Source organism: Streptomyces sp. ISL-99, from assembly GCF_018614005.1.
Taxonomy (GTDB): Bacteria; Actinomycetota; Actinomycetes; order Streptomycetales; family Streptomycetaceae; genus Streptomyces; species Streptomyces flavidovirens.
Genome location: NZ_JAGGPC010000033.1, coordinates 57672 through 115342 on the forward strand (window position 1 = coordinate 57672; position 57671 = coordinate 115342).

Consider the following 57671-nt stretch of genomic DNA (forward strand, 5'->3'; position numbering starts at 1 on the left):
CCTCGGCCAGGGTCGGGGCGCGGGCGGCCAGGACCTCGATGGCCTCACGCCGGACCGCGCCCGCGACCTGACCGGTTGCTTCGGGATGCCCAACTGCCCAGTCGTATCGCAGTGGTGGCGCGCCGACAGAAGCAGGATATAACCTCCTCTCCAATCCAGAGAATAGGAGTCGCAGTGGCGACGCGGGTTGACTTTAATTTCGGTGACGACGGAAGCCAGGAGAGCGTCGTGATCTCCTCCGACCAGCTCGCCCGAGTGGTGCGCGCCGCACTGCAAGACAAGGTGCTGCTGTCGGAGCAGGCCGCGCCTCATGACCTGTGGCGGGACATCGAAGCCGTGACCAGACTGCTGGAGGGCCTGGAGGATTGGCGGGAGAGGGCCATCGTGGCGGTCGACGAAAGCGGCACCGTGGACCGGAACGCCCTCGGCATCGCCGCGAGCATGGGCGCGGCAAAGCTGTACGACCTGCTGGAACGGCACGGCCGACCACGCAATCAGACACGGCTGACCCAGGTGGATGTGCTAGAGAGCCGGGTGACCAGCGAGGACGGAGAGTGGGACCCGGCCCGCGTCGTCGCCACCATGAACAGCTACGGCTGGGAGACCGACGACAAGCGCGCCCGCGCACTGCTGCGGGCGCTGACCAAGCAGGAGGTGCTGGAAAAGATTCCGAACCGAGGCGGACGCGCCGTCTACCAGGTCGTCAGCCCTCGCGACTGGCTGTACTGCCTGGACCCGGAGCGCGACACGATCGAGAACGGCCCCTCCACCCCAGCGCGGGTCGCGAGGCTGGCGCGCGAAGACTCCGGTCCGACCGAGTGGTGGCTCGGGAAGCCGCTGAAGCGGATGAGGGACGGCGACCGGCTGTGGATCTACTTCGGCGGGGTCGAAGGAAAGATCGCGGCGATGGCGCATGTGAAGTCGTCGCCGCGACCGGCGCCGATCGGTTCGCAAAAGCCGTACGAGTTCGACGCCGAACTGGACCTGAAGGCGACCACGGCTCTGTCCAAGTCGCCGGTACGGCTTGAGGAGATGGATCAGAGGCACCCGCAGGCATGCGGGGAGATGCGAGCGGCGGACGTGAAGCTGGCCGAAGCGCGTGCAAACCTCTGACCGCCCTTCCCGCTGGGCGCGCACCGCATCGCCGTGCGTGCTCAGCTCTTGAGGGCTCGCTCGATCCGCTCGAAGTTCTCAGGGCTGAAGTTGCCCCGGCTGATCTGCACGCTCCGGTTTTGTTTCGGCGTCACCACATTCGGATACGACGCCAGCTCCGGCACGGCGATTTTCCAGGTGGCCGCGATGCGCCCGAGGACGATCACCGCGTCACGGGACATGGCGCGGCGCACCAGGTAGAAGGCGAAGGACTGGGAGGGCAGTGTGTACGGGATCGGCCGCCACGATTGCGAATGGTAGCCGTGGAACTGCACGGCAAGGATCTGCCGGGCGAGTTCGTCGTGACTGTGCCCCTGCTTCGTCAGGCCGTTCAGGGTCCGGGACCACCACCGGAGTCCTGGATGGTCCTTGTCGGGGAGCGTCAGGAAGTGGTTGGGGGTCCCGCCGGCGTTCGCGATATGTTGCAGCGTTCGCTCGGTCACGCCGGGCCAGGCGTAGGCGGCCGGGTCTGCGTCGCTCACACCTGGGTTGGCCAGCAGCATGACCAGGGGTGCGTCGTGGAGGCCGATGAACGGTTCCGGCGGGAGTGTCAGGTTGAGCCGGTACGGCGCGTGCGTGGGGTGGACTTGGGTGTCGGCGAGGGCTTGCAAGTGCGGCAGGTCTTCGGGGACCGCGTACGGTGCGTTCCTGGTCGTGCGGGTCCACGGATTGAGCACCTGATCCCCCGCTATACGCGTCGTCATGGCATGCAAGCCTACGAGCATCCTGCGAGCGGACCGTCACCGTGCCGACCAGCCATCGGCGCAGGGAGCCCTTCCCATCTTGATCAGGTGGCGAGTTCGAGGGCGACGACGGCACGGACAGCGCTGTGATCCGGGGCAGCAGAGTTTCTTCAGGAGCCGCCGAGACTTGAGGATGCCACGGCGCGTTCGCCGAGGCTGCGGATCCTGGCTTGATCGCGATTGTGGCAGGCATGTGAGGCCGTCGAACGTCTTGTCGTGCTAGGCGAGTGGCGGCTGGGCGATGCGCAAGCCGGTCCCGGTGCCGTGAGTCGCCCGTCGGCGTGGGCGGGCTGTCCGTTGCAGTTGGGGCAACTCCTCAGAAGAGTGTCGAAGATCGGGCTAACATGCGGCGGTGATTCGACAGGGAGCGGGGAGCCAGAGCGGTCAGGTTCGAGGGAAGAAACAGGAGCTGTGGCAGCACTTCGAGCAAGAAGTCGCCGAACTCGTCGAGAGCCTCGATTCAGGCGCCACTGTTGAACCAGACGCCCACTTGACCGGCTTGGTCAGCGGGGCCACGCGACAACTCGACGCCTTGGTGCGCGGGCAGGTTGTCGGCCAGGACATCACGATTGCTATCGAAGCCAAGCGATACAAGCGGCCGGTAAGCATCGGGACCATTGACGAGTTCGTTGGCAAACTGCTCGACGTCGGCTGTGACCGCGGAGTGCTCTACGCCGCGGGTGGTTTCTCCGAAGCTGCTCTGTCCCGGGCAAGCAATGCGCGGAATCCCGGGATCGGGTGCGTGCACCTTGCTCCGCGCGCAGACGGAGCCCTGATGCTTTCCTGTACGGGGCTGGGCCCGGTCGAGCTGGCGTTCGAGGAGCATCTGGATCGGATCGTCGGAGTCCACCGGACTCAGGAATACGATGTATGGCTGCGCAGCGGAGTAGCCAATCTGTACCGCCACTAGGCTGCGCCGCGCTTCATCGGCCCTGATCCAACCCGCCTGCTTGACGCTCGCCCACTACGTATCCGCGAACCCTTGCGGATCGCAGCTGCGTATCGCCCCCCCATACAGCAGTTGGTTGGCGGGTGCACCGCGGACTCGCGGATTTCCTAGCGCCCCCGTATTGGTTGACCCGGCGGCAGGAGGTGCCCGCTGTCGCCAGGGCAAGACCTACCGGTCCCCGACCGCGCCGGTTTTGCGGGACCCCTGGATGCGGTGAGCCGTGTCCATCTTCGCGAGCGGGCGGCCGTCGCTCTCCGCGTTCCGCAAGGCTTCCAACGTCGCCTTCGCTTGGATCCCGTAGGGGGTCATGATGCCGGTGTCCTTGCCCTCGCGAGGTGGTAGTCCACCAATGCCCTGGCGATCAATATTCCGAGGGCTCGTGCAGGGGGGGCCTAACCGTGGCAACCTGTTCCGTCCCGAGGAGGAGGAATGGACTGTTGGTCATGACGCTCGTTTGACGCTCTGGGCGCCAGCTCGCGGTACCGCGAGCCATAAAAGGGGCTCTGAACTGGGCTTTTCCGAGACTCTCCCAGGCCGACATCTTTCCGATGACCTCGCACGTGGAGTGTGTGGCGATTCTGGAGCCTGCGGCAAAGAGTGTCTGACCTGGGTTTTCGTCTGATGGTGAAGTGTCTTCACCTGATTCCAGGTAGCCGTCGAGTGGAAGTGCGTGCTGAGGGGGTGTTTCTCCGCGCCGGGGCCGGTGACCTGCTGATCTATCGATCGGGTGCGGTGGGACAGGGCAGGATGGCGCATATGTCGGCTGGTATCGGTCGCGTCGTCTCGACGCTCATTTGACGCTGAACCTGATGGTCGGTCAGGCAGCTGTTGTGCCGGGCCCCGCCGCAGCGGACGCGACCGGCGGCGCCGTCGCGGCGGGGCCCGTATCGGTATCCAGCGCGCTGCCCAGTTCGCGAGAAGCCTCCGCCTGGGTCAGCAGTTCCTGGGCCTTGGCCCGCACTCCCTCAATGGCGTTGGCGCCGGCGACGAAGCGCAGCAGCGGCTCGTCCTGGTCAGTGATGGTGAGCAGGGCGCGGGCGAGCTTGGCGGGGTCGCCGGGCTGCTGGCCGTTCATGCTCTTCCAGGCTTCGATGGTCGCGATGGTGCGCTCGCGTAGTCGTCGATGGTCGGCTCGGGCCAGGTGGTAGAGGCGTCCACGAGCAGCTCGGTGCGGAAGAAGCCAGGTTCCAGGACCGTGGTGTGGATGCCATAGGGCTCCACTTCGTAGCGCGGCGATTCCATCCAGCCCTCCAGGCCGAACTTGGAGGCGGCGTAGGCGACGCAGAACTCCTGCCTGAGGGTTCGCAACTTCGTCGGTCTTGGGCTGTGCACCGTGCTACCCGACCTCAGGGGCGGTGCTTAGTCCGTCCGCACCGGCCCAGGCGCGGGTAGTCCACTCATGGCGCGGGAGCTTGAGCAGTTGAGGGGCACGGTGAGCGCCATCGACCGCCCGCCAGTGTCGTGGAAGCGGCCGACTGGGGTCAGGTGAGTGGTGGCGAGGCGGGCAGGTGCTGGTCGGCGGCCTGCCCTACCAGGCGTGGTTCCAGCGGCAGCGGTCGACTGCTCTCCGACCACCTTCCCGTTGGACGACCGACGGGCCCGGACTGTCTACGGGGTGTGCGCGGTCGCTACGGTCGTACTCTCGGTTACCGCGGCGTGACCAGTGACCGGCGCGTTAAGCGGCTGCTCCTGACGGTAGGCCGATCGTCTACATGCGCGCCCGCGCCCCGCGCGACTGACGTCACGCAGAGCCGGCGCCGGAGGAACCCGCCCCGCGCGGAGGCGACTTCGTGGAAGCGACTTCACACGGGGCGGGCTTAGCCCACCGTGGTCATGCGCCGCAGACCGGCGTACTCCAGCGCCGCGTAGACGGTCACGATCAGCGCGCCGATCAGCATGAAGACGGTGCCGAAGCCGGTGAGCGGCACCATGCCGCCGAAGGCCAGCACGATACTGGCGACGGCGGACAGCGCGTTCACCGCGATCACCGCCCACACGAGCCCGGGCGGGATCACCGGATACCCCGAGACGAGGGCGAGTGCCGCCGCCCCGCCGAGCTGATAGATCCCGAACCCGACGGAGAACGGCACCGGCATCCCGGTGGCGGAACCGAGCGGCCCGGCGGCCGCGATCAGCACGACCCCCATCACGGCGGTACTGACACTGTCGACGCGCAGCACCAGGCGCAGCAGTCGGGCCGTGTCGCGCGAGGGTGCCGCCGTGTCGGTCGTGGCCAGGGTATGCGTCATCTCAGGACTCCTTCTCGCCGTCGGGGGGTGATCCCACCGTGACACGCACCAGGTCGCGGACTCCATGACCTCTGAGGTCATGGCACTGCTCACGACGGCGGATACGGTGGAAGCATGGAGACGGAAGACCTGCCCCGCGTCGGGGTGTTACTGCGGGACTGGCGGCAGCGCAAGAAGCTCAGCCAGCTGGATCTCGCCCTGAAGGCGGAGACCTCGACCCGGCATCTGTCCTGTGTGGAGACCGGCCGCGCCCGGCCCAGCCGGGAGATGGTGCTCCGGCTCGCCGAACACCTCGACGTGCCCCTGCGCGACCGCAACGGCCTGCTGCTGGCCGCCGGCTACGCCCCCGCCTACCGGGAGAGCCCCCTGGGCAGCGACCGGATGGCCATGGTGCGTACGGCGCTGAAGACCATGCTGGCAGGCCACGACCCCTACCCGGCCGCCGCGATCGACCGGATCTGGGACGTCGTCGACTGCAATCGGGCCATGTCCGTGCTGCTCAACATGGTTCCGCCGCACCTGACGGACTCGGGCGCGAACGTCATGCGGCTGATCCTGCACCCCGACGGCCTGGCGTCCCGGTGCCTGAACTTCGCCGAGGTCCGCGCCCACGCCCTCGGCCGCCTCCTGCACCAGGTCAACGCCACCGGCCACCGCGATCTGCGCGAGCTGTACGACGAGGTCTCCGCCTATCCGGCTCCGCCGGGCCTCGACCTCGCGCCCGGCCCGGTGGACCCGATGGGCTTCGTGGTCCCGCTGAGGGTCCGCACGCCGTACGGGGACATGTCCCTCTTCAGCGTGATCGCGACCTTCGGCGCCCCCGCGGACGTGACACTCTCCGAGCTCGCGGTGGAGACGTTCTTCCCGATGGACGAGGCGACGGATGCGCTTCTGCGCGACCTGGCCACGGCGGGCGGCACGAATCCGGACGCCTAGGATCTCCTGCCGACCCCGCCGCTCAACGAGGTTGGCACAGTGCCCTCCCTACTACCGGAAATACTGCGCCGTGGGATTGGGGACGCCTCACGGTACGCCGTGGACGCACTGGGGCTTGGAACCTGTGGCAGGGACACCGAGTTGAATCAAGACGGTCATGCGACGCGGCGTGATGATAACCAAGGCGGTGGGGCTGTGTTCAGGCTCGGGTCCCAATCGCCATGCTCGTACGGGAACAGCTCGGCCAGCAGGTCCACTACCCCGCAGAGTTCACCGAGGGACATGGCGCCGCTGGGTCGATGGACGCTGTTCCCTGGCCCGCGCCGCGCGGGTGGTGAAAGACCGCAAGCCGTATTCAACGGCCTTGCATCTTGCCTCGTCCTGGCCGTGAGCGCCAAGGCGGGACTCGATGCATGACTGACGTGAGCATCACCGCAGCCCAAGCGACGGGCACCGACTTCGGGGCGTGGCCCGGGAGCCCGCGGCCTCCGGCGCGCCCGGCGGTTTGGTGCTGTGGCTCGTGGATGCGCGGAGCCGGCGGGAGGGCGCTGCTGCCCTGGCCCTCATGTCCCGGACCGGAGGAGTGTCGGCGTCCCGCGGCCTTCCGCCATACCAGGGACGAGCGCTGCTACGTCACGGCGCACGTGGCGCTGCGGTGCTGGTCGGCAAGCACCTGAAAAGTCCCTGCCGAAGTGGTCCGGTGAGTCCGGCAGCCCAGTCCCACCTGCGGGACCGCAGCGTCGAGGGCGTTTCCAGGGAGTACGGGAACGCGGTTCCAGCTCCGGACGGTGACCGCCGCGCGGTCCCCGTACGCAGGTTTGTGACGTGGGCTGACGCTTGTGACGCTCGTTTGACGCACAGGCGCTCGCAGCGCTCCCTCGAGCTGCCCGAATACTTTCGCTGACCTGGTGATTCGTTCCCCGCCCGTCATTGACACATCTTTCCGATGACGTCGCACGTGGAGTGCGTCGCGATTCTCGAGCCGATCGCAAAGGGCGTCTGACCGGTCATTTTGCGGCCAGCGCGACCGGCGCGAACTGGCAGCAGTTGGGCGGTGCCGGACGCTTGCCCCGCCCCCGCCGGGGTCTCGCGCACGTCCGGCAGCGCCGCTGCGGCCGTCGTTCCTCCAACCCGTGTGACCGGCGGGCTGCTCGGCGGAGGTCATGGCCGTCTCGCTGGCCGGACGCCGTTCGTGGAGCCGTTGGGCGCGGGGGTTACGGTGAGGGCTCTTCGGAGGGATGCCCTGACACGCAAGTCCGCGCCCGCGCCGGTGGTGTTCGGCGGGGGCGCTGCTGCAGGCGCGCGCCGTGGGACCCTGCGCCTGCCCCCGTCAACCGTTGGAGGGCAACCCGTCAGGGGTTCGCTGGGGTGTCCAGCCGCGTTGGCTGTAAGAGAGGATGCCGGTGAGGGAGATCCTCAGCAGGGCCCGCAGTTCGACGTGCAGCGGCGCCCTTTCGTCGGTGGCCTGGGTCCATCGGTAGAGAAGACCCAGATAGGCGTCCCGCAGCATGTTGCCCGCCATCACCGGGTCGATGTCGAGGGCGATGTCGCCGCGCGTCTGGCCCATTGAGATGACCTTGGTGAAGACGTGGCCCGCGTAATCCGGCTCCTCGAGCAGTGGCTGGCCGGACTTGACCCAGGCGGTGAGCATGACGCGTGTGAGGTCGTGCTCCGCCTCGTTGAAATCGGCCAGGGCGGCCATGCACCGTTCCAGCTGGAGGGTGGCATCGTCGCCCTCGCGCGTGAGCGAGTCCTCCATGAACACCTGCAGCTTGTCCCGGCGCTGCTCAGCCCACGTGATGACGAGGTCTTCCTTGCGATGGAAATGGTTGAAGAACGTCCCACGGGCGACATCGGCCCGCTCCGTGATCTGGTCGATCGTGGTGCGCTCGTATCCTTGCTCCGCGAAGAGCTCCAGAGCCGACGAGTACAGGCGGTCGTGGACGCGCTGCCTGCTTCGTTCACGCCTGGTGGGCGGACGCACTTCCTGAGAATCCTCAACCGTCATCGGCTCTCTCTTTCTCTCGGCCCCGTCGAGACGTCCCGCGAACTGTCCGGAACAGGCGAGCGTGCTCAGCCGTCGCGCCGGTTCCAGCCCACGGCGACACATTCCTGTACCATAGTTCATTAATGGATTGCGGTGCCAGATTGCGTGGCGCAGGCATGCAGATGCATGGACGCGCAGGCGAAGCGGCCGCAACGCGCTATGGGCGGTGCGGCCGCTTCGAGACCGGGGATCAGCAGATGTCGGCGGCGATGCTGCCCGCGCTCTCGTCGCCGAGCAGACGACTGGCTGGGATCTCCACGCCAAGGTCCTGGCGCAGTGTGTGTCGCAGCTGGATCGCCATGAGCGAGTCGAGGCCCAGGTCCCGCAGCGGACGCCGCGGGTCCACCCGGTCAACGGTCGTTCCGAGCACCCTCGCGGTGTGGATGAAGAGTCTGCTCGCGGGCGACTGGGCGACATCGGACTCGACGCCCGCCGGCTCTTGCTCGCGCCCCGGCGACCGAAGCAGCTTCATGCCCCGGAAGTCTGCGAGGACGCGCCCGTCCGGCGAGGTGAGGACGATGTCGCAGCGTGCGCGGTCCCGGCCGGGACCCGGGGTGAAGCGGGCCATGCTCCAGTACTCCTCGCCGGGCGCATCGGCCAGGAGGACGCTCTCGAAGGAGACGGGCACATACGCGCACGTGGCGTCGTCCGCGGCGGTGGAGTGCGGCCATGCCCCGATCATCGCAAAGAGACCGGCCTCCAGAGCGCCGCTCGCGGAGGACGAGGGCGCCCGCACGCGTGCCACCGCCTCGCCGTCCCGCCGCCACAACTGCTGGATCACACGCAGTGCGGGCGCGACGGTGTACCCCCGGGCCTCGGCCCCGCGGTAGAACTTACCGACCGGCACATACTCGCCGCACCGGACCAGCGCGTCGTCCAGCCGGGCGCCGTCGGCCGGCCGGACGTCACCGTCCCACCGGGCGATCGACGAGCTCTCCACCGGTACCGCCCCGGCCAGCGCCGTGCCCGCCACGCATGGGACGGCTCCGCCCGACCGGCTGGAGACCGCCTCGACGGTGAAGGTGAACTCCGCCTCCACGTCCGCCGGGTCCACGCGGATCCTCACGCTCGTTTCCCGCGCGTCGGCCAACAACGGCAGCGCGTCGCCCATGCGGACATCCCGCAGCGTGATCGCCCCTCCGCCCACGAGGTCCCGCACCGCCTCGGCGACCGCCTGGAGGTACACCGCCGGAGGCACGGGGGACAGGCCGCGCACCGACACGCCCGTGTCCAGTCCCTCGATATCCAGACGGGACAGGCGGACGCGGCGTTCATAGAGCCGTGGCCGAGCCATCACCGGCTCGGGGGCGGCGCCGTGGCTGTGGTCGGGTTCGGCGCGGAACTCCTCCGTGGCCCACGGATACAGCGGCAGGGGTACCCGGGAGACGTCGCCGACGCCGTACCAGCGCTTCCAGTCGACCCCGGCTCCCAGCGAGAACACCCGGCCGACACTGCGCGCGGTCGCCACCCGCTCGCCGTGGTGCCGTGTCAGCGTGGTCGCCGCCTTCGGGGACACACCCGCCGCGGCCTGGACGTCCGACACCGCCTGGGCGAGCAGCGGATGCGGACTGACCTCCACGAAGACCACGTCCCGCGCCTCGGTGATCCGCCGCACGGACTCGGCGAAGCGCACCGGCTGACGGAGGTTGTCGACCCAGTAGTCCGCGTCGAGGTCCGCGCCCCGCACGGGAGCGCACCGGACGGTGGAGAACATTTCCTTGTGCGGCACAGCCGGGCGCACGTCCGCCAGCCGCGCCAGCAGGTCCTGGCGTATCCCGTCCATCACGGGGGAGTGGGAGGCGACGTTGACCTTGACCGTGCGGCAGAGGACACCACGCCGCTCCAGTTCGCCGGCGATCTCGTCGAGCACCGTGACCTCACCGGCCAGCACGGTGGCGCACGGGGAGTTCTCCACCGCTACGCAGACGTCTTCGCCGTACGCCGAGAGGAGCTCGCGGGCCTCGGCGGCGGAGAGCTCCGTGGCCAGCATGGCCCCCCGTCCCGCCAGCCGCTGCATCAACCCACTGCGGCGGCAGATCACCCGGGCCGCGTCGCGCACGGACAGAGCGCCGGCCACGCACGCGGCCGCGACCTCCCCCATGCTGTGGCCGACGCACAGGTCCGGTTCCACCCCCATGCCGCGCCAGTGCGCGGCGAGCGCGACCTCCATGGCCCAGAGCACCGGCTGCACCACGTCCACGGCGTCGGGCATCTCCCCGCGGTCCTCCAGCAGCAGGTCCACGACCGACCAGCCGAGCTCCTCGCGCACCGCCGCATCGCACTCCAGCATCGCCGTGCGGAAGGCGTCGGACGTCGCCAGGAGCTCCCGGCCCATGCCGCGCCACTGCGAGCCCTGACCGGGGAAGACGAAGGCCACTTCCCGCGGGCCGTCGAAGCCCGCCTCGTGCATCCCGCCGTCGGGCGTCGTCCCACCGGCCGTCAGGACGCGCAGCACACCTGCCAGATCGTCGTGGGAGCCGCCGACGGCCCACAGACGGAACGGATGCGCGTCCCGGCCCGTCGCCGCAGAGCGGCAGATGTCGCGCAGGCTGTGGTCCCGGCCGCCGCCCCCCGGTTCCAGGTGAGCGGTGTACCGGGAGGCCAGGCGGCGCAGAGCCGCGGGGGAGCGGGCGCTGAGCACGAGCAGGTGCGCGCCGCGGCTGTCGGCCGGCTCCGGTGCCGGGTCCGCCACCGGCGCCGGTGCGAGCGCTGCCGCCGACTTCGGCGACTGTTCCGGTTCGGGTACCCGTGCCGGTGCTGGTGTGGAGGGTCCCGGGCGTGAGGTCGGCCCGGGGACGTACTCGCCTATCACCACATGGGCGTTCGTGCCCGATAGGCCGAAGGAGCTCACTCCCAGCACGGCGCGCTCGCCCCGTGGGCGCAGCGGCGTGTTGCGGTCCACCACGGTGACGGGGAAACCCGGCTCCGAGAGCTGACGCCGGGGTGACGTCAGGTGGAGCGAGGCGGGCACGGTGCGGTGCTTGGCCACGAGCACCGTCTTGATGAAGCCGGCGATGCCGGCGGCGGCCTCGGCGTGGCCGATGTTGGTCTTCACCGACCCCACCATCAGCGGCACCCCGGTCCCTCCCTCCGACCGCAATGCCTCGGCCAGCGCACGCAGTTCCACACCGTCACCCACGGTCGTACCCGTGCCGTGCGCCTCCACATAGTCCACCTGTGACGGCTTCACCCCCGCGCTGCGCCAGGCGGCGCGCAGCATCGCGGCCTGCCCCGACACCGCGGGCTGCAGCAGCAGCCCGCTGCCGTCACCGTCATTGGTGACCGCGCTACCCAGGAGGAGGGCGTGCACCGGGTCGCCGTCGGCGAGGGCGTCGGGCAGCCGCTTCAGGAGCACCGCCCCCACGCCCTCGCTGCGTACGAAGCCGTCGGCGGAGCTGTCGCCGAACTTGCAACGGCCGTCCGGCGAGAGCATCCGTCCTTGGGAGTAGGCGATCGCGTCCGTGGGGGAGAGGACCACGTTGACCCCGGCGGCGATCGCCAGATCGCACTCCCCGGTCAGCAGGCTCTGGCGTGCGGTGTGCACGGCGACCAGGGAGGACGAGCAGGCGGTGTCCAGCACGAGGCTGGGGCCCCGCAGGTCGAAGGCGTGAGAGACGCGCCCGGCGGTGACGGCGCGCAGTCTGCTGCCCGCCATGGCGCGGACGTCCGCCGTGGCCAACCGCCCCGTCGTGTCTCCGTAGTCGGCGGTCGCCTGTCCTACGAACACTCCGGCGCCGCTGCCCCGGAGGGAGGAGGGAGGGATGCCGGCGTCCTCGAACGCCTCCCACACGACCTGGAGGAGGAGGCGCTGTTGCGGGTCCATGGCGCGCGCCTCGCGCGGTGATATCCCGAAGAAGGCAGTGTCGAAGGCGTACAGGCCGTCCAGGAAGCCGCCGTGATGGGAGATCAGCTTGCCCGGAGTGCCGGGCTCCGCGTTGTAGTGGCCGGCGACGTCGAACCTGTCCCGCGGCACCTCCACGACGGCATCGGTGTTGCCTTCGAGCAGTTTCCAGTACTCACCCACCCCTGCTGCCTCGGGGAACCTGCACCCCATGCCGATGATCGCGATCGGGCCAACAGTGTTCACTCAAGCGCCTTCCTTCCGGTCCAGTGGTCCAAAAGTACACTCAAGGACAATCTTGTTCTGGAGTCCTTTAGGTGAAGATGCCGTTAAAGACGTGTCACGTCACGTGACGCGCCCTCAATCAGCGCCACTTGGACAGGACTTGGGCGTTCCTTGACCTTTTGTGCATCGCATTCCACCCACGCTTGCGTGTACGCCCGGCGTAGCCTTCAGTCAAGTGTTGAACTAGAGTCTATCTTTGTGCTTGAGTTACGAACCGAGGGGCGGTTCTCGCAGATCTCTTCGCGGCCGTGCCCGCAGGGCGCCGGCGCACGAATCAAGCCGAAGCGGCGGGCCGAGTGCGGCGCTGTCCCGCCACCTCTCACTTCCCGCGCGATCTGTCCTCGCGCCCTCACCCGTCACCGCGATGCACGATGCAAGGAGCAGGCATGCTGAAACTCAGGAAGCTGGGCCGCCAGGGGCTGGAGGTCTCCGAACTCGGTCTCGGTTGCATGGGCATGAGCCAGTGGTACGGCGCCACGGACGACCGTGAGTCGGTGGCCACCATCCACCGGGCTCTGGACCTGGGCTACACCCTCTTCGACACCGCCGAGGCGTACGGCCCGTACGACAACGAGCTACTTCTCGGACGCGCCCTCGCGGGCCGCCGTGAACAGGCCCTCATCGCCACGAAGTTCGGCTTCCCCATGAAGCTGAAGGACGGCACGACGGCCGAGGCCGACAGCCGCCCCGAGCACATCGTCGAAGTCGTCGAGGCATCCCTCAAGCGCCTCGGGACGGACTACATCGACGTGCTCTACCAGCACCGGGTCGACCCGAAGGTGCCGATCGAGGACGTCGTGGGCACCATGTCCGACCTCGTCCGGCAGGGCAAGGTTCGCTACCTGGGCCTGTGCGAAGCTGGCGAGAAGACGATCCGGCGCGCCCACGCCGTCCATCCGCTCTCCCTGGTGCAGAGCGAGTTCTCCGTCTGGGAACGCAACCTGGAGGACGGGGTCCTGCCGCTGTTGCGCGAACTCGGCATCGGTCTCGTCGGTTTCTGCCCACTCGGCCGTGGCTTCCTGACCGGTGGCGTGCGACGCGCCGAGGACTACCTGGAGGACGACTTCCGCCACCACGACCCGCGCCTGCAGGGCGCGAACTACGACCAGAACATGGCGATCGCCGCCAAGGTCAGGGAGGTCGCGGAGCGCCACGGCCTGACCCCGGCCCAGCTCGCCATCGCCTGGGTGCTGCACCAGGGCGACGACATCGTCCCGATCCCCGGCACCAAGCGGCGTACGTACCTGGAGGAGAACACGCGCTCCGCCACCGTCGTACTCGACGCGGACACGCTCGCTGAGATCGACGAGGCCGTCCGCGCGGACATGGTCGCCGGGCCCCGTTACAACGAGCGAATGATGGCGTACATCGACCGCTGACCTTGGCGCCGATGCCGCGTCCCCGACGTCACGTTCCCGAGCCGCGTCGCCGGGTCACGCCCCCGCCAAGCCGTACCGATGACGTTCCCCTCCGTTTGCCGAAGCAGAACCAGACCTGGATCCACACCTTTTCAGGAGGAGCAGTGGACACATCCCCCATACCGCACTGGCAGAAACACTGGCACGACCGCCGTGCTCCCTTCGCGGACGAGTGCCGGCAGGCCCGGGACGCCCTGCTGGCCGATTTGAAGCAACCCGGCCTCGCACAGCAGCGCGTGCTCGCCGACGTCATCGACATGAGCGCCGGTTCGGTCCACTGGAGGGAGCGCGGCTACGACGCCGTGGCCGCCGACCACAGCCGTTTCCGGTCGCTCCTGCCCGTGATGCGGTACGAGGACTTCGTCCCCGACATCGAGCGGGAGACCCGCACCAAGGGCGGGGTGCTGACGTGCAGTCCGGTCCTGCGCTGGCTGAAGACCAGCGGCACCACGGGGGTGCCCAAGCGGGTGCCTTACACCCTCCACTGGCTCCTCACCTACCGCATCCCCGCCATGAAGGCGATGTGGGGCACGTACCTGGAGCACCACCCGGAGCTGCTGGCACACCCGTACGCGACTCTCGACACTCAGACCGTCCGTGAGGACGTCTTCGACTTCGTGCACGGGATCGGGCACCAGGCCGTCAGTAACCGGCACCCGCAGATCAACAGCCTCGACTGGAACCCGCCGTGGTACGAGTCGCCGTGGTTCGGGCCGGAGGTGCCGAACACCCATGAGGGCCGCATGTACCACCGCATGCGGCACCTCGTCGACAGGATCTGTACTACATCTCGTCGATCAACCCCAGCACACTGATTTCGCTGCGGGACCTGCTGGCCGTGCACGGCGAGGAGCTCGTGCGCGACCTGCGGGAGGGGACGATCGAGGGGCGGCCGTACACCGTTCCCGACGAGAAGGCCGCCCAGCACCTCGAAGACGTCCTGCGCGAGCCGGATTTCAGCCTCAAGGACGTGTGGCCCTCCCTCACGCTCTACACCTGCTGGCTCTCCGCCTCCGCCGAGCTGTATGCGGCCAAGCTGGACGCCGTCTTCCCGGGCGTCGACAAGATCCCGTTCATGAGCTGCGGCACGGAGGGGGTCACCACCATCCCGGTGGACGACTCACCGCACAGCCAGCCGCTGGCCGTGGGGCAGGCGTACTTCGAATTCGTCCCGGCCGACGTGCCCCTGGGTGAACTCGTCGGGAACGGCGAGCCGGTGGAGACGCTGCTTTTCGACGAGGTCGAGCCCGGGCGTGACTACCACCTGATCATGACGCAGGGCAACGGTCTCTACCGTCTGTGGACGGGCGACATCTACCACGTCGACCGGGTCGTGGACGGCACCCCGTGGGTCCACTTCGTGCACCGCGACGGCATCTTCCACTCCTTCACGGGCGAGAAGATCACCGAATCGCAAGTCACTCAGGCCATCAAGCGGGGCCTCGCCGCCAACGGCCTCGGCACCGGGCTCTACATGTGCGGCCCGCGCTGGGGCGAGCCGCCGAACTACGTGGTCGTCACCGAGGCCCCCGAGCCGTCACCGCAGCTGGACCGGTCCCTGTCGACCGCGGTCGACACCGCCCTGCATGAGATCAACATCGAGTACGCGTCCAAGCGGGACAGCGGCCGGCTCGGCCCGCTGGAGGTCGTCACCGTGCCGCACGACGCCATCACCGCCTACATCGAGAGCCGCCGTCAGGTCGGCAATGCCACTCAGTACAAGTACAAGCCGTTCCAGCAAGACAGCGACTTCGTCGCTGCGATCGCCGACCGCTGAAGGGGGAGCGCAGAGGTGATCGAAACCAAGAGGCCACCGCAGAACATCCGCCGCGAGATCGTGGGACTGTCCGTAGACGGCGCTGAGCTGGCGCTGCACCTGTGGCGGCCGCGGGGACGCGTGAAGGGCGCGGTCTTCTATTTCCACGGGCTGCAGTCGCACGCCGGCTGGCTCTGGGAGGCGGGCCCTCAGTTCGCCGACAACGACATCGCCTTCTTCGTGCTCGACCGGCGCGGCAGCGGCATCAGCGGGGGAGCCCATCATGAGCTGCCCGACGTGGACACGGTACTCGGCGACTACGCGACCGCCCTGGAGCACGTGCGGGAGGCGGTCGGCGACGACGTGCCGCTGTCGCTCTTCGGGCACTGCCTGGGCGGCTCCTTCATGGCGGCGCTCATGCACCACCCGGACTTCACCACCCGCTACGACGCGGCGGTCTTCTGCTCGGCCTGGCTGGGCAAGCTGCACGCCACGCTCGACGACGAGCAGCAGCGGGCGCTGGCGGCCGAGACGAGCCAGGAGCTGTGGGACGCCGGGCTCAGGCCGGAGGACTTCACGGACGAGGCGAGGCACCGCCACTTCATCGATCACGACGACCTGGCGGTGCGCGAGCTGACCCGCCGCTCCCGGGCCACTCTGCTGGGCCTGGAGAAGCTGTACATGCGCCCCGAGCGGGCGCTCCCCCCGGTCCCGGCCGCGTTCGTGTCCGGCATCAGCGACCCGATCGTCGACCTCGACGACGCGCGCGGCACGTTCCTCCGGATGACCGGGAGCCATGGCGCTCTGATCCAGTTCGCCACGGACAAGCACTACCTCTTCTACACCGACGTGCGGGCCCGTCTCGTCGACTGGGCGTCCACGTTCACCCTCCTTCAGGGGCTGGACCGCAATGCCTGAAACGGCGATGCCTGAAACGGCAGTGCCCGAAGCCGCCGAGGCCACGCTGTACCGGGTCGAGCTGCCCATGGCGGTCGGCTTCTTCCACCCCGCCAAACGCCGCTCGTGCTCCGACAGCCTGGTGCTGCGGCTGGACGTCGACGGGGCGAGCGGCATCGGGGAGTGCGCTCCCAGGGCGTACGTCACCGGAGAGACCACCGACTCCGTGACCCGTGCCCTGCGGAGAGTGCCGATGGACGCGGTCTTCCGGCGGATTCGGTCCACCGACCCCGCCGCCCTCCTCGCCGAGCTGCGCGACGACGGCTTTGCCGGGACCTTCGGCGTAGGGGGCGGCAACAATCTGCTCTGCCTCCTGGAGACCGCCCTCCTCGACCTGCTCGGCAGGCGACTGGGCCTGGGCGGAGAGCGGCTGGTGCCCCGCGACGGGGCGCCCGCCGTGAGCCCCCCGGCGCTGCCCGTCTCCCAGGTGCTCGACCTCAGCCTCGACGTCGAGGAGTTCCTCGACACTCGCGGCCCCTTCCACTTCGTCAAGGTCAAGGCGGCGCACGACATCGGCCGCGACGTCCGCACGGTCACCGCGATCCGCGAACGGCTCGGCGACGAGGTTCCCGTCATGGTCGACGCCAACATGAGCTGGACACCCGAGGAGGCCCCCGGTCACCTCTCGTCCCTGTGCGACAGCGGCGCCGACTTCGTCGAGGAGCCTCTGACCAAGGGGTCCTGGGCGGAACTCGCCCGGCTGCGCGCCCGTACCGGCATCGGCATCATGCTGGACGAGTCCGTATGCACCCCCGACGACGCCCGCACGGCGATCGAGTCCGGGGCCTGCGACGCCTTCAACATCCGCGTCGCCAAAAACGGTGGGCCGGTCACCGCCGCGAAGATGATCGGCCTCGCCCGGCGCGGCGGTCTCGCCTTCCAGATCGGCGTGCAGGTCGCCGAGGTCGGACCGCTGATCAACACGGGGCGCGCCCTGGCCTTCGCGCACTGCGACGCGCTCACCGTGGAGGCCGGTCAGTCCGACCGCTTCTTCGCCGACATGGTCGTCTCGCCGCGCCCGGGCGTGAACCGGTCCACCAACACCATCAGCCCCGCCCCCGGCCACGGATTCGGCCTCGACCTCAATGACCACACCGCCCCCTGGACCGTGCTGCGCCGCACCGAAGGCGACACGATCTGGCGGAGAGTGCCCTTCCCGGCGCCCCGTACGAAGGAACACGCATGACGAAGTCCTACTTTTCCGACCTGGTGGTGGAGTTCCTGCACCAGCAGGGCATCGACAAGGTCGCCTTCAACCCCGGCGCGTCCTTCCGCGGTGTGCACGACTCGCTCGTCCACTCGGACAACGCCGACATCGCGCCCGACATCGTGATGACCTGCCACGAGGAGATCGCCGTGGCCGTGGCACACGGCTACCACAAGGCGAGCGGGCGCCACATGGGCGTGTTCGTGCATGCCAACGTAGGGTTGCTGCACGCGTCGATGGCGGTGTTCAACGCCTGGTGCGACCGTGTGCCGCTGTTCGTCCTCGGTGGCAACGGCCCCGTCGATGCCGGCAAGCGCCGCCCCTGGATCGACTGGATCCACACCTCCCAGAACATCGAGTCCGTCGTCAAGGACTACGTAAAGTGGTGTGACCAGCCCATCGGCCAGCGGGCCACCGTCGAATCCCTCTACCGCGCCTTCAAGCTGATGAACACGCCGATGCACGCGCCGGTGTTCGTGGCGCTCGACTTCGACGTCCAGGAACAGCCGCTGGAGGACGGCGTACGGCTGCTTCACGCGAGCGCCACCGAGCCCGCGCGGCTGCCCGCGCTGAGCCATGAGGACCTCCACGACCTGACCCAGCGGCTGCTCGCCGCCCGGTTGCCGGTCCTCGTGGTGGACTTCTCCGGCCGTGACCCCGGGACGGTGGCGCCGCTGGTCGCGCTCGCCGAGGCGCTCGGCCTGGCCGTGGTCGACCGCGGCAACCGGCTGAACTTCCCCAATACCCACCAGCTCAACGTCAGCCACACGGGTGGTGCGCTGCTGGCCGACGCCGACCTGGTCGTTGCCGTCGAGGTCCAGGACCTCGTGGGAGCCCTCGGGTCGTTCCTCACGCTCACCGACCAGGGCACGCCCGCGAACGGCGCCGACATCGTCACTATCGGCTTCAATGAGCTTCTCACCAGCAAGTGGGCTGCCGACTACCAGCAGTTCGTGCCCGTCACCCGGGCCGTCGCCGCCGAAACCGCGGGCTCGGTGGCCGCGCTGCGCGCCGTTGCCGAGGACCAGGCCGGACCGTTCGCGACGCCAGCGTTCGCGGAGCGCCGGGAGCAGCGCACCAAGGCACTCTCCGCCCTGCACACCGAGGCGCGCGCCGAGTGGGCGCGCCAGGCCGACGAGGCGAAGGCGCGCGAACGCATCCATGTGTCCGGAGCCGTCGACGAGATCCACCGGGCGGTACGGGACGAGGAGTGGATCCTCACCAACACCGGCAGTCTCACGATCGACGGCTGGGTGAAGAAGCTCTGGCCGATGGAGCGGCCCGGCAGCTACCTGGGCCTCAACGGCGGCGGGGGCCTCGGGTACGGCCTCGGCGCGTCGGTCGGCGCGGCGCTTGCCCACAAGGACGACACGGCGCTGTGCATCGACCTCCAGGCGGACGGCGACTTCCTCTACACGCCCAGCGCCCTGTGGACCCTCGCCGCCTACGACGCACCGCTCCTGGTGATCGTCATGAACAACTGCCTGTACCTGAACTCCACCCAGCACGCCGAGCGCATCGCCGGCAACCGCGACCGGGACATCGACCGCGCGCACATCGCCACCAGCTTCTACGACCACCCCGTCGACTTCGTGACCATGGCCCGGTCGTTCGGCATCCACACCCTGCCGCGGGTGGAGCACATCGACTCCGTCGCGCCCACCGTGCGCGAGGCCGTCGCCCACATCAAGGAGCACGGCAAGCCGGTCCTCGTAGAGATCCTCATGGAGTGAGGGCCTGCCGAGCCGGTTGCTTCCCGCCCCTGCTTCCCCGTACTCCCCGTAACTTCCCAGGAGGAACGAACCATGACGGTGGTCTTCGAATGCGTCTACGACAACCGACGGCACCTTGGGCTGGGCGTGCCCGAGGACGGAGCGAACCTGCGCCTGTACCCACTGGCAGGCGACACCCTGACGACACTGCTGCGCGGGGCGGGAGGTGACGCGGAGGCCGCCGTCGCCGCCCTTACCGGGCGCCGGACCCCGGTCGACCTGCTGGCCGCGGACCGCCGCCGGGTGCGCGTGCTGCCGCCGCTGTTGCCCGAACACCCGGGAGACGCCCTGGTCAGCGGCTTCATGATGACGCACAACGTGAAGGTCGACGCCGCGGTCCCGGACCAGCCCAACTGGTTCGTCAAGGGGTTCGGGGACGTACTGAAGGCACCGGGCGAGCCGCTGTCCGTGCCCGGTGACGCCGTGGCGGTGTGCGAGGAGGCCGAGGTGGTTCTCGTCTACACGGGCGACGACCGGGGCGTGCCCCGCTACACCGGCTACACCTTCGGCAATGACCTCACCGACATCGGCCGCTTCAAGCAGCACGCGGGGCACCTGTCGTACGCGAAGCTGTGCGACGCGGGCGTGGCTCCCTGGCTGCACCTTGGCGAGCCGCCCCGGTCGGTGACCGGAGAGGTCACCATCGAGCGGGACGGGGTGCCGGCGTGGAAGGGGCCGTTCACCACTGGAACCGACGCCCTTCACTACGACCTGCCCACGATGATGTCCCGCCTCTTCGCCCACGAGGCCCTCCACCGCCCCGGGCGGGTGCACTACGTGTACATCGGGGCGGACCGCAGCAGCTTCCATTCGGGCTTCAGGGCCGCGGACGGCGACCGGGTCACGATCGATGTCGCGACCCACGGCGTGCGGTTGTCCCACACGCTGGCGTGGACCCCACGCCTCGCGGCCGGTTCCGCGCCCCGCCCCGGGGAGGAGTGAGCGCCGTGGACCTCCCGCGCAGACTCAGCGACGTCGAGGCGGCGTTCGCGTACACCCACGCACTGATGCACGGTACGACGCAGGTCACCACCCACTTCACGGTGAACGGCGACTTCGATCCGGAACATCTGCGGCGGACCGCGGAGCGGTGGGCCGGCAAACTGCCGCTCCTGTCGCTGCGCATCGAGGAACGTCACGACGGCCTGTGGTTCCGCACGGGCCCCGACCCCCGGCGCACGCAGATACGGCTCAGCGCGCTCATCGCGCCCGCTTCGCCCGACGACGTGCTGCGCCAGGAGCTCAACAGTGTTCTGGAGACGGGTGGCCCGCTGTGGCGGCTGCACATCGTCCGCGATCCACGGGCCGGGGCGACTCACGTCTACTTCACCCGCAACCACGCGATCTCGGACGGCCATTCCACCGGCGCCGTCGTCCGGGCCTTCCTGGACGTCCTGTGCGCCCCGGGGGCGGGTGCGGGAAGCCCGTACGACGTGCGGAGCGTGGCGCCCAACGGCGACGAGCTGACCTACCACCCGCCCGCGCTGCCGGACGACCCGCTCCGGCAGCCCCTCGCGCTGCCCGAGCCCATACCGTTCGCCGCCCACCGGCCGTGGAGCGAGCGGGGCACCGGCTTCGTACCGCTGGCGCTCACCCAGCGCGAGAGCCTGGCCCTCAGGAGCTGGTGCAAGAGCCGGGGGGTGACGGCCAACCAGTTCTTCGCGGTCGCGCTCGCCGAGTCGTTCGCGCAGGTCACCGACCGTACGGAGATCTCGCTGTTCACGGCCGTGTCACTGCGGCGGCGGTACGCGCCAAGCGCGCGCTTGCCCGACGTGGGGTGCTTCATCAGCGTGCTGAACGTCCCCCTGCGGCTCGACCGCGACGACCTGGTGGGCCATGCGCGCGACTACGCCACGGCGTTGGGGCGGGCGGACGCCGCCTGGCGCCCGTCCCGGCGGGAGCACGTGGCGATCCGCCGGGCGGTCGAGGAGGCCGCCGCCGCCCGTGCGTCCCCGGGGATCTGCATCACGAACGTCGGCGTTGTCGACCCGGCGCTCGGCCCGCATGCGAGCCGGGTCACCGGCTTCCGGACCGTGGTCAACCGGACGGGCGCCAATTACGGCGTGGTGCTCCATCTGGGCACCATCCGCAGGACGTTCACTGCGACGCTCGCCTTCGGCATGCCCAGCACCGACCCAGCCACGGTACGGGGCGTGGCGGAGGCGCTGCACGACCGGTCGGTACGTCCCGACGCGGTGGCCGGGAGCCTCGCGGTGGGTACCGGCACCGGTCCGCGCGACGGGCGCAGGGCCGGGGCGTCGACGGGGGGGGCGGGAGTTCGCGGGCACCCCCTACCCCACGTGGAGTCCCTCGCCGCCGTGACGCAGGACCAGGTCGAGCAGACCGGGAAAGCGCTCGTCGAACTCGGCGCGCCGCAACCGGTTGAGCCGCTTGGGCCCGGCGTCACGCTGTTCCAGGAGCCCGGCTTCACGCAGGACGGCGAAGTGACGGCTGAGGGTCGCCTTGGTGACCGATACGTCGAAGCTGCCGCACGACCGCTCCCAGTCGCCGGCCCGAGCCAATTCGCGTACCAGCGACTGCCTCACTGGGTCGGCGAGCGCGAGCAGCGCCGTCTCCAGCGGTACGTCGACGGGGTCCACGTGGACCGGGGGCGTGCGATGGCTCGTGGTCGCGGTTGCCCGCTGTCTCTGTGCCGTCATGGTCGGCTGTTCCGTCCCGATTCGCTTGGTCCGTGACGCGTACGGTCCACGGATTGCAGAGTGTTCGATGATCTGCGTACACTCGAAGTGTTCGCCTCTAAGCGAACAGTCTACTGGAGCCGATGGCGCGCGCCCGGCTCCCGCCCCCTTCATCCGTCCTCATGGCCCGCCCTCCGGCGCGCAAGGAAGGAAGACTTGTGTCACACACTCAACTTCCCAAAGCCCGACCGGGGCTGACGCTCTTCGCGGCGTGCCTCGGCTTCGTTGTCGTCATCCTGGACGTGAGCGTCGTGAACGTCGCCACCAAGGCACTTGCCGCGGACTTCGGAGGCAGCCTGTCCGGTCTCGAGTGGGTGATCAACGGCTACACCCTCACCTTCGCGGCCTTCCTCCTGACCGCCGGAGCCATGGGCGACCGGTACGACCCCAAGCAGATCTTCATGTGGGGCTTCGGGCTCTTCGCCCTGACGTCGCTGGCCTGCGGCGCGGCCCCCTCACTCGTCACCCTCATCGCCGCTCGCGTCGTCCAGGGCGTCGGCGCCGCGATGATCGTGCCCTCGTCCCTGTCGATCGTGAACACCAACTTCCCCGACGCGGCCGGGCGCACCCGCGCCGTCAGCCTCTGGGCCGCGGCTGGAGGACTCGCCCTCGCGCTCGGCCCCGTCGTGGGAGGTGTTCTGGTGGACTCCCTCGGCTGGCGTTCGATCTTCTACGTCAACGTCCCCATCGCGGCCGTCGGTATCCTGCTCGTCCGGGCGTACGCGCTGCCCGCCCCCGCCCGTGACGCCTCGGTCCGCCGCTCGCTCGACCTGCCCGGCCAGTTCCTCGCCGTCATCGGCCTGGGCGCTCTCACCGGGGCGGTCGTGGAGGCGAACGCACAGGGGTGGACCTCGGCGCTCGTCCTGACCTGCCTGATCGTCTTCCTGGTCTCGCTGGCTGGCTTCATCGCCGTGGAGCGCCGCAGCACCGACCCGATGCTGCCGCTCCATCTGTTCGGCCGGAAGGCGTTCAGCTCCACCTCCCTCATCGGTGTGCTGCTGAACTTCTCCTTCTACGGCCTGATCTTCGTCTTCAGCCTCTTCTTCCAGCAGGTCTGGGCGTACTCGCCCATCGGTGCCGGACTCGCGTTCCTCCCGATGACCGCCGCCATCATGGTCGCGAACCTGGCGTGCGGGCCGCTGGTCAAGCGCTACGGCGCCAGGGCCGTTCTGATCACCGGCAACACCCTGGCCGCCGTCGGCTACCTGGCCACGGTGCCGGTCGTCGACTCCGCGTCGTACGCGGACATGATCGTCCAGTTCGTCGTTGCCGGATTCGGCATCGGCCTGGTCGTCCCATCCATGACGAACGCCATGCTCGGGTCGGTGGACCCGGCCAACGCCGGCATCGCCTCCGGGGTCCTCAACGCCTCGCGCCAGCTGGGCGGACTGATCGGAGTCGCGGTGATGGGCCTGCTCGTTGGCCAGGTGTCCTCCGGCCACTTCCTGTCCGGGCTGCGCGCGGCTCTGATCTGGGCCGTGGTCGCACTCGCCATCAGCGTGGCGCTGAGCGCGACCGGCATCCGCAGGCCCGAGACGGCAGCCGCACCGCAGGCCGGGCGCACCCCCCGTCCCGTCGACGCCCGCTGAACACCGAAGCGCCCTGCCGTACGGCATCCCTTCCGCTCACTTCCGCCGCAAGGAGCCCTCCATGCCCCACCTCGTCCTCGAATACTCCGGCAACGCCCGGGAACGCTTCGACCCGGCCGCCCTCTTCGCGGAGCTCCACACCGAACTCGCGGCCGCCGGAGGCTTCCGCGTCCAGGACTTCAAGAGCCGCGCCGTCCGCATGGACCACTACTTCATCGGCGACGGAACCCGCGAGCAGTCCTTCGTCAACCTCGACGTCAGGACGTTCGGCGGCAAGTCCCCCGAGGCACGGGCGGCAATCAGCCAGGCAGCCCTGGCCGTCGTCTCCCGTGCGTTCGCGGAAACCCTGCGCGAGACCGCCTGCGACGTCTCCGTCCAGATCACCGAACTGGACCGCCCGAGCTTCTCCCGGACGCGGTCCGAGGACCAGGACAGCCGCGTCCCCGCCTGACCGGCCGCCGTCCCGGGCCCCATTCACGTACAGGAGCAGACCACTCATGAGCACATACGCAGATCAGCGCGTCCTGGTCGTCGGCGGCACGTCCGGTGTCGGTCTCGCCACCGCCCGCACGTTCGCCGGGCGGGGCGCCGACACCGTCATCGTCTCGCGATCCGTGGACAAACTCGACGCGGCCCTTGCGCAACTCACCACGTCCGGAGGGAAAGCCAGCGGCCGGACTCTCGACATCCGGTCCGACGACGAGGTGGAGCAGTTCGCTGCCACCGCAGGGGCATTCGACCACGTCGTCGTCACGGCCGGGGAGACGCCGATGGGCCGGGTCGACACCCTCCCGCTCACCGAAGCGTACGCCGCCATGGACAGCAAGTTCTGGGGCGCGTACCGCATCGCCCGGGCCGTCCGCGTCAAGCCTTCCGGTTCGCTGACGCTGGTGGCCGGCCACCTCTCTCAGCGCCCCGGCCGAGCCTCGGCCCTGCAGAGCGCCATTAACGCGGCCCTGGAAGCCCTGGTTCGGGGCATGGCCCTGGAGTACGCGCCGCTGCGCGTCAACGCCGTCTCACCCGGGCTGCTGCGGACCCCTCTGTGGGAGGGGCTGGACGACGCGGACCGGGAGCGCATGTACGAGGCGGCCGTCCGGCGTCTGCCCGTCGGGCGCGTGGGAGACGCGGCCGATGTCGCCGAGGCGGTGATATTCGTCGCGGGCAACGCGTACACGACGGGCACCACCGTGTACGTCGACGGCGGAGGCACCATAGCCTGACGCGCCGCGCGTCCGGGGGCTGGACATCTCGGTGTCGGTCCAGCCCCCGGGTGCTTCGGCGGGCCGAGGCCAGCCGTGGTCCGTGAGGGCAGCCCCGGCGATCGCAAGCTTGTCGGCATGGCACGTCTGCTGAGGTCCCGACACTTCACCCGGCGTGTGACGCTCGTTTGACGCTCCGGGGCGCCCGACAGTCGCTGGAGATCCGGCAGAACGGGTTCTGACCTGCAGGCTTCGGTGGCGGGCCGTGTGTGCACATCTTCCCGATGACCGCGCATGTGGAGTGCGTCGCCATTCTGGAGCCGGTCCGAGAGGGCGTCTGACCTGCAGGTTCTGGGCAATGGCTGTCGGTTCGAACTGTTTTCGGTGGTCGCAACAGGTGGACGTGGAGAACGCTGCCTGAGCTGCGGTTTCCGATGCTCCGATGGCGGTTGCGCGCGGGGCCGCAGCGATTCCTGACGCACGGATGACGCACGTTCTGATGGGGTGTTAGGTGCGATTCGAGTGCTGCTGGCTCATGGCTGGCTGCCAGCCGGGTTCGGCACCGGGCTGCGCGGTGCTCCTGGGGCAGCCGCTCTCCAGACGTGCGGCCGGGAGGTTGTCGAGAATCGCTGAGACCGTCAGTGCCGGCATGTGCTCCGAGGTGTCGAGCCAGAGCCCGATGCGCGGAGTCTCCGCCCGCAGGGCGTGGTCGAGTGCCTCGACCGTCCAGACGCCGTACCCGGCCCTCGGGCGCGCGGCCTCTCTGACCCGCACGACCGCGATAGAGGGGGCCAGCACGACGACGAACAGCGGTCGGGTGTGCACCCTGGCGACATACCGGGGGCAGGTCGTCGCCCAGGATGATGTCCTGGACGACCGCGGTCCATCCGTGGTGCGCGTACTCGTCGGCTACGAGCGCGGAGAGCCGGTAGCGAAGGACCAGTTGGGCCCGGGCCTCCGTGGTCTCCTCGGGTAGCAGTTCCTCCCGGCCGGAGACCACCATCCGCCGGAAGACGTCACCGCGCACGTGGGCGGCTCGGGACAGCTGCCCGGCCAAGAGTTCGACCACGGTGGACTTCCCCGACGCCATCACGCCGGTGATCAGGACGACTGCGGAACCCGGATCGGTACCCATCCGGACCTGTTCCTCAGGAATGGCGACAGCGTGCAGGGGCGTCCGCACCGCAACGACGATGCCTTCTTGCAGGCCCACGTGACGTCACCAACCGGAGGTTGGGGTATCAGGGGCATCGTGCCCAGAACAAGGCGTGCCCGCCATCGCCTTCGGGTACGAACGCCTCCCGTTCGACGGTCAGCCCGGCCTGGGTCATCCACGCGCAGTTGGAAGTGCCAGGCCATCTTGCCCTTGGAGGTGATGCGATGGCTGTGGCTTCCGCGAGCTGCTAAGTGCTGTTGCAGAGGACGTTGACCTGCTTAGACCGTTTCCTATGTGGTGAGGCGGACGAGTCGCTTGTAGCAGCACATGGCCGCGGCGAGGCCGAGAAAGGCAAGGTAGTTCCGGGGATTACGTTCGTAGCGTGGGCTGAGTCTGCGGTAGCCGGACAGCCACGAGATCGTGCGCTCGATCACCCACCTTCGGCGGCCCAGCCGTTCGCTGGACTCGATGCCTTTGCGCGCGATGCGCACGCCGATGCGCTTACCGCGTAACCATTTCCGCAGGTGGGGAATGTCGTAGGCTTTGTCGGCGTACAGGCGTTGGGGCTTGAAGTGGCGGCCGCGGTGGGGGTCGTGTCTCGTTTGGTGACCGGCCACCATCGGCTTCAGACCCTCGCTGTCGTGGACGTTGGCGGCGGAGACGCCGACGACCAGGGGCAGGCCGTTCGCGTCCGACAGGATGTGCATCGTGGAACCCGGCTTGCCCCGGTCCACGGGGCTCGGACCGGTATGACGGCCCTTTTTTCGCCCTGACGTGGGCGGAGTCGAGGACGACGCGGGAGACGTCGATGAGGCCGGCGTCGTCGAGATGGTGCAGGACCGCTTCGTGCAGCCGACCCCAGACCCCGGCCCGTGACCAGATCAGGAATCGCCGGTGGGCCGTCGACTTCGATATCCCGAAGCACGGCGGCAGAGCCCGCCAGGCACAGCCGCTCACCAGCACGTAGATGATCGCCGCGAACAGCGTCTCGTCAGGTGTGTCCTGCGTGCCGCCGCCCTGCGGCCGCACCTTCGACGGTGGGATCAACGGCTTCGCGATCTCCCACAGCCCGTCCGGAACAATCCAACTCCACGTCCCCCGCCCCATATACGGGCCAACGAGCGATCACCACATAGGACACGGTCTTAAGGTCCTGCCATCTGAGCTCGGTCTGATGTCGGCACGCGGGTGTGTCCGATGAGAGTTACTGCCCTTCATCGGAAAGTGACGAAAGTGCTTCCGGAATGTTCCAGGTCGGCATACCCTGCGGAAATTACCGCGTTTCAGACCGCAGCGGTCTGAAACGCGGCGGAGGTGTCATGGGTGGGGACCCGTATGTATCAGCAACGGTTGGCGAACATGGGGGGCCGGAGGTGTCGTCGATGCCTCGCGATAGGGCGCAGGTGCCTGATCCGTACGGTGACCGTCCCCTGTTGACCTCTGCAATGACGAAAGGCTATGACGCCGTACCTGACGAAGAACGGGATCGGTTGCGGCGCTATCTGGAAGCGGTTGTCGTGGCCCGCCCAGCGCCCGTGCACACTGCCGTCGCCTTCAACGCCGTGTACTTCGGGTACGACGTCGGCGGCGACGGCTACGGCGGCAGCCCGCTCTGTCTCGACGACTTCCCTGTGATCACCTTCGGCGAGTGCGCCCCCGTGCTCCCGGTCGGTGCAATGGTGTGTGTCGCCACCGGGTCGGACCCGTTGTACGCCGAGATCGTCTATCGGGAGGGTGCCCACCCAGAGGTGGGCGTCCTCGGTGACGTACCCGCCTGGGTGTCGGGGGCGCCTGCAGGGGCTGAAGGCCCGGGGAGGCCGGGAGACGGCGCCGCGCCACGGCGAAGGGAGCTCCTGGTCCCGGATCTCCATGCCTTCGGCCCGGCTCTGAGCCTGTCGTCGGCCCAGCTCCTTCGCTTACGCACGCGCCGGCGCTGGATCAACGAGGACGGGCATGTCGTCGTCGAGGTCCGCTACCCGTCCCCGGAGGCGGCACGGCGCGACGACCTGACGGCCTATGCGGAGCATCTCCTGACGATGGCACGGGAGCAGCTGCTCAGTCCCTTCGTCCCCGTGTCCCTCGCTGCACTGGTAGGCGGCACGCACGACGACGACCTACGAGCGGGGCTGAGCGGTCTCCTTGGCACGGTGAGCGATGTGCTCAACTCCAGTGCCGTCTTGCGAACATGGGGTGACTACACCATGACCCGGACCTCCCTCGCGGACTGCTGGCGGGACACCGGGCCGCTGGGCGGCGATGACCTCAGGTCGCTTGCCTCAGCGGTCGAACGCGCGGCCACCCCGGGGAGGAGGCGTTACGGCCTCACCACGCCTGTCACCGTGTACACAGCGGTTGGACCGCGGCTTCGCGGGTTCCCGGGGGCGACGGAGATGCTCAGGGGAGTGGGGTACGCCGCAGCGGTGTGCCGGGCGAATGTGGCGCTCGCCGACGTCGTCCAGGGGGACAGCGACCAGGGCCTGTTCGAGAGCGGCTCGCGGATCACGCACGACGACGCCTTCGAGGGCGGAGGCGTGTGGCGGTCCCATCATCCCGGTGATGCAGAAGCGCACGGAGATCCCCTGGCCCCGGCCGGACGCGGCTGGATGTCCACGCTGCCCGCGACATCGGAGCCGGAGCCGGAAGCAGAGTTGGACCCGGTCGATCTGCCCCTGGCCGACGACGCCTCTCTCGGCACCGGTGAACTCCTGCGGAGTGACGCACAGGAGATCGTCTGGCGGGCACCCCTGCGGCTGTCCCAGCTCATCGACGGCTGGCTTCCCTTACATCCGTACGTCGTCGAGGAACTTCGCCGGTCCCACGGTGCGCGCCCCACGGTTCGCCTCGAACTCGACCATGCTGGCGAGGTGTTGGATGAGAAGCAGGCAGCGCAGGAGGTCATCGCCGAACTCGCTGACACTTCGGGCCGTTTGACCGGGATCGTCTGGCCCGGCGACTTCTTCCCCGGCCTGATGCTTGAACTGCGCAGCCTCCGCGGCGGCTCGGTGATCCGCCTGGCCACGACGTCGCTCGAGGAACGCGTGCTGGTCGGCGACCGTGACACCGGGCACTGTTATGACCCTTGTGTGCTCACCAGGGAGGACGTCCCGGGAAGTGACCGCCACGGTGACAGCGTGGTCGGGCTGGGCCCCCGGCAGCTGGTGATGCGCTCGGTGCGCCGCTGCGGTCTGCTCACCCTGGACGGCCATGCCCTTATGGACCGTTCGGTCCTGCCGAGCGCGGTCTACGGGCGTCGGCCGGCCCGGTCACAGGCCGCCGCCCTGGAATCGGCCGTTGCGGAACTGCTCGCGGAACGGCTTCTGGAACCGGCGCTCGGCAGTCGAGACGCCTGGGGTCAACCTCATTTCCCGCCGCGCGACGGACAGCGGACCATTTCCCTCATCGGCTACCGCCCCGCGCGGCCGCGGGTGATACGTCCGTGGGGCGGCACCGAACCGGGTGGCGACAGGCTGCGGGGGATCCAGTTCGTCCCCGGTCATCTGCGCCGCCTGCGACCGGGGTGCTCGCCCAGTGTCGTTCAGCGTGCGGCCTTTCGGGAGCACTGCCGCAGGCTCGGCAAGGCGGACGGCTGGCAACTGCCCTACGGATACACGTTCGTCACCGAGCACACGCGCGGCCGCTGATTCATCACGCGGGTCCGGCCGGCGCCCCCTCCCTTCTCCTTGGTGTCCACAGAAATGGAGTACGCGTACATGCAGGACCGCTACCGCGTCGTCACGGGGCCGCCGGGGTCCCCGTCGAGCGTCTCGGCCCAGGATCTCGAAGACCTGGCCGCCGCGCTCAACGCCTTGGACCACCCAGCCGTCACCGCCCTCAACGACCTCACGGCCGACATGGTGGAACTGGCCTTCAACTCCCTGCGGCCAAAGGACCGACAGGAGTTGCTCGGCAGGCTGGGCATCCGCATAGCGGCCCCCCGACGGGTGAGCAAAGCCCTGTGCCAGGACGTTCTCGCCAGGCTGCGGCGTGAGGCACGGCAGCACACCTGCACATGCGGAATCAAAGAACTCACGGTCACCGTGATGAATCAGGTGGGCAACTTCGTCGTCGCGCAGGACGGCGAGACGGTTTCGGACCCCGTTACCCGGTGGGGCGCGACGCTTGTCCGGGCGACGGTGTTCGCGTGGTGCAACGCCTCCGTCACTGACGCCCACATCCTTGCGTGGGCGGCGGAGCAGGACTGGTTCGCGGTGACGGCCGACGACAAGGAGACGGCTCAGCTCGCCGCTGTCGGTGCCGCGGCGCGGTCCATCGTGGAGGCGAACCCGGACGTCGCCCCCGGAGCAGCGGAAGACGACGAACCGCCGGTCGCGGGCGACGGGAATCCTGTGCGCGCTGCCGTCGCCGACCGGCTGGGCACGAATACCCCCACTCCCGAGATCGTGGTACCCGACCCCGGCACCTCTCACGAGACGACCGCTACGGCGTCCGACAGCGCCCGAACCGATGAGGGGACGGATCCGGAGTCGGCCTGCCGACAGTTGCAGTCGGCCCTCGCGCAAGCCCGGCAAGCCGCGGAAAAGGTGACCAGTGCGGTCCGGGACGGCTGCCCCCCGCAGGAGGAGGACCTGGCCCGGCTGGCCGCGCTGGGTGCCGTCTTCGACAGCGTCGACGCGGTGCTCCGCACGGCGGGGATCGAGGGGGTGCCTCGCCGCCTGGAGGATATGACGTGCGCCGTACGCGCGCACCGGGCTGCGCACGAGCGCGACCTCCGGGCACGGGAGCCGCTGCGGGAACTGCTGGATGTCGCCTCCCGCCCGGACGGCTCCGTCGCTGCCGCCTCTGCGGCTGAGGCCGTGCGCGGCGCGGCCCGCCGCCTGCTGGACGCACCGGTGTGGGAGGAGCCGCAACGGGAGGAAAACGCAGCGCTGGCCGCCCTGGCCCGGCTCATCAGGCTGGGCCGGCAGGCGGAGGCCGCGGCGGAGATCCTGGTTCTGCAGGAGCAGGTCGTGCGGGTGCTGCCCACGTGTGCCATGGCGGTGATCATGGCCCCAGAGCTGACGTTGACTCAGCCGGAGGATGCCGGCCGCGAACCCACCGGGGCCGGGGCGGACGGAATCCCGCAGCGCGCCGACGCCGAGACGACCGTGGAGTACGCGGCCGTACAGCCGGCCGGGCAAACGGAGGAGAGCGTTGGCCAATTTATCAAGGAGACCGCGCCCGAGCACGCCTCCGAGCCGAAAGCTGCGACGGCCCCCGAGCCGGCCTATGCCCACGACGCAGAGGCTGCGCCACCTGCGGACACCGACCCGGTACCGCTCACGGACCCGGATGCGCCCGCCCTGACAACGGCCCGGGAGCCGGTCCACGCTGCCGATGCGCATGCCACGCCTCCCGCCGCGAGCGACCCGGCACCCCTCACGGACCCGGGCGGGCCCGTCTCGGTGCCCGCCGCACCTACCATCTGTCTCAAGGAGAACACGCCCGTCCAGGAAGCGGGGCCAGCTGTGGGTGACGCTTCCGACGACGCCGTAGCCGAGCGGGCCTTGGCGCAGCTGGTCGCGGATCGACGCTTCGGACTCGCCCACCATCTGGCGATGGCCACTGGCCACCCCGAGCCCCAGGTGGCGGCGCTCCGCCTGGCAGGTGCCGCCGCGCTGCTCACATCCGGTGACAGCCAGGGCGCCCGGCTGACGGCGGACCTGCTCCAGCAGTACGGCGGATACGCGGGCCACCACACCGAGGGCAGCGAACTCCTTCTACTGCCTGCACTGCTGCGTACCGCACTGATTACCGGCGACCACTCGGCAGGCGCTCAGCTCAAGGCGCTGGCACCCCGACTCCCGGGCCGGTTCGCGGAGGCGGCGACCACCGTGGCCGACCGTGCCCTCAGCGGTGCCCTGATGATCGCTTCCCCGCTGGTCGCCGACGTCTCCGAGACGGAGGCCCGGCTGCGGGAGCTGCGTGAGCAGAGCCGTGCCCTGCTCACGCCACAGAGGCTGCGGTTCGCGCGGGCGACGGAGATCGCCAAGCGTTGGCTCGCTTCCGACGACGGGATGCTCGGATCGCTGCTCATGACCGTCGTCGGCGACAACCGCGACGCGATACAGCAGGTGCGGGAGCAGGCCGAGCGGCTGGCGAAACTGGCCGAGGTCAACAGCGAGATCGACCGCATGGACCGCAAGCACCGCTCGTCCAGCGGCAAGCCGCTGCAGGGCTCGGGGCGGCAGGATCTGGTGCACCTGGTGGAGCGAGCCGTCAGCCTGGTCAAGGAGTGGTGCCTAGCGGTCGAAGGTACCCGTCGCGGCGACCGTTCCGACGGCAACCGGGCGGCCAAGGAGATCTCCTCCCTGCGCCAGTCCCTGCTGGACGGCAGGGAGGCTGCGCTGAGCGAGCTGGAGCAGATGGCGCGGCGCTCGGACGCCATCGCTGCCGCGACGGCCTGGGCGGCCCGCGCATCGATGGAGGAACTGTTCGCGATGCTGGCTGGTGGCACCGTGACCAGGCGTTCCGGTGCTCCGGTCACCCCAGAAATCGTCTTGGACGCGGAACTGCTGAAGGTGTGTGACACCTGTGATGAGCGGCCGTCGCTCGACGAGCTGCTGACCGCGGTCGACCGGAGCTGGCAGGACGCCCTCGACGAGCGGCTCTCCCACGACGCCTTCACCGCGGCCCGTAGCATCGTCGAGCTGGCCGGACGGGGGTTGCTGCCCGCCGCCCGGGCCGGTGAGTTCGTCCCGCCCGCGGACGCTGAGATCGACGACCGGGAAGCCGTCCGGCGCACGGAGCTGCGGAAGACACACGCCGAACTCGTCGCCGAGGTGCACCGCGCGCAGGCCGACGGTGCCGTGACCGAGGATCAGGACTTGGGCCTACAGGAGCTGCTGGCCGACGCCCATGACCGCCTCGAAGGCAGCGACCGGCACGACCTGCTGGACGTGCGGCGGGCGCTCGACACGGTGCGAAGTGACCTGCCCGCCTTCCGGCAGCAAGCGTCCGACCGGATCCGCGCCCGGCTCGATGCCCTGGACCCCACCGCGGAGGAGCGGGCCCAGGTGCTGCGGCGTCTGGAGACGAACGACCTGGCTACCGCCGCCGACCTCGTCTACTTCCTGGAAATCGGCGAACCCGTCCCGGAGATCGAGGGAGGCGAGTCCCACCTGCCCGACTTCTTCCCGGCTGTGCCCGACGGCCTGCCGGGAGGCATCGACCACGACCTCGTCGAACTGGTCCGGTCCGGCGGTAAGCATCCGACGCTTCCCGTCCTGGACTACGGCGGCCTCTCCACCGACGAGGCGGCACTCGCGGCCGACGCCCTCGACGAGTGGCGCGCGCTGGCCGCCGTCGAGCGGAAGGACCGGCTCCAAGTGGCTCCGACGAGACAGGTGCCCCCGCTCCTCAAGCTCCTCGGGTACGACGCCAAGAGCGCCAGGCCGCTTGACGACCGGTCCCAGCACCGGCGGGAATACCGTTTCTTCGAAGCGACCGGAGTGGAGATCAACGGCAGGGCGAAGGCGCCCGCGTTCGGCTCGCAGATCAGGGAGCAGGGCGGCAACCTGCGGGTGATGATGGTCTGGGGCAGACCGCCTGCCAAGGTCGTCATGAGCTGGGCGGAGCGCGACACCAGCGATGCGAGCCTCCTCATCGTCTACTTCGGCACGCTGAGCCGCGAGGCCCGCGTCGAACTCGCCATCGGCTCAAGCCGGTTGCAGCCGCTGCTGGTCGTGGATGACGCCGCCCTCGCCTATCTCGCCGCCCGCGGTAATCGCCAGGTCAACACCGCTACGCAGACACTGCTGCCCTTCTCGGGCGTCAACCCATACATCAGGGAAAAGCGCGGCCGGATCGGCGGCGAGATGTTCTACGGCCGTGACGCCGAACGCAAGAGCATCCTCGACCCGCGCGGCACCCAGGTCATCTACGGCGGCCGGGGGCTCGGTAAGTCGGCACTGCTCGCCGACGCCGGGGAGCGGTTCACGGAGCAACGCCCCGGCTACCACCAAGCGGTGTACGTCAACCTAGACCAGGAGAACATCGGCAAAGGCAGCTCGTTCGGTCCGGTGACGCTGTGGAGCGTCCTGGAGCGGGAGCTGACCGAGGCGCAGGTACTCGACGACCGGCCGCAGGGGCGAAGGAAACGGCAGGAGATCTCCGAGCGGGTGCGCGTCGGCATCCGCACATGGCTGGACGGGGACTCGCGCCGCCGTCTGCTGGTCCTGCTCGACGAGTGCGACCAGTTCTTCGAGGCGGACGCCCCGCGCTTCGACCAGACTAAGAAACTCAAGGGCCTCGGGTCCGACACAAAGGACCGCGCCAAGGTCGTCTTCGCCGGACTGCACTCCGTGCAGCGCTTCTCCAAACTCGCGAGCAACGGGCCGTTCGGCCACCTCGCGCAGACCCCGAAGGTGATCGGCCCGCTGGCTCCCCAGTCCGCGGCCGAGCTGCTGGTCGAGCCGATGCGGGCGCTCGGGTTCGAGTTCAAGAACCTGGATCTCGTCAACCGGGTGCTCGGCTACTGCTCCTACCAGCCCTTTCTGCTCCAGATGTTCGGGCACCGGCTGGTCGAGCTGATGCACCGCAAGCGGGCGCGGCGCGGAGCCGAGGGACCCCCCTATGAGGTGGAGGTGTCCGACATCGAGGTCGTCGAGTCGGACGCCGCGCTCAGAGACGGTATCTCGGCGGCTTTCAAGGACACACTGAGCCTTGACCACCGCTACGACGTGATCGCCAACGTGCTGGCGTACCACGCCCGCCATCACGGCCTCGAGGTGCGGCTGAGCGACACCGAGCTGCGCGAGGAGTGCGAGACGTACTGGCGCAAGGGGTTCGAACAGCTCGACACCGAGGGTTTCCGCGCCTACCTCTCCGAGATGGTCGGCCTCGGTATCCTCGCGCCCAACCACGACGGCCTGGGCTGGCATCTGCGCGGACCCAACGCCCTGCGCATGATCGGAACCTCCCACGAGGTGGAGGCCCGCCTGCTCAGGGCCGAACAGGACTGTGAACTCCAGGAAAGCATCGTGCAGGAGGGCCGCCCGGATCTCCCCGACGGCCAGCCGGCTCCGCTGACCAACACTCAGCTCGACGACCTTCTGGGCGAGCGGTCCAGCCGGACCAGGGTCGTCCTCGGCACATCTGCTACCGGAGTCACCGACGTCGCCCGGACCTTGCGTACGATCGCCGGACCGATCGATGGCTGGACGCTGCCGCCCGTCGGCAAGCCCAGCGTCTACAAGCAGGAGCTCACCGGAGGACGCCCTCGAGAACGACGTGTCGTCATCAGTGACTTCGTCAGCTACCGGGACCCGGTGCGGCCTGAGACCTGCCGGGAGGCCGTCGACTTGGCCGAGATGCTGCTGCCCGCCACCCCGGGAGTCACCCGCGCGGTCGTCCTCGTCACCGACACCACCCAACTGGCGCTGTGGCGGACCCTACTGACGGGAACCGAACCCACCTCGGCCGCCCCGGTGGTCCTGCGCCGTCACGACCGCCGCAGCCTGCGGGGCTGGGCTCAGCGTGTCAACATGTTCCACACGGAGGACCGCCTGGATCGTCTCCACGAGCTGACCGGCGGCTGGCCGCTCTTGGTCGGCCGAGCACATCGCCTGCATGGGGAACTGGGCGACCCCGACGAGGTGTTGCGGCGCCTGGCAAACCTACGCGCGGACCGGACCGAGGCCCGCGCGTTGGCCGAGGCGACCGGCGTGTACGCGGACCCGCTGCTTGCCGCTGGGTACCGGGCCCTCGACGACGAGTTCAAGGACGGCCCTTTCGATCTGGAGGGCGCGGTGACTGCTGTGGCGCTCAAGATCGAGGACGAGGACGAGGGGCGGTGGATCGTCAACTGCCTCGACGCTCTTCAGGTGTTCGACCACGAGAACACCCAATTGCGCCTGGAACCGCTGTTGCGCCAGTGCGTGACGCTCCGCATGTGACGGAGCGTTACGCCGGTCCGGCCACCCGCATGTCCGGGCGGCCGGTCGCCTTTCAAGGCCACCTTGCCGATAGCCGACCACGGCGAGGTACGCTCTGGACCTTGCCAGGGCCGTCCCATGACGGGCCGCGCGTCCGGTTGACGCCGGGCCCGGCGTACGTATCCGGCGGCGCGCTGCCCTGTTCGCGCCGCCTTCCCTACGGCCGAGGCCCTGGAGGCCAGGTTCATAGGGGCGCACGAGGGATGACCCCAGTTGGTCACCCGCCCCGATTGGTCCGAAGCTTGCTCGGCGTGCTCGGTGTGGCATGCTCACGACCTCGTGTGCAGCTGCAGCTGTGATCTCGTCCGGACGCGATCAGTCGATGTCCGGATCACCGGCCTCTTCAAGGAACCGGGTCGCGAGGTCGTCGGCCCACTCCAAGGCCCATGTGTGGAGAGCACTGATGGTGGCCTCGTCCAGGCCGTAGGCGGCGAAGGCTTCGTCGTCGGTCCACTCTTCGCCCGTGAGGTTCGACTGCAGATCCTCACGCTCGAAGCGGCCACGCGCGTGGCGGCCGAACTCCTCGAGCTCGGCATTGCTCCAGCGGCGGGAGGCCGCTAACACGTCGATCAGGTCGCGGGGCGCCCCGCGATCGGCGAGGGCGCGGACTTTGGTCCCGATCACGTCCTCCTCCGCGAGGACGGGCCCGTACCAGCTTTGGGTGACCGGCCGCCAGAAAATCTCCTTGAGGATGTCGACCTCACATTCCTGCCCGGTGGCCGGGTCAAATCACGGTGAAGCGGGCGGACAGCGGGCGGTCTCCAGCGCGCGCACCTTCCAGCCGCGAGCTTCCAGGCCGGCGCGGAGCGTGGCGGCGATGTCGGCCATGGGCGCCGGGTTCTCGGTGGCGACATCGAGGTCCTGGCTGGGGCGGTTCACGAGGCGGTGCCCCCGCACGGCGTACCCACCGGTGAGGATCAGTGGATACGGGGAACCGAGCGCTATTACGTCCGCCAGGAGCCGTGTGTGCAGCTCCGGCATGTCCGTCACGCGGCTGCCGGGTGCGGGAGGCGAGCTGGGGGAAGGCGTCTTCCCATACGGCGCGCACGATGCTGCCGACGAGGTGCGTAGCACCGGCCACAGCTGGAGGAGCAGGTCCTCTTTGAGTAGCGGGGCAGATAGTCGTGCAGGCCCTCGTGCAGGACGGTGCGTTACAGGCCCATACGCCGGCGTGGCTTGCCCAGGCCGTATGAGGTCATCCCGGACCAGGCCATGTGTAGCGGCAGATCCACGACACCGTAATCTGCCCGTGCAGTTCGTCCAGCGACTCCGGCAGACGGCAGTGGAACTTCTCCCGGTACAGCGCGAGGTCCTCGGCGTCGGCGCCCGAGACGTCCCACGGGGTGGATGCGGGGTGCTGTGGGCTGGAGGGCATGACTCCATTTTGGCGGCCGGAGACGTTGCGAACGTCATGATGTGCGAGCTGGCGTCCCGAGCGAGCGGGGGCGAAGCCCCGGGTGAGCTGGTTGCCGCAGTCTGCTCAGCCCTGAGCAGGATGGACTCTCGGCCGTGACGCTCGTTTGACGCTCTGGGCGTCTGCACGAAGGACGATGAGCCGAGAAGTCGGCTCTGACCAGTGCTTTTCTGGGATTCGTTCAGGCCGACATCCTCCCGATGACGCACCACGTGGAGTGCGTGGCGATTCTTGAACCTGCGCAGAAGGGTCTGTGACCTGCTGTTCTTCACGTGAAGCGCGTCATGTGACTCACGAACGCCGCTGATCTGCTGTTCCGTGGCCGCGGGGCGGAGGGGTGACGGTTGTGTCTCCCCGATCTTGGGAAGTCGGGTGTCCAAACGTTGCCCACAGCTGGAAGGGACCGTCTTTGTTGCGCATCCGACTGGGGCTCTTGAGCCAGCAGTTCCGCCAAGTCGACGGCCCCGAGGTTGGTCGAGGAGTCGAGCAGCTCGTCGTAGAGCTTCTGGACCGGATCGGTGCCCATCTCCGCCACGACGGCATCGAACGCGCGCTGTTCACGGAACTCGAAGCCGTCCACACCGAGTTCCACCTCCAAGCCCTCCGGGGTTCTGGTGACCCCGTGCAGTCGTCGAAGGACGGTGACCGCGACACCGTTCTCCGCCAGTGAGTTGACGTAACCGGACGCCGTGAGTGAGCCGATGTCGGGTGCGAGCGTTCGCTCGGGCGTGACGATCTCGACGGTGGCGCCTGCCCGGACGAGGGCCTCCACCGCGTCGAGCGCCTGATTGCCGCCGTGGTCGTCGTAGACCATCACGTGCCCTGTAGCCGTCGCGGGCCGGCGAGGACGCCCAGGTGTCATGGACCAGGCCGGCCCCGGGAACGGGGGTGTCGCGGGAGTGCCGCCGGTCGCGACGATCACGACGTCCCATGGCTGCTGGAGGAGCGCGCGGGCTTCGGCGTAGGTGTTCAGCGAGATCGGAACGTTCAGGCGGGCGAGTTCGTCGGTCCGCCAGTGGATGATTCCGCGAAGATCGTGGCGGCGAGGGGCCTTCGAGGCCAGCAGCAGCTGTCCGTCCACCTTGCAGCCGACTTCGAAGAGATCACGTCGTGACCGCGCTCGGCCAGGACACGGGACGCTTCCAGGCCGGCCGGTCCGGCTCCGACCATCGCCACGCGCTTCGTCGTGCTGGCACGGTCGATGCGCTGGGGTACCTCGAGTTCGCGGCCGGTGGACGGGTTGTGCATGCAGAATGCCGCGCCGGAGCTGTAGATGCTGTCGATGCACATGTTGGCCCCGACGCACGGACGGATCCGGTCCGTGTGACCGTCACGGACCTTGTTGGGCAGCTCGGGGTCGGACATCAAGGCCCTGGTCACGCCGACCAGATCGAGCAGGCCCTCGGCCATGGCGTACCGCGCGGTGGCGACGTCGCTGATCCGGGCGGCGTGCATGACCGGGACGGAGAGTTTCTGTTTGATCCGCCCGGCGAACTCCAGGTGCGAAGAGGCCGGCGTAGACATCGGCGGAATGGTGCGGGCCAGGTCGGCGTCGGTGCCGATCGACCCCTTGATCAGGCTGATGAAGTCGATCCCGGCTTCGGTGGTGTCCTGGGCGACGCGCAGTGCCTCGTGCGTCTTGAGACCGCCCTCGCGCTCTTCGTCGAAGGTCATGCGCGCGCCGATGACGAACTGCGGACCGACCGCTTCGCGGACGGCGCGGATGACCTGGAGGGGATACCGCATCCGGTTTTCGTACGAGCCGCCGTACTCGTCGTCGCGGTGGGAGCCAGTTGTCCGTGTAGTTGCTGGTGCGGTGACCGAGGTGCGTGAGCTGCGTCATCACGGCTGCGCCCTGCTCGGGGACCTCGTCGGCGAGCCGCATGCCCCCGCCTGCGCCCGGAGGATCCGCGGGGTGCCGCGCGCTGAGGCGGATACTCCCGACTCCGTCGCGCACCTCTCGTTGCCCCGCGGTGACGAGTCCGGAAGAGGGTTCCAACTTCTGCGGGACGAAAGCGAGTTGGGGGCGACTCAGATGGCGTCGCGAATGGCCCGTTCGAAGCCCTGGACGTGACTGCGGGCGAGCTGCGCCGCCTGGTCGGGGTCACCGGCGGCGATCGCCTCGATCAACGGTCCGTGCTCCTCGACGTGGCCGGCCATGTCGGACAGACGGTCGACGAACAGGCACCAGATGCGGGTGGCCAGGTTGTCGTGGCGGACGAGGGTGTCCTCCAGGTAGGGGTTGTGCGTGGCGGCGTAGATGGCGCGGTGGACCTCAAGGTCCAGGCGCATGAGCTCGGCGGCGTCGCGCCGGCGGGAATCCGCGGCCTCCAGCTGCCGCCGTAGGGCCGTCAGGGTCGCCCGGTCCGTGGCGGTGGCGCGCCGCGCTGCCTGGGCGGCGGCCAGGGGCTCCAACTCCTGGCGCACCTCGGAGATGTGGGCCAGGTCGGTGATGTTGACGTCGGTGGCGAAGGTGCCGCGTCGGGGGTAGGCCGTGATCAGGCGCTCGTACTGCAGCCGCTTGAGTGCCTCACGTACCGGCGTGCGTCCGACGCCGAGGGACTGTGCCAGCTGTTCCTCGTTGATCGGCGCACCGGGGCGGATCTCGAGCATGACGAGCCGGTCGCGGATGGTGCGGTAGGCGCGTTCGGCGAGGGAGAGCTCCTCGCCGCTCCTGGGCTCGGTCGCCACCTTCTGCATGAGGTCCCCTTGACTGGTCCGGCGAGCTCACATACCTTACCGCAGCATCTGATATATCAGCGGTCCATTAGTTGGCTCTCAGGATGGTGCTCAGATGGCAGCGAACTCGTCGATCAGCACATTCACCTCCTCCCTCTCCCTCCCACTCAGTCAACTCGACCCCGACGTCGCCGCCGCCGTGGACGCCGAGCTGCACCGCCAGCAGTCGACCCTCGAGATGATCGCTTCGGAGAACTTCGCCCCGGCCGCCGTCATGGAGGCCCAGGGCTCGGTGCTGACCAACAAGTACGCCGAGGGCTACCCGGGCCGCCGCTACTACGGCGGCTGCGAACACGTCGACGTCATCGAGCAGTTGGCCATCGCCCGGGTGAAGGAACTGTTCGGCGCCGAGGCCGCGAACGTACAGCCGCACTCGGGCGCCCAGGCCAACGCCGCCGCGATGTTCGCGCTGCTCGAACCCGGCGACACGATCCTCGGCCTCGACCTGGCGCACGGCGGGCACCTGACCCACGGCATGCGCGTCAACTTCTCCGGCAAGCTGTACAACGTCGTGCCGTATCACGTGCGCGAGTCCGACCTGCGCGTCGACATGGACGAGGTCGAGCAGCTCGCTCGCGCGCACCGGCCCAGGATGATCGTCGCCGGCTGGTCGGCCTACCCCCGCCGGCTGGACTTCGCCGCGTTCCGGCGGATCGCCGACGAGGTGGGCGCGTACCTGATGGTGGACATGGCGCACTTCGCCGGGCTGGTGGCCGCGGGCCTCCACCCGAGCCCGGTGCCGTACGCCGACGTCGTGACGACCACCACGCACAAGACCCTCGGTGGCCCGCGCGGCGGTGTGATCCTCAGCCGTGCCGACCTGGCCAAGAAGATCAACTCCGCGGTCTTCCCGGGCCAGCAGGGCGGCCCGCTGGAGCATGTCGTCGCGGCGAAGGCGGTGGCCTTCAAGGTGGCGGCGGGCGAGGAGTTCAAGGAGCGCCAGCGGCGCACCCTGGACGGCGCCCGCATCCTCGCCGGACGGTTGCTGGCCGACGACGTCGCCGAGGCCGGGATCACGGTGCTGACCGGCGGCACCGAGGTCCACCTCGTCCTCGTCGACCTGCGGAACTCCGCGCTCGACGGACGGCAGGCCGAGGACCGGCTGCACCGCATCGGCATCACCGTCAACCGCAACGCCGTGCCGTTCGACCCCCGCCCGCCGATGGTCTCCTCCGGGCTGCGGATCGGCACCCCGGCCCTGGCCACCCGCGGCTTCAGCGAGGCGGAGTTCCGGGAGGTCGCCGACATCATCGCCCAGGCCCTGAAGGACGAGCAGCTCGGCGACGAGCGCGCCGGCCTGCTGCGCGGCCGGGTCGAGAAGCTCGCCGCCGCGTTCCCCCTCTATCCCCACCTGCCCCACTCGAACGGAGGCGCGGCATGACCGCCGAGCCGCTGCCGGAGCACCCGGACTTCCTCTGGCGCAACCCCGAGCCGCGCTCCTCGTACGACGTCGTCATCGTCGGCGCGGGAGGCCACGGCCTGGCCACCGCCTATTACCTCGCCAAGAACCACGGCATCACCAACGTCGCCGTCCTCGAGAAGGGCTGGCTGGCCGGCGGCAACATGGCCCGCAACACCACGATCATCCGCTCCAACTACCTGTGGGACGAGAGCGCGGCGATCTACGAGCACGCGCTGGGGCTGTGGGAGCGGCTCCCGGAGGAGCTGGACTACGACTTCCTGTTCAGCCAGCGCGGCGTCCTCAACCTCGCGCACACCCTCCAGGACGTCCGCGAGGGCGTGCGCCGCGTCAACGCCAACCGCCTCAACGGAGTCGACGCACAGTGGCTCGAACCGGACGAGGTCGCCGAGGTCTGCCCCATCCTCAACGTCTCGTCCCGCACCCGGTATCCGGTCCTCGGCGGCACCTTCCAGCCGCGGGCCGGCATCGCCAAGCACGACCACGTCGCCTGGGCGCTGGCCCGCCGGGCCGACGAGATGGGCGTGGACCTGATCCAGGGCAGCGAGGTCACCGGCTTCCTCAAGGACGGCGACCGGGTCGTGGGCGTCGAGACCAACCGCGGCCGCATCCTCACCGGCCGGGTCGGCCTCGCGGCCGCCGGGCACAGCAGCGTGCTGGCCGAGCGAGCCGGCTTCCGGCTGCCGGTGCAGTCCCATCCGCTGCAGGCGCTGGTCTCCGAGCTGCACGAGCCGGTGCACCCGACGGTTGTCATGTCGAACCACGTGCACGTCTACGTCTCCCAGGCCCACAAGGGCGAGCTGGTGATGGGCGCGGGCGTCGACGCGTACAACGGCTACGGGCAGCGCGGCTCCTTCCACGTGATCGAGCAGCAGATGGCCGCCGCCGTCGAGCTGTTCCCGGTCTTCGCGCGGGCGCACGTGCTGCGGACCTGGGGCGGCATCGTCGACGTCACCCCGGACGCCTCACCGATCATCGGCACCACCCCCGTCGAGAACCTCTACGTCAACTGCGGCTGGGGCACCGGCGGCTTCAAGGCCACCCCGGCCGCCGGCTGGACCTTCGCGCACACCATCGCCACGGGCGAGCCGCATCCGCTGAACGCCCCCTTCGCCCTCGAACGTTTCGCGACGGGCGCGTTGATCGACGAACACGGCGCAGCAGCCGTGGCCCACTGAGGAGGACACCGTGCTGCTGATCACCTGCCCATGGTGCGGTCCGCGGAATGAGACCGAGTACCACTACGGGGGACAGGCCCACGTCCCCCACCCCGAGAACCCCGCGGACCTCACCGACGAGCAGTGGGCCGCGTACGTCTTCTACCGCGACAACCCCAAGGGCCCCTTCGCCGAGCGGTGGGCGCACAGCACCGGCTGCCGTCGCTGGTTCAACGTCCTGCGCGACACCGTCACCAACGAGGTGCTCGCCGTCTACCGGCTCGACGAGCGCCGCCCCGAACTGCCCCAGGCCGGAGGGAACCGATGACCGACCAGCACTTCCGGCTCCGGCAAGGAGGCCGCGTCGACCGCGGCACCGTGCTGTGTTTCACCGTCGACGGGCGGGAACTGACCGGGCACCCCGGAGACACCGTCGCCTCGGCGATGCTGGCGAACGGGCTCGTCGAGGTCGCCCCGTCGCTCTACCGCGGTCGCCCGCGCGGCATCGTCGCCGCGGGCGTCGAGGAGCCCAACGCCCTGTTGCAGCTCGACGGCCCGTGCGCGGAGGGCATGCTGCCGGCGACGACAGTGGAGCTGTACGACGGCCTGTCCGCCACGACGCTGTCGGGGATGGGCCGGCTCGACCCCACCGCCGACCCCGCCGTGTACGACAAGAAGTTCGTGCACACCGACGTCCTGGTCGTCGGCGCCGGACCGGCCGGGCTCGCTGCTGCCGCCGCTGCCGCCGGCTCCGGCGCCCGTGTGATCCTCCTCGACGACCAGCCTGAACCCGGCGGTTCGCTGCTCTCCGGGAGCACCGAGACGGTCGGCGCGCGCAGCGCCCTGGAGTGGGTCGCCGACGTCCGCGCGGCACTCGACGCCGCCCCCGAGGTCGTCGTACTGCAACGCACCACGGCCTTCGGTTCGTACGACGACAACTACGTGCTGGCCCTGCAGCGGCGCACCGACCACCTCGGAGCCGGCGCCCCCGCTCTCTCCGAAGGCGTCTCGCGCCAGCGGCTGTGGCACATACGGGCCCGCCAGGTGGTCCTGGCGACCGGCGCGCACGAGCGTCCGCTGGTCTTCGCAGGCAACGACCGCCCCGGAGTGATGCTCGCCGCGGCCGTGCGCACCTGCCTCAACCGATACGCCGTGGCTCCGGGCTCGCGGGCCGTGGTGAGCACGACCAACGACAGCGCCTACGACACGGTCGCCGACCTCCACGCCGCCGGGATCGGCATCGCCGCCGTCGTGGACGCGCGCCCCCAACTGTCCCACCGGGCCGCCGAGGTCGCCGTGGCGACCGGGGTGCGGGTGCTGACCGGAAGTGCGGTGGTCGACACCGCGGGCGAAGGTCGGCTCACCGGTGTCACCGTTCAGCCTCTCGACGAGAGCGGTCGACTCACCGGTGAGCCCCAGTCGTTCGACTGCGACCTGCTCGCCGTCTCGGGCGGCTGGAGTCCGGTGGTACACCTGCACAGCCAGCGTCAGGGCCGGCTGCGCTGGGACGAGGACCTGGTCGCCTTCGTCCCCGACGGCACCGTACGGGACCAGCAGGTCGTCGGTGCGGCCGGCGGGACGTACGGCCTCGACGGCTGCCTGGCCGAGGGGGCGCGGGCCGGTGCGCGGGCCGCGACGGACGCCGGGTTCCCGGTTCCCGTGCCGTCGTCCGACGATGCGCGGTCCGGAGCCGGCCCGACGCGGGCGCTGTGGCTGGTGCCCGCCCCCGAGGGCGAACCCGGTACCTGGGACACCCACTTCGTCGACCTGCAGCGAGACGTCACCGTCGCCGACGTGTGGCGGTCCACCGGCGCCGGCATGCGCGGTGTCGAGCACGTCAAGCGCTACACCTCGCTCGGCACGGCGAACGACCAGGGCAAGACGTCCGGCGTCAACGCGATCGGTGTGATCGCGGAGGCACTCGGCGCGGGCGCCTCACCCGGAGAGATCGGCACCACGGCCTACCGGGCGCCGTACACACCGGTGGCCTTCGCCGCCCTGGCCGGGCGTGAGCGCGGCGAGCTGTTCGATCCGGAGCGCACGACCTCCGTCCACAGCTGGCACGTCACCCACGGCGCGGAGTTCGAGGACGTCGGGCAGTGGAAGCGCCCCTGGTACTACTCCCGGCCCGGCGAGGACATGGACACGGCCGTGGCCCGCGAGTGCCGCGCGGCCCGTGAGGGGGTCGCGTTCATGGACGCCTCCACCCTCGGCAAGATCGAGATCTGGGGCGCGGACGCGGGCGAGTTCCTCAACCGCATCTACACCAACGCCTTCAAGAAGCTCAAGCCCGGCATGGCTCGCTACGGTCTCATGTGCAAGCCGGACGGCATGATCTTCGACGACGGCGTGACCCTGCGCCTCGACGAGAACCGCTACTTCATGACCACCACGACCGGCGGCGCCGCCGGGGTCCTGGACTGGCTGGAGGAGTGGCTGCAGACCGAGTGGCCCGAACTCGACGTCCACTGCACCTCGGTGACCGAGCAGTGGACGACGATCGCCGTCGTCGGCCCCCGGTCGCGCGAGGTCGTCGCCCGACTCGCGCCCGACATCGACCTGTCCGCCGAAGCATTTCCCTTCATGGCCTTCCGCGAGACCACCCTGGCCTCCGGCGTCCCGGCCCGCATCTGCCGCATCTCCTTCTCCGGCGAACTCGCCTACGAGATCAACGTCTGCTCCTGGTACGGCCTGGCCGTCTGGGAGCAGGTGTACGAGGTCGGACAGCCGTACGGCATCACCCCGTACGGCACCGAGACCATGCACGTCCTGCGGGCCGAGAAGGGCTACATCATCGTCGGCCAGGACACCGACGGCACCGTCACCCCGCAGGACGCGGGCATGTCCTGGGTGGTCTCCAAGCAGAAGGACTTCGTCGGCAAGCGGTCCTACTCCCGCGCCGACACTGCCCGCACCGACCGCAAGCAGCTGGTCGGCCTGCTGCCGAGCGACCGCACGACCCGGCTGCCCGAGGGCACCCAACTCGTCGCGCCGGGTGTGCCCCTCACCCCCGAGGCCGGGCCGGTGCCGATGCTCGGCCACGTCACCTCCAGCTACCACAGCCAGGCTCTCGGCCGCCCCTTCGCCCTCGCTCTTGTCGCCGACGGGCGGGCAAGGATCGGCGAGACCCTGCTCGCCCCGGTGGGTGATGACCTGGTGCCCGTCGAGGTGGCCGACTGCGTCCTCTACGACCCCGAAGGGACCAAGCGAGATGGCTGAGCCGACGATCAACACAGGCGGGGGCCCGGTGGCCCTGCGCACCAGCCCTCTGGCACATCTGGGGGAGCAGATGCGCGCCGCCGCCGTCACCGGCGCCCGCGGGGTCACTCTGACCGAGTGGCCGTTCATCACCATGGTGAACCTGCGCGTCGACCCCGCCGCCGAAGCGGCCGACCGCATCGAGAAGACCCTGGGGACGCGGCTCCCGCGCCAGTGCGGCCACACCACCGCATCCGGCCCCCACACGATCGTCTGGCTCGGCCCCGACGAGTGGCTCGTGCTGTCCCATCCCGATGAGACCGCTGTGGCCGCTGTGGCCGCCGTGGCCGCTCTGGCCGCCGAGTTGCGCGAGGCACTCGGAGGAGACCCGGGCTCGGTCGTGGACGTCTCGGCGAACCGCACCACGCTGGAGCTGAGCGGCCCGGCCGCTCGGCAGGTGCTGGAGAAGGGCTGCCCGCTGGACCTGCATCCCCGGGCCTTCGGCCCCGGCCAGGCGGTGTCGACCACGGTCGGCCCTGTCGCGGTGCTGCTCTGGCAGGTCGACGACGTGCCCACCTACCGGCTGCTCCCGCGATCCTCGTTCGCCGACTACCTGGCGCGCTGGCTCATCGACGCGATGAGCGAGTACCGCGGCGTGGAGGTGCCCTGATGGCATCGAGCGCGTCGTCGGACTCCGGGGTACGACCAGCGTGCCGAGGGCGACGGAGGGTCCGGCGCCCCCCTTGAACGAGGTCGCGGAGTTCGGCACCATCCAACAATCATGATGAGGTCTGACATGTCCTTGAACGACTTCAGTCCTGCCGACTCCTGGTGGAGCAATGCGGTGGTCTACCAGATCTACCCGCGCAGCTTCGCCGACTCCAACGCGGACGGCATCGGGGATCTGCCAGGCATCATCCAGCGCCTCGACCACCTTGCCCGGCTCGGCGTCGACGTGCTGTGGCTCTCGCCGGTCTGTCCCTCCCCGCACGACGACAACGGCTACGACATCAGCGACTACCAGGACATCGACCCGCTCTTCGGCTCCCTGGACGACTTCGACCGGCTGCTCGCCGCCGTCCACGAGCGCGGCATGAAGCTCGTCATGGACCTCGTGGTCAACCACACCTCCGACGAACACCCCTGGTTCACCGGCTCACGCGACGCAGGACCGGGCGGGCCCAAGAGGGACTGGTACATCTGGCGCCCGGCCCGCCCGGGCATGGAGCCCGGCACCCCCGGCGCCGAGCCCAACAACTGGCAGTCCTTCTTCTCCGGCCCGAGCTGGACGTACGACGAGGAGAGCGGCGAGTACTACCTGCACCTGTTCTCCCGCAAGCAGCCCGACCTCAACTGGGAGAACCCGGAGGTCCGGCAGGCCGTCCACACGATGATGCGCTGGTGGCTGGAGCGTGGTGTCGACGGCTTCCGCATGGATGTCATCAACCTCATCTCCAAGGACCCGGCCCTGCCCGACGGACACATGGTCGAAGGATCCCGGTACGGCGACGGCAGCCCGTACTACATCTGCGGCCCGCGCATTCACGAGTACCTGGCCGAGATGCACCGCGAGGTCTTCGCCGGTCACCCCCGCCGGCTGCTGACCGTCGGCGAGATGCCCGGCGTGACCATCGAAGAGGCCAAGCTGTTCACCGACCCACAGCGCCGCGAACTCGACATGGTCTTCCAGTTCGAACACGTGGGTCTCGACCAGGGCCCCGGCGGCAAGTTCGACGTACGCCCGCTGAAGCTCACCGACCTCAAGGCGAGCCTCGGCCGCTGGCAGACGGGCCTGGCGGAGACCGGCTGGAACAGCTTGTACTGGAACAACCACGACCAGCCGCGCGTGGTGTCCCGCTTCGGCGACGACAGCCCCGCCTACCGCGACCGTTCCGCCAAACTCCTGGCCACCGTGCTGCACCTGCACCGGGGTACCCCGTACGTCTACCAGGGCGAAGAACTGGCCATGGCCAACACCGCGTTCACCACCGTCGACGACTTCCGCGACATCGAATCGCTGAACCACTACCGCGACCGGATCGCCTTGGGTGCCGACGAGGAGCAGATCCTGGCCGGCCTGCGTCACCGCAGCCGCGACAACGCGCGCACCCCCATGCAGTGGGACGCCACCGAGCACGCCGGGTTCACCGCGGGCACACCGTGGATGGCAGTGAACCCCGACCACACCACGGTCAACGCCAAGGCCCAGTTCGCCGACCCGGACTCCGTCTTCCACTACTACCGGCGCCTGATCGCCCTGCGGCACACCGAACCCGCCCTCACCGACGGCGACTTCCGGATGCTGTACCCCGAGGACGAGCAGGTCTACGCCTTCACGCGACACGACCGGGGTCGCGGCACCGACCTGCTCGTCCTGGCCAACTTCAGCGGCGACGACCGTACTGTCACCCTGCCCGAAGGCTGGGCGAACACCGAGACGCTCATCGCCAATGTCCCGGACGCCGCCCCTCTCGCGGCCTCGCACACCCTGCAGCCGTGGGAAGCGCGCGTCCACCGCCGCCGCCGCACCGCCTGCCCCTTGCCGGGCGCCGACGCCGCCCCAGGGCCGTGACCGGACATTTCGCGGACCATCCGGTCCGTGTCGCTGTTGGGCCGAACGGGTGAGGCGCGGGAAGATGGCCGGATGCAGACACAGCACGTGAGCGGGGTGGTCCGGTGAGCAGGTACGACGTCACCGACGAACAGTGGGCCGGGCTCGCTCAAGTGGTGCCACTGCGCAGCAGGAACGAGTGGCCCTCCAGAGTCGATCACCGCACCATGCCGCAGGAAGAGGCGGCCGCCGAGCAGCGGCGGATGATCGTGCTGCGCGTGCAGGTCTTCTCCGACGCGCGCGAGGTCGCGGAGTACCTGATCGCGCAGGTACCGGTGCTCCTGGACCTGACGGCGGCGGACACCGATGTGGCCAAACGCATCCTCGACTTCAGCAGCGGTGTCGTCTTCGGTCTCGGCAGCGGCATGCACCGGGTCGACCGGAACGTCTTCCTGCTGTCGCCCGCCGGCATGGAGGTCGAGGGGGCCGAGGCGGCCGCCGTCGTCCCCCAAACGTAGGAAGGTTCTTCCGGTGTAACGGTTCGTCAGCGGAAGTGCCGCATACCGTCCGGGCATGACTGTGCTCACTCCGGGGACGAGCCCCGGACCTCCCGCCGGTGACCGTGGCGTCCCCACGGTCACCGAGGTGCGGATCTCGGCCTTCAGATCGCACCGCGGCGCGGTCTTCCCGCTCGGTCCGGTGACGCTGTTCGCGGGCCCCAGCGGCAGCGGCAAGACGAGCGTCCTGGAGGTGTACGACGCGCTGTCCCGCCTGGCCGGTGGCGCCGAACTGGGTGCGGTGTTCCGCGACCCGGGGGGATGCGTGCCGGAGCGGGCGGGGCCGGACGCCGAGGGCCGGCGGGGCTTCAGGATCGGCTGCACCGTCGAAGGGCCCGCCGGGCCGGTGCGCCTCGATCTCGCCGTACAGGCGGAACCCGAACTGCGCATCGTCGGCGAGCGGCTGACCTGCGAGGGGCAGACGCTGCTGAGCACGGCGCTGCGTGATCCGGGGCGCAGCACGGTCCAGGCGGCCTGGCACACGGCGGGCACCGCTCCGGTGACGCGGGCGCCGCTGCCCGACGACCTGCTGGGTACGGCGCTGCTGCCGCTGCGCGTGGCGGGCAAGACGGCGGGGCAGCTGCGGGTACTGGCGGCCGCGGAACAGGTGGTGCTCGCGCTGCGTTCGGTGTTCGCGTGCGATCCGCTGCCTTCGCGCATGCGGGAACCGGTCGCGCTGGGCGACGCACGGCTGCGGCGCGGCTGCGACAACCTCGCCGGCGTGCTGTGGCGTACGCAGCATCAGTGCGCGAAGCGTCATGCGCGGCTGGCGGCGATGGCGCGGGCGGGGTGCGCCGGCCCGGTGGAGGCGCTGACCGCTGAGGAGCTCGCGGACGGGAGGGTACGGGCGCTGGTGGGCCGGGGCGGCCCGTCGGCCACGCCCCTGGGGCGGCTCGGGGACGGTGAGCTGAGGTATCTGGCCCTTGCGCTGGTGCTGCTGACCGGGCCGGGGGTGCTGGCCATGGACCCGGTCGCCGAAGTGCCCGCCGCGATGCAGGCGCTGACGGTCCTCGCGGACGGCTTCGACCGGTCCATGGACGGGCGCCAGACGCGGGAGCTCCTGGCGCTGGCCGCCTCCGTCTGCGCCGAGCGGCACATCAGGCTGGTCGGGACGGTCACGGACACCTCCGCGTCGTACGCCCGTGGGGTGGACGGGGTGGCGGTGGTAGACCTGGGCCCGTGACTGAACTGGATGTAGCGGCACTGCAGCGTCGGCTGGCCGAATTCGCGGCGGCGCGGGGGTGGGAGCCGTACCACACGCCGAAGAACCTGGCCGTGGCGCTGAGCGTGGAGGCGTCCGAGCTGGTGGAGATCTTCCAGTGGCTGACGCCCGAGGAGTCGGCACGGGTGATGGAGGATCCGAACACCGCGCACCGGGTGACGGACGAGGTCGCTGATGTCCTCGCGTACTTGCTGCAGTTCAGTGAGGTGCTCGGGATCGATGTGCTGGCGGCGCTGGCGGCCAAGATCGACCGGAACGAGCTGCGCTTCCCGGTGCCGAAAAGCAAGGATCGTCACTCTCCGGAGTGATGAATTTATCCGAAACCGCTTTTCTGTCCACAGATTTCGCCATAGCCCTGGCTTTCCGGGCCCCAAGCCCTCACTCTGGGTAGTGGACGGGTGAACGGTACGCGAAAGAAGCGGGCCATCGTGAGGACGGGGGGCGGCGCATGGACGCGGTGAGGCTTATCGGGCAGAGCCGGCACGCACTCGCGCGGAGCCGGGCGGCACGGGACATTCTGGCGGAGGCCTGGCAGGCACAGGCCCTGACCCAGGCGATCGGCGGGCAGTTGGTGCTGACCGGTCCGGCGGAGCTGAGAGGTGAGGCGCGCGGGCTGAGCGAGACGGGCGGGCGGGGCTGCGGGGTGCTCGACATCCCGGCGCTGTGGGCGGGCGGGGCGGACGACGTGGGCGGGCCGCCTCCGGACGCCCGGCCGCGAGCGGCGCAGCTCTCCCAGGTGGCGGACGCGCGGGCGGCGTTGATCGGGCTGGGCGCGCTTCTCGGGGAGGTGGGAATCGCGCTCGTCGGGGTCGCGTGCGCCACCGACGAGGAGGCCCTCTACTGGCAGTGCATCGAGGGCATAGACGCCGCCGACGAGTCGAGCGACCGGGTGCGCGGGATATTACGCCGGCTCACGGTGCGGGAGCAGGACAGGCAGCGCAGCGCTGCTCGCGACTCGGCGGCGGGGCCGTCATGAGGCCGTCGGCCGCTGGTGCCTGCGACGCCGTCGCCCGTGGCGGCCGGTCCCTCTGCGGGGGCGGACCGTCGGCGTGGGCCGGATGTGCGAGGTGGGGTTGAGGGCACTCCCGCGGTGCAGGATGGAGGTATGGATCTTCGAATCTTCACCGAGCCCCAGCAAGGGGCGAGCTACGACACCCTGCTCACCGTCGCCAAGGCCGCCGAGGACCTCGGCTTCGATGCCTTCTACCGCTCGGACCACTATCTGCGCATGGGTTCGGGTGACGGCCTTCCCGGGCCGACCGACGCCTGGATCACGCTGGCGGGGCTCGCCCGGGAGACCAAGCGGATCCGGCTCGGCACGCTGATGACCGCGGGCACCTTCCGGCTGCCGGGCGTGCTGGCCATTCAGGTCGCGCAGGTCGACCAGATGTCGGGCGGACGGGTCGAACTGGGCCTGGGGGCAGGTTGGTTCGAGGAGGAGCACCGGGCGTACGGGATCCCGTTCCCGAAGGAGAAGTTCGGCCGGCTCGAGGAGCAGCTGGCCATCGTCACCGGGCTGTGGGCGACGGAGACCGGCAGGACGTTCAGCTACGACGGGACGTACTACCAGCTGACGGACTCACCTGCCCTGCCCAAGCCCGCGCAGGCCAAGGTACCGGTGCTGGTCGGCGGGCACGGCGCGGTCCGTACGCCCCGGCTGGCCGCGCAGTACGCCGACGAGTTCAACATCCCGTTCGCCTCGCTGGAGGACAGCGAGCGGCAGTTCGGGCGGGTCAGGGCGGCGGCGGAGAAGGTGGGCCGCAAGGCGGACGACCTGGTGTACTCCAACGCTCTGGTGGCGTGCGTCGGGAAGGACGACGCGGAGGTGGCCCGCCGGGCGGCGGCCATCGGGCGGGACGTGGAGGAGCTCAAGGCGAACGGGCTGGCGGGCTCGCCCGCCGAGGTGGTCGACAAGATCGGCCAGTACGCCGCGATCGGTGCCTCGCGGATCTATCTCCAGATGCTGGACCTGGACGATCTCGAACACCTGGAGCTGATCTCCTCGCAGGTCCAGTCCCAGCTGAACTGAGAAGTGCTGACGTGCAGTGAAGGAGGCTTGCCGTGAAACCCGCCCGCCCGCTTGTCGCCGCACTCGGGGCCGACGCTCCGGGGCCCGTCGTTCTTGACGGCGGTCTGTCCAATCAACTGGAGGCGCAGGGCTGCGACCTGTCCGACGCGCTCTGGTCGGCGCGGCTGCTGGCCGACGGTCCGCAGCAGATCGCGGCGGCGCACGCGGCGTATGTGCGGGCGGGCGCACAGGTGTTGATCACCGCGAGCTACCAGGCGACGTTCGAGGGCTTCGCGCGGCGGGGTCTGGGCCCCGGCAAGACCGCGGAGCTGCTGGGACGCAGCGTCGAACTGGCGCGTGCGGCGGGGGAGTCCGTGGACCGGGAGGTCTGGGTGGCGGCCTCGGTCGGGCCGTACGGGGCGATGCTCGCCGACGGCAGCGAGTACCGGGGGAGGTACGGGCTCTCGGTGCGGGAGCTGGAGCACTTCCACCGGCCGCGCGTCGAAGCGCTCGTCGCCGCTGCGCCCGATGTGCTGGCGCTGGAGACGGTGCCGGACACCGATGAGGCCGAGGCGCTGCTGCGGGCCGTCGAGGGCACCGGGATGCCGGTCTGGCTCTCGTACAGCATCGTGGGCGGACGAACCCGGGCCGGTCAGCCGCTGGACGCGGCCTTCGCTCTCGCCGCGGGCAACGACCAGGTGATCGCCGTGGGCGTCAACTGCTGTGAGCCGCGCGACGCGGACGCGGCGGTGGAGCTCGCCGCCTCGGTGTCCGGGAAACCGGTCGTCGTCTATCCGAACAGCGGTGAGCGGTGGGACGCGGAGGCGAGGCGGTGGAGCGGCGGGGGGACGTACGACCCGGAGCGGGTGCGCGAGTGGCGGGCGTCGGGGGCCCGGCTGGTGGGGGGCTGCTGCCGGGTCGGGCCCGGCGAGATCGCCGAGCTGGCCCGGCTGGCCGGTCCGGTTGCTTAAACCCCTGGTCCAGGACGGGCCGGGCCGACGATACTCGGACGTGTGTTCCTGACGATCAGTACTACCGGCAATCAGGAGCGTCCCGCGACCGACCTCGGCTTTCTGCTGCACAAGCACCCCGACAAGGCGCAGACGTTCTCCACTTCCCACGGCACGGCGCACGTCCTCTACCCCGAGGCGTCCATCGAGCGGTGCACCGCCGCGCTCCTGCTGGAGGTGGATCCGGTGGCGCTCGTGCGGCGCGGCAAGGGCAAGGGGCGCGGCGGCTCGCCCGATTCCGCGCTCGCGCAGTACGTCAACGACCGGCCGTACGCCGCGTCGTCGCTGCTGGCCGTCGCCCTGAGCGCGGTGTTCAAGAGTGCCCTGCAGGGCGTGTGCAACGCGCGCCCCGAGCGTGCCGCGGCGCCCCTGCCGCTGCGCGTCGAGGTGCCCGCGCTGCCTGCCCGGGGCGGCGCCGAACTGGTGACGAAGCTGTTCGCGCCGCTGGGCTGGACGACCGTGCGGGCCGAGCCGGTGCCGCTGGACGAGCAGTTCCCGGAGTGGGGCGACTCGCGGTACGTACAACTCGTGCTGGAGGGCGAGCTGCGGCTCTCCGACGCCCTGCGACAGCTGTATGTCCTGCTGCCGGTCCTGGACGACGCGAAGCACTACTGGGTCGCGCCCGACGAGGTGGACAAGCTGCTGCGGGCCGGCGAGGGCTGGCTGGCCGAGCACCCCGAGCAGAAGCTGATCACCAGCCGCTACCTGTCGCGCCGCTGGAGCCTTACCCGGCAGGCCATGGAGCGCCTCGAACTGGTGCGTCTGGCCGAGGCCGACGACCTGGAGGTCGAGGAGATAGACAACGCCGTCGACGAGACGACGGACACCGAGGAGCGGCCCGTGCCGCTCGCCGCGCAGCGCCGGGACGCGATCCTCCGGGCGCTCGGCGCGGCCGGGGCGAGCCGGGTGCTCGACCTGGGCTGCGGGCAGGGCCAGTTGGTGCAGGCGCTGCTCAAGGACGTGAAGTTCACCGAGATCGTGGGTGTGGACGTGTCCATGCGCGCGCTCACCATCGCCTCGCGCCGGCTCAAGCTCGACCGGATGGGCGAGCGGCAGGCCGAGCGCGTGAAGCTGATGCAGGGCTCGCTCACGTACACCGACAAGCGGCTCACGGGGTACGACGCCGCCGTGCTCAGCGAGGTCATCGAGCACCTCGACCTGCCGAGGCTCCCGGCCCTGGAGTACGCCGTGTTCGGCTCGGCGCGCCCACGGACCGTCCTCGTGACGACGCCGAACGTCGAGTACAACGTGCGCTGGGAGACCCTGCCCGCAGGGCATGTACGGCACGGCGACCACCGCTTCGAGTGGACGCGCGAGGAGTTCCGCGGCTGGGCGGAGCGGGTGGCCGAACGGCATGGTTACGGCGTCGAGTTCGTGGCCGTCGGGCCCGAGGACCCGGAGGTGGGCCCGCCCACCCAGATGGCTGTGTTCACCATGATCGCCCAGGACAAGCAGGACAAGCAGGCCAGGCAGGCCGGGCACGCCGGGCAGGACAAGAAGGAGGCGAAAGCCGCATGAGCACCACCACCCGCACGCTTCCCGTCACCGACCTGTCCCTCGTGGTCCTGGTCGGTGCCACCGGATCCGGCAAGTCCACTTTCGCCCGTCGGCACTTCAAGCCCACCGAAATCATCTCCTCCGACTTCTGCCGAGGCCTCGTCGCCGACGACGAGAACGACCAGAGCGCGAGCCGCGACGCCTTCGACGTCCTGCACTACATCGCGGGCAAGCGGCTGGAGGCCGGTCGGCTCACCGTCGTCGACGCGACCAATGTGCAGCCGGAGAGCAGGAAGCAGCTCGTCCAGCTGGCCAGGAAGTACGACGTACTGCCGATCGCGATCGTGCTCGACCTGCCGGAAGAGGTGTGCGCGGAGCGCAACGCCGTACGCCCCGACCGGGCCGGGATGCCGCGCCACGTCATCCAGCGGCACCGGCGCGAGCTGCGCCGTTCGCTGCGGAGCCTGGAGCGCGAGGGCTTCCGCAAGGTGCACGTCCTGCGCAGCGTCGAGGAGGTCGACGCCGCCGAAGTGGTGCTGGAACGCCGCTACAACGACCTCACCCACCTCACTGGCCCCTTCGACATCATCGGCGACATCCACGGCTGCCGTTCCGAGCTGGAGACCCTGCTCGGCAAGCTCGGTTACGTCGACGGTTCGCACCCCGAGGGGCGTACGGCCGTCTTCGTCGGCGACCTCGTCGACCGCGGCCCCGACAGCCCCGGCGTACTGCGCCGGGTGATGGGCATGGTGGCCTCCGGCGACGCGCTGTGCGTGCCTGGGAACCATGAGAACAAGCTCGGCCGTTACCTCAAGGGCAGGAACGTCCAGCACACGCACGGACTCGCCGAGACCATCGAGCAGTTGGAGAAGGAGGACGACACCTTCAAGGAGCAGGTGCGGGAGTTCATCGACGGCCTCGTCAGCCACTACGTCCTCGACGGCGGCAACCTCGTCGTCTGCCACGCGGGTCTGCCCGAGAAGTACCACGGCCGCACCTCGGGCCGGGTCCGCTCGCACGCGCTGTACGGCGACACGACCGGCGAGACCGACGAGTTCGGCCTGCCCGTGCGCTACCCGTGGGCCGAGGACTACCGCGGCCGCGCCGCCGTCGTCTACGGCCACACACCCGTGCCCAACACCTCCTGGATCAACAACACCATCTGCCTGGACACCGGCGCGGTCTTCGGCGGCAAGATGACGGCCCTGCGCTGGCCGGAGCGTGAGCTCGTCGACGTACCGGCCGAGAAGGTCTGGTACGAGCCGGTGAAGCCCCTCACCACCGAGGCGCCCGGCGGTCACGACGGCCGTCCGCTGGACCTCGCCGACGTGCACGGCCGCCGCGTTGTCGAGACGCGGCACATGGGGCGGGTCGCCGTACGCGAGGAGAACGCGGCGGCGGCGCTCGAAGTGATGAGCCGTTTCGCCGTGGACCCGCGTCTGCTCGCCTACCTGCCGCCGACGATGTCCCCGACCGGTACGTCGCACGTCGACGGCTACCTGGAGCACCCCGCCGAGGCCTTCGCGACGTACAAGGCCGACGGTGTGGGGAGAGTCGTGTGCGAGGAGAAGCACATGGGCTCGCGGGCGGTGGCGCTGGTCTGCCGGGACGCGGACGTGGCGCGCGAGAGGTTCGGCGTGGACGGCCCCACCGGCGTCATCCACACCCGCACCGGCCGCCCCTTCTTCGACGACGAAACAATCACCGAGCTGATCATCGGCCGACTGCGTACCGCCGTCACCGAGGCGGGCCTCTGGGGCGAGCTCCAGACGGACTGGCTGCTTCTCGACGCGGAGCTGATGCCCTGGTCGCTCAAGGCGTCGGGCCTGCTGCGTCATCAGTACGCCGCCGTGGGCGCCGCGGCGCGCTCGGTGTTCCCCGGCGCCCTGGCAGCGCTCGAAGGGGCGGCTGCCCGAGGCGTCGAGGTACGGGGACTGCTCGCGACGCAGCGCGAACGGGCCGCCGACGCCGAGGCGTTCACCGACGCCTACCGGCGCTACTGCTGGCCGACCCAGGGGCTGGAAGGGGTGCGGCTGGCACCCTTCCAGCTGCTCGCCGTCCAGGGGCGTTCGCTCGCGGGCGTACCGCACGACGAACAGCTGGCCTGGCTGGACCGGCTGGTCGAGCACGACCCGACCGCTCTTCTCCAGACCACCCGCAGGCTGATCGTCGACACCGGCGACCCGGCTTCCGTCCAGTCCGGCATCGACTGGTGGCTGGAGATGACCAGCAGGGGCGGCGAGGGCATGGTCGTCAAGCCGGTCGAGGCGCTCGCACGGGACGGGAAGAACCGGCTCGTGCAGCCGGGTATCAAGGTGCGCGGCCGCGAGTATCTGCGGATCATCTACGGTCCCGAATACACGCGCCCCGAGCAGCTCGAAAAGCTGCGGAACCGGTTCCTGGGCCACAAACGCTCGCTCGCCCTGCGCGAGTACGCGCTGGGTCTTGAGGCACTGGACCGGCTGGCCGAGGGCGAGCCGCTGTGGCGGATCCACGAGGCCGTCTTCGCGGTGCTGGCACTGGAGTCCGAGCCGGTCGACCCCCGGCTGTGATCCCGTCGGCGCATGCCGCCCCCGGTGCGAAATGTGATCGCTTCGTACCGGGGGGCGCCATACCGACGCGTGTGCGGCCGAGCTCGGCCAGGATGGAGCCATGGGATTCCATGTCGATTCCGAGACCGGGCGGCTGCGCCGCGTCATACTCCACCGACCGGATCTGGAGCTGAAGCGCCTCACTCCCGGCAACAAGGACGCGCTGCTCTTCGACGACGTGCTGTGGGTGCGCCGCGCACGCCAGGAGCACGACGGATTCGCCGACGTCCTGCGCGACCGGGGCGTCGAGGTACACCTCTTCGGTGATCTGCTGCGCGAGTCGCTGGAGATCACGACGGCCAGGAACCTCGTACTGGACCGGGTCTTCAACGAGAAGGAGTACGGGCCGCTCGCCACCGACCACCTGCGCGAGGCCTTCGACGAGCTGCCCGTGGCGGATCTGGTCGAGGCGCTCGTCGG

The 57671-nt window shown here is 69.7% G+C and carries 42 protein-coding genes and 5 pseudogenes (2 of these 47 cut by a window edge); 31 read left to right on the forward strand and 16 right to left on the reverse strand.

Translation table 11 applies throughout. The features are described from left to right. Window positions 1-46, reverse strand: a pseudogene (locus J7E91_RS20965) (transposase family protein) (its annotated part extends 482 nt beyond the left edge of the window); the annotation flags it as partial. A gap of 128 nt (window positions 47-174) precedes the next feature. On the opposite strand from J7E91_RS20965, the gene J7E91_RS20970 reads away from it, so the two are divergent. Beyond that, entirely contained in the window at window positions 175-1113 is a 939-nt protein-coding gene (locus J7E91_RS20970; protein ID WP_214907031.1) for a hypothetical protein, read from the forward strand. A 41-nt stretch (window positions 1114-1154) separates the two neighbouring features. On the opposite strand, the gene J7E91_RS20975 is transcribed toward J7E91_RS20970, so the two are convergent. Further along, window positions 1155-1856 carry a hypothetical protein gene (locus tag J7E91_RS20975; RefSeq protein ID WP_251016018.1) on the reverse strand — a complete coding sequence of 234 codons (702 nt, stop codon included), beginning with the start codon at window positions 1854-1856 and terminating at the stop codon, window positions 1155-1157. A 391-nt stretch (window positions 1857-2247) separates the two neighbouring features. Here J7E91_RS20975 and J7E91_RS20980 point away from each other — a divergent pair, with 391 nt between their 5' ends. After that, entirely contained in the window at window positions 2248-2805 is a 558-nt protein-coding gene (locus J7E91_RS20980; RefSeq protein ID WP_214907035.1) for a restriction endonuclease, read from the forward strand. Between the two features lie 207 nt (window positions 2806-3012). Here J7E91_RS20980 and J7E91_RS20985 read toward each other — a convergent pair whose 3' ends face one another. From J7E91_RS20985 to J7E91_RS20995, 4 genes are all read right to left on the reverse strand, one after another. Continuing rightward, window positions 3013-3153, reverse strand: coding sequence for a hypothetical protein (locus tag J7E91_RS20985; protein ID WP_214907037.1), 141 nt, complete (start codon window positions 3151-3153; stop codon window positions 3013-3015). Window positions 3154-3661: 508 nt separating this feature from the next. Continuing rightward, window positions 3662-3919 carry a hypothetical protein gene (locus tag J7E91_RS37065; RefSeq protein WP_308376847.1) on the reverse strand — a complete coding sequence of 86 codons (258 nt, stop codon included), beginning with the start codon at window positions 3917-3919 and terminating at the stop codon, window positions 3662-3664. Beyond that, window positions 3916-4152, reverse strand: a complete 237-nt coding sequence (locus J7E91_RS37070) for an SDR family NAD(P)-dependent oxidoreductase (protein ID WP_308376848.1) — start codon at window positions 4150-4152, stop codon at window positions 3916-3918. Before J7E91_RS37070 ends, J7E91_RS37065 begins: the two co-directional genes overlap by 4 nt. 509 nt (window positions 4153-4661) lie before the next feature. Beyond that, entirely contained in the window at window positions 4662-5093 is a 432-nt protein-coding gene (locus J7E91_RS20995; RefSeq protein WP_214907040.1) for a hypothetical protein, read from the reverse strand. A gap of 114 nt (window positions 5094-5207) precedes the next feature. On the opposite strand from J7E91_RS20995, the gene J7E91_RS21000 reads away from it, so the two are divergent. Further along, on the forward strand, window positions 5208-6029 hold the full coding sequence (locus tag J7E91_RS21000; protein WP_214907042.1) for a helix-turn-helix domain-containing protein: 822 nt from the start codon (window positions 5208-5210) through the stop codon (window positions 6027-6029). 1330 nt (window positions 6030-7359) lie between these two features. Here J7E91_RS21000 and J7E91_RS21005 read toward each other — a convergent pair. Together J7E91_RS21005 and J7E91_RS37075 are read right to left on the reverse strand one after the other, a co-directional pair. Next, window positions 7360-8037, reverse strand: a complete 678-nt coding sequence (locus J7E91_RS21005; protein WP_214907044.1) for a TetR/AcrR family transcriptional regulator — start codon at window positions 8035-8037, stop codon at window positions 7360-7362. 229 nt (window positions 8038-8266) lie between these two features. Further along, a complete protein-coding gene (locus J7E91_RS37075) occupies window positions 8267-12163 on the reverse strand; it encodes a type I polyketide synthase (protein WP_214907045.1) in 3897 nt (1298 codons plus the stop codon). A gap of 425 nt (window positions 12164-12588) precedes the next feature. Between J7E91_RS37075 and J7E91_RS21015 the strand changes: the two genes are divergently transcribed. From J7E91_RS21015 to J7E91_RS37360, 8 genes and pseudogenes are all read left to right on the forward strand, one after another. Beyond that, entirely contained in the window at window positions 12589-13581 is a 993-nt protein-coding gene (locus tag J7E91_RS21015; protein ID WP_214907047.1) for an aldo/keto reductase, read from the forward strand. 143 nt (window positions 13582-13724) lie between these two features. Beyond that, the gene (locus J7E91_RS21020) at window positions 13725-14435 is read left to right on the forward strand and encodes a GH3 auxin-responsive promoter family protein (protein WP_214907049.1); all 711 of its coding nucleotides are present in this window, start codon (window positions 13725-13727) and stop codon (window positions 14433-14435) included. A gap of 5 nt (window positions 14436-14440) precedes the next feature. Continuing rightward, a complete protein-coding gene (locus tag J7E91_RS21025; RefSeq protein WP_251016039.1) occupies window positions 14441-15397 on the forward strand; it encodes a GH3 auxin-responsive promoter family protein in 957 nt (318 codons plus the stop codon). Between the two features lie 15 nt (window positions 15398-15412). Further along, window positions 15413-16294: an alpha/beta fold hydrolase gene (locus J7E91_RS21030; RefSeq protein WP_214907051.1), complete on the forward strand. Its 882-nt coding sequence runs from the start codon at window positions 15413-15415 to the stop codon at window positions 16292-16294. 7 nt (window positions 16295-16301) lie between these two features. After that, window positions 16302-17519: an enolase C-terminal domain-like protein gene (locus J7E91_RS21035; protein ID WP_214907053.1), complete on the forward strand. Its 1218-nt coding sequence runs from the start codon at window positions 16302-16304 to the stop codon at window positions 17517-17519. Next, window positions 17516-19273 carry a thiamine pyrophosphate-binding protein gene (locus J7E91_RS21040; protein ID WP_214907055.1) on the forward strand — a complete coding sequence of 586 codons (1758 nt, stop codon included), beginning with the start codon at window positions 17516-17518 and terminating at the stop codon, window positions 19271-19273. The genes J7E91_RS21035 and J7E91_RS21040 overlap by 4 nt, the downstream gene beginning before the upstream one ends. 72 nt (window positions 19274-19345) lie before the next feature. Continuing rightward, entirely contained in the window at window positions 19346-20254 is a 909-nt protein-coding gene (locus J7E91_RS21045; RefSeq protein ID WP_214907057.1) for an FAH family protein, read from the forward strand. Between the two features lie 65 nt (window positions 20255-20319). After that, window positions 20320-21342, forward strand: a pseudogene (locus J7E91_RS37360) (hypothetical protein); the annotation flags it as partial. 261 nt (window positions 21343-21603) lie between these two features. On the opposite strand, the gene J7E91_RS21055 reads toward J7E91_RS37360, so the two are convergent. Further along, window positions 21604-21972: a helix-turn-helix transcriptional regulator gene (locus tag J7E91_RS21055; protein ID WP_214907061.1), complete on the reverse strand. Its 369-nt coding sequence runs from the start codon at window positions 21970-21972 to the stop codon at window positions 21604-21606. A gap of 197 nt (window positions 21973-22169) precedes the next feature. Between J7E91_RS21055 and J7E91_RS21060 the strand changes: the two genes are divergently transcribed. From J7E91_RS21060 to J7E91_RS21070, 3 genes are all read left to right on the forward strand, one after another. After that, entirely contained in the window at window positions 22170-23600 is a 1431-nt protein-coding gene (locus tag J7E91_RS21060) for an MFS transporter (protein WP_308376851.1), read from the forward strand. Between the two features lie 61 nt (window positions 23601-23661). Next, a complete protein-coding gene (locus J7E91_RS21065; protein ID WP_214907065.1) occupies window positions 23662-24051 on the forward strand; it encodes a 5-carboxymethyl-2-hydroxymuconate Delta-isomerase in 390 nt (129 codons plus the stop codon). Between the two features lie 46 nt (window positions 24052-24097). Further along, on the forward strand, window positions 24098-24820 hold the full coding sequence (locus J7E91_RS21070) for an SDR family oxidoreductase (RefSeq protein WP_214907074.1): 723 nt from the start codon (window positions 24098-24100) through the stop codon (window positions 24818-24820). A 582-nt stretch (window positions 24821-25402) separates the two neighbouring features. Here J7E91_RS21070 and J7E91_RS21075 read toward each other — a convergent pair. Together J7E91_RS21075 and J7E91_RS21080 are read right to left on the reverse strand one after the other, a co-directional pair. Continuing rightward, window positions 25403-25934: pseudogene (locus J7E91_RS21075) on the reverse strand (AAA family ATPase); the annotation flags it as partial. A 311-nt stretch (window positions 25935-26245) separates the two neighbouring features. After that, window positions 26246-27062 (reverse strand): IS5 family transposase gene (locus J7E91_RS21080; protein WP_214907077.1). Its coding sequence is split into 2 segments (ribosomal slippage): window positions 26246-26714 and window positions 26713-27062, totalling 819 coding nucleotides; the frame shifts between segments, so codons are not numbered across the junction. Window positions 27063-27400: 338 nt separating this feature from the next. Here J7E91_RS21080 and J7E91_RS21085 point away from each other — a divergent pair. Then, window positions 27401-29596, forward strand: coding sequence for a hypothetical protein (locus tag J7E91_RS21085; RefSeq protein ID WP_251016019.1), 2196 nt, complete (start codon window positions 27401-27403; stop codon window positions 29594-29596). Between the two features lie 69 nt (window positions 29597-29665). Further along, the gene (locus J7E91_RS21090) at window positions 29666-35848 is read left to right on the forward strand and encodes a hypothetical protein (RefSeq protein ID WP_214907227.1); all 6183 of its coding nucleotides are present in this window, start codon (window positions 29666-29668) and stop codon (window positions 35846-35848) included. Between the two features lie 354 nt (window positions 35849-36202). Here the strand turns inward: J7E91_RS21090 and J7E91_RS21095 are convergent. The 5 genes and pseudogenes from J7E91_RS21095 to J7E91_RS21115 form a co-directional block, all read right to left on the reverse strand. Beyond that, window positions 36203-36868 (reverse strand): annotated as a pseudogene (locus J7E91_RS21095) (nucleotidyl transferase AbiEii/AbiGii toxin family protein). A 214-nt stretch (window positions 36869-37082) separates the two neighbouring features. Next, on the reverse strand, window positions 37083-37262 hold the full coding sequence (locus J7E91_RS36130; RefSeq protein WP_251016020.1) for a hypothetical protein: 180 nt from the start codon (window positions 37260-37262) through the stop codon (window positions 37083-37085). Window positions 37263-37569: 307 nt separating this feature from the next. After that, entirely contained in the window at window positions 37570-38382 is an 813-nt protein-coding gene (locus J7E91_RS21105; RefSeq protein ID WP_214907081.1) for an NAD(P)/FAD-dependent oxidoreductase, read from the reverse strand. Next, window positions 38289-39077: pseudogene (locus tag J7E91_RS21110) on the reverse strand (hypothetical protein); the annotation flags it as partial. The pseudogene J7E91_RS21110 and the gene J7E91_RS21105, both read right to left, overlap by 94 nt. A gap of 255 nt (window positions 39078-39332) precedes the next feature. Further along, entirely contained in the window at window positions 39333-40001 is a 669-nt protein-coding gene (locus J7E91_RS21115; protein ID WP_214907083.1) for a GntR family transcriptional regulator, read from the reverse strand. Window positions 40002-40095: 94 nt separating this feature from the next. On the opposite strand from J7E91_RS21115, the gene glyA reads away from it, so the two are divergent. The 15 genes from glyA to J7E91_RS21190 all read left to right on the forward strand — a co-directional run. Next, window positions 40096-41421, forward strand: coding sequence for a serine hydroxymethyltransferase (gene glyA / locus J7E91_RS21120; protein ID WP_214907086.1), 1326 nt, complete (start codon window positions 40096-40098; stop codon window positions 41419-41421). Then, window positions 41418-42638 (forward strand): sarcosine oxidase subunit beta family protein, encoded by a 1221-nt coding sequence (locus tag J7E91_RS21125; protein WP_214907088.1) that lies wholly within the window; start codon window positions 41418-41420, stop codon window positions 42636-42638. The genes glyA and J7E91_RS21125 overlap by 4 nt, the downstream gene beginning before the upstream one ends. Before the next feature lie 10 nt (window positions 42639-42648). After that, window positions 42649-42945: a sarcosine oxidase subunit delta gene (locus J7E91_RS21130; RefSeq protein ID WP_214907090.1), complete on the forward strand. Its 297-nt coding sequence runs from the start codon at window positions 42649-42651 to the stop codon at window positions 42943-42945. After that, window positions 42942-45836 carry a sarcosine oxidase subunit alpha family protein gene (locus tag J7E91_RS21135; protein WP_214907093.1) on the forward strand — a complete coding sequence of 965 codons (2895 nt, stop codon included), beginning with the start codon at window positions 42942-42944 and terminating at the stop codon, window positions 45834-45836. The genes J7E91_RS21130 and J7E91_RS21135 overlap by 4 nt, the downstream gene beginning before the upstream one ends. Next, window positions 45829-46485 (forward strand): sarcosine oxidase subunit gamma, encoded by a 657-nt coding sequence (locus J7E91_RS21140; protein ID WP_214907096.1) that lies wholly within the window; start codon window positions 45829-45831, stop codon window positions 46483-46485. Before J7E91_RS21135 ends, J7E91_RS21140 begins: the two co-directional genes overlap by 8 nt. Window positions 46486-46611: 126 nt before the next feature. Next, window positions 46612-48387 (forward strand): alpha-glucosidase, encoded by a 1776-nt coding sequence (locus J7E91_RS21145; protein WP_214907103.1) that lies wholly within the window; start codon window positions 46612-46614, stop codon window positions 48385-48387. 104 nt (window positions 48388-48491) lie between these two features. Further along, entirely contained in the window at window positions 48492-48884 is a 393-nt protein-coding gene (locus tag J7E91_RS21150; protein ID WP_214907105.1) for a cell division protein SepF, read from the forward strand. A 55-nt stretch (window positions 48885-48939) separates the two neighbouring features. After that, window positions 48940-50106 carry an AAA family ATPase gene (locus J7E91_RS21155; protein ID WP_214907107.1) on the forward strand — a complete coding sequence of 389 codons (1167 nt, stop codon included), beginning with the start codon at window positions 48940-48942 and terminating at the stop codon, window positions 50104-50106. Further along, window positions 50103-50453, forward strand: a complete 351-nt coding sequence (locus J7E91_RS21160; protein ID WP_214907110.1) for a nucleotide pyrophosphohydrolase — start codon at window positions 50103-50105, stop codon at window positions 50451-50453. Before J7E91_RS21155 ends, J7E91_RS21160 begins: the two co-directional genes overlap by 4 nt. Window positions 50454-50593: 140 nt before the next feature. Further along, on the forward strand, window positions 50594-51121 hold the full coding sequence (locus J7E91_RS21165) for a DUF6099 family protein (protein WP_214907112.1): 528 nt from the start codon (window positions 50594-50596) through the stop codon (window positions 51119-51121). A 129-nt stretch (window positions 51122-51250) separates the two neighbouring features. Further along, window positions 51251-52174 carry an LLM class F420-dependent oxidoreductase gene (locus J7E91_RS21170; protein ID WP_214907115.1) on the forward strand — a complete coding sequence of 308 codons (924 nt, stop codon included), beginning with the start codon at window positions 51251-51253 and terminating at the stop codon, window positions 52172-52174. A gap of 32 nt (window positions 52175-52206) precedes the next feature. Continuing rightward, window positions 52207-53124, forward strand: a complete 918-nt coding sequence (mmuM, locus tag J7E91_RS21175) for a homocysteine S-methyltransferase (protein WP_214907118.1) — start codon at window positions 52207-52209, stop codon at window positions 53122-53124. A gap of 42 nt (window positions 53125-53166) precedes the next feature. Further along, window positions 53167-54681, forward strand: coding sequence for a 3' terminal RNA ribose 2'-O-methyltransferase Hen1 (locus J7E91_RS21180; RefSeq protein WP_214907120.1), 1515 nt, complete (start codon window positions 53167-53169; stop codon window positions 54679-54681). Beyond that, window positions 54678-57212 carry a polynucleotide kinase-phosphatase gene (locus tag J7E91_RS21185; protein ID WP_214907122.1) on the forward strand — a complete coding sequence of 845 codons (2535 nt, stop codon included), beginning with the start codon at window positions 54678-54680 and terminating at the stop codon, window positions 57210-57212. Before J7E91_RS21180 ends, J7E91_RS21185 begins: the two co-directional genes overlap by 4 nt. 100 nt (window positions 57213-57312) lie before the next feature. Further along, on the forward strand, window positions 57313-57671 hold the 5' end (the start) of the coding sequence (locus J7E91_RS21190; protein ID WP_214907124.1) for an arginine deiminase. It continues 874 nt past the right edge of the window; 359 of the gene's 1233 nt are visible here — the first part of the coding sequence; the start codon lies at window positions 57313-57315; its stop codon lies off the right edge, out of view.

Excerpts from the sequence above, each read along its gene's own strand:
- J7E91_RS20975 (WP_251016018.1), bottom strand. The coding sequence starts at position 1,856 with ATGACGACGCGTATAGCGGGGGATCAGGTGCTCAATCCGTGGACCCGC.
- J7E91_RS20985 (WP_214907037.1), bottom strand. The coding sequence starts at position 3,153 with ATGACCCCCTACGGGATCCAAGCGAAGGCGACGTTGGAAGCCTTGCGG.
- J7E91_RS37065 (WP_308376847.1), bottom strand. The coding sequence starts at position 3,919 with ATGAACGGCCAGCAGCCCGGCGACCCCGCCAAGCTCGCCCGCGCCCTG.
- J7E91_RS20995 (WP_214907040.1), bottom strand. The coding sequence starts at position 5,093 with ATGACGCATACCCTGGCCACGACCGACACGGCGGCACCCTCGCGCGAC.
- J7E91_RS21000 (WP_214907042.1), top strand. The coding sequence starts at position 5,208 with ATGGAGACGGAAGACCTGCCCCGCGTCGGGGTGTTACTGCGGGACTGG.
- J7E91_RS21005 (WP_214907044.1), bottom strand. The coding sequence starts at position 8,037 with ATGACGGTTGAGGATTCTCAGGAAGTGCGTCCGCCCACCAGGCGTGAA.
- J7E91_RS21015 (WP_214907047.1), top strand. The coding sequence starts at position 12,589 with ATGCTGAAACTCAGGAAGCTGGGCCGCCAGGGGCTGGAGGTCTCCGAA.
- J7E91_RS21035 (WP_214907053.1), top strand. The coding sequence starts at position 16,302 with ATGCCTGAAACGGCAGTGCCCGAAGCCGCCGAGGCCACGCTGTACCGG.
- J7E91_RS21040 (WP_214907055.1), top strand. The coding sequence starts at position 17,516 with ATGACGAAGTCCTACTTTTCCGACCTGGTGGTGGAGTTCCTGCACCAG.
- J7E91_RS21045 (WP_214907057.1), top strand. The coding sequence starts at position 19,346 with ATGACGGTGGTCTTCGAATGCGTCTACGACAACCGACGGCACCTTGGG.
- J7E91_RS21055 (WP_214907061.1), bottom strand. The coding sequence starts at position 21,972 with ATGACGGCACAGAGACAGCGGGCAACCGCGACCACGAGCCATCGCACG.
- J7E91_RS21065 (WP_214907065.1), top strand. The coding sequence starts at position 23,662 with ATGCCCCACCTCGTCCTCGAATACTCCGGCAACGCCCGGGAACGCTTC.
- J7E91_RS21070 (WP_214907074.1), top strand. The coding sequence starts at position 24,098 with ATGAGCACATACGCAGATCAGCGCGTCCTGGTCGTCGGCGGCACGTCC.
- J7E91_RS21085 (WP_251016019.1), top strand. The coding sequence starts at position 27,401 with ATGACGAAAGGCTATGACGCCGTACCTGACGAAGAACGGGATCGGTTG.
- J7E91_RS21090 (WP_214907227.1), top strand. The coding sequence starts at position 29,666 with ATGCAGGACCGCTACCGCGTCGTCACGGGGCCGCCGGGGTCCCCGTCG.
- J7E91_RS36130 (WP_251016020.1), bottom strand. The coding sequence starts at position 37,262 with ATGCCCTCCAGCCCACAGCACCCCGCATCCACCCCGTGGGACGTCTCG.
- J7E91_RS21115 (WP_214907083.1), bottom strand. The coding sequence starts at position 40,001 with ATGCAGAAGGTGGCGACCGAGCCCAGGAGCGGCGAGGAGCTCTCCCTC.
- glyA (WP_214907086.1), top strand. The coding sequence starts at position 40,096 with ATGGCAGCGAACTCGTCGATCAGCACATTCACCTCCTCCCTCTCCCTC.
- J7E91_RS21125 (WP_214907088.1), top strand. The coding sequence starts at position 41,418 with ATGACCGCCGAGCCGCTGCCGGAGCACCCGGACTTCCTCTGGCGCAAC.
- J7E91_RS21135 (WP_214907093.1), top strand. The coding sequence starts at position 42,942 with ATGACCGACCAGCACTTCCGGCTCCGGCAAGGAGGCCGCGTCGACCGC.
- J7E91_RS21140 (WP_214907096.1), top strand. The coding sequence starts at position 45,829 with ATGGCTGAGCCGACGATCAACACAGGCGGGGGCCCGGTGGCCCTGCGC.
- J7E91_RS21145 (WP_214907103.1), top strand. The coding sequence starts at position 46,612 with ATGTCCTTGAACGACTTCAGTCCTGCCGACTCCTGGTGGAGCAATGCG.
- J7E91_RS21155 (WP_214907107.1), top strand. The coding sequence starts at position 48,940 with ATGACTGTGCTCACTCCGGGGACGAGCCCCGGACCTCCCGCCGGTGAC.
- J7E91_RS21165 (WP_214907112.1), top strand. The coding sequence starts at position 50,594 with ATGGACGCGGTGAGGCTTATCGGGCAGAGCCGGCACGCACTCGCGCGG.
- J7E91_RS21170 (WP_214907115.1), top strand. The coding sequence starts at position 51,251 with ATGGATCTTCGAATCTTCACCGAGCCCCAGCAAGGGGCGAGCTACGAC.
- J7E91_RS21185 (WP_214907122.1), top strand. The coding sequence starts at position 54,678 with ATGAGCACCACCACCCGCACGCTTCCCGTCACCGACCTGTCCCTCGTG.